Raw genomic sequence first — 56,617 nt, 5'->3', positions numbered from 1 at the left:
ATGGCTGCTACTAAAAGAAGCCAGATTAATGCGATTGTGGCGGCCTGAAACCGTGCTCGGCGGGGAATGACGGATCCTGACTTGGGTTCAACTCCAGCGGCCTGTGCGACATGGCGAAAGAATGGGATGCGGATCGAGCTGCTTTTTTCGCGATACGGTGGGGCAAGCCGATACACTAAAAATGGCAACGGGAGCAGGAGGAAAACCCAAGGCGCGGCAAAAGAGAACATCACGCTGTCCTTTCCCGCTTGTGTGATCTAATCCAATTTCGCGCGAGGATTTCCAGATCAGGATCGGCTTTTACATCTCTGTATGGTGCTTGCACAAGTTGGCGGCTAGCGCCATCAGTAAAAGTAACATTATCAGAGGTTTGGTTTAGGAAGTTGGTCCATTCTTCTCCATGCAGTGCAGCGACTTTCCGACGTGGATACGCGACCAGAGCCGTGCGGCGGAGTATTTCGGCGATCTTTGCGGCGTCATTGTCTGACGCGGACAGCTCGGCCAATGCCTCGCGTCGGTAAGCGTTCGTCTGGCGGTGGCGAAGAAAGGCATAAACGCCAAGGATGATAAACCCAGCAAGGATTATGGCCAAAACAACCCATCCCCAGGTTTGGGGCACCATGGAAATAGGCTCGGGCACCGGGGCAGGTTCCAGCATGTCCAGCAGGTCAACCAGTGATTTGCCTTCGACATCGACGCTCATCTTCGGCCTCCGGGATGACCAAATAGCTTGAGCAACTGGTCGAGCGTTGGTTCCGCCGTGGTCAGAGGCACGACCGGAAACCCATAGCGGCGCGACCACGTCTGCAGTTGAGCAAGGCGATCTTCCAGCGCTGTTCTTATTCGGTGCGACAAGCCGGGGTCCGAGCTGTCGAGCTCAATCTGACGGTCGCCATCGGACACCGTAAGCCGAAGGTTCGGGGCAAGTTCACGCGAACTGGGGTCAGAAATATTGAACAATATCAGATTATTCGAGGCAGAAAGTCTGCTAAGTAGTTTCTCTGACACCTCATTCAGCCCATCGAAATCGGAAAAGACACACACCAAAGTATTGGTATGCGCGATCCGCGCGGCCTGTTTCAGCACATCATTCAACGCCACGGTTGGTTCATCCCGCAGCGTTGCACGTAGGTTTGAATTCAGCGCGCCCACCGATGACAGGAACCGCGTCAGTGCAGCGGGTCGCCGTTGGGGCCGGTGTTCGGCCACATCGGTATCACCAAAAACGATTCCGCCGACGCGGTCACCTTGACCTAGCACGCGGTGCGCCGCGATCGCCGCGGCTTCGGCCGCGATGACCGATTTCATGTAGACTTGCGTGCCGAAAAACATCGAAACGCGCTGGTCCACAAGCAAAAGGGCGGGGCGGTCGCGTTCCTCGGTATAGACCCTAATATGCGGTTCTCCGGTGCGCGCGGTCACTTTCCAGTCGATGGTACGGATGTCGTCCCCGGGCAGATAATTCCGCAGTTCTTCAAAGTTCAGACCGCGCCCGCGCAGGCGTGAGGCATGTCGGCCGTTTAGGATCGAACGGGCAGGTTGGCGGGGCAGCAGGCTGATCGCGCGGGACTTTGGACCCAGCTTTAAAAGGTGGTCCGCATCAACGTGTATGCGCGGGTCGTCGGGATATGCGGCGGTCTGGGACACGCGGCGTTCCTTTGGTTTCAGGGCAGCGCAACAAGCTGCAGGATTTCCGAAATCACATCATCCGCAGATTTGGCGCTGCCTTGTGCCTCGAAGCTCAGGGTGATGCGGTGGCGGAATACATCATGTGCGATGGCGCGAATATCGGCGGGGTCGACATAGTCGCGTTGGTTCATCCAGGCATGCGCGCGACCGCATTTGTCCAAAGCCAGCGAGGCGCGTGGGCTGGCACCGATGTCGATCCAGCTGGCCAGCTCATCGCTCAACGCGCCGGGCGTCCGCGTGGCCTGCACCAGATCGGCCATGTAGCGGTCCATTGCGTCGGATACGTGGATCTGACCGATTTCGGAACGCGCGGCGAATACGGCGTCCTGGGGGATTGCTGGTGGTGTATCTTTGGATGCGCCCTTGCCCGCAGAAATCTCTTCCCCGCGAACCAAGCGGATCACCTCAACTTCGTCCTCGACCGGGGGGTAGGTGATCTGAACATGCATCAGGAACCGGTCCATTTGCGCTTCGGGCAAGGGATAGGTGCCTTCCTGTTCAATCGGGTTCTGGGTTGCCATCACAATAAACAGCGGTTCCATTTTATGCGTGGTTCCCGAGACCGTTACTTGCCGTTCTTCCATCGCTTCAAGCAACGCAGCCTGAACTTTGGCGGGGGCGCGGTTGATCTCGTCCGCGAGAACGATATTGGCGAAGATAGGGCCTGGCTCGAACCGGAATGTGCCACCGTCATCGGTCTGTTGAAACACCTCGGTCCCCGTGACGTCCGATGGCAGCAGATCCGGAGTGAACTGAATCCGGCTGAAACGTGCATCCAGGTTACGTGCCATTGCCTTGACCGCGCGGGTCTTGGCCAAACCGGGAAGCCCTTCGATCAGCAAGTTTCCGTTGGCCAACATCCCAATCAGCAGGCGGTCGATCACGTCAGTCTGTCCGATAATGGATTGTCCCATTCGGGCTTTGAGATCATTTATCTGATTAAGTGCATTCATTTGGCGGGTCCAATCGGCGTCAATTTTCCAAACTGACTTTGTGATTTTGTGCAGTAATTAGAAAATGTGTCGTAACAGCGGTATGTTAGCAGCCTTTATTTCGCCGATCTACTGTGAAATCCGCCCAGTCAGACGGCGCAAATCTTCCTTCAATTCTGGTCGGATAGGTCCGTGATTTGGCGCGTCGCGCAGCGTTCGAAGCCAGTTAATCGGAGGATTTCGGCCAGCTGCCCGGTTCCAGGTCAATGCGTCGAGGATGGCTTGCGCGTCTGCCTCCAGCACTTCGGGGATGTCGAGGTCGTTCAAGGTGGCCCAAACACCAGTCCACAACCGGCCAACCGACCACGGGTTGTATCCGCCCCCGCCCAGGACCAGAACGCGGGGCGCAAGACCTTTCAGTGCAGCGACGGCCTTCCAGTGAGAATTGTTGGACAGCGCCAGGCGCGACAGCGGGTCCTCGGCAACCGCATCGGCGCCGCATTGCAGGACAAGGGCTTGCGGTTTGAAGGCCTCAGCCGCGGGCAGGATCAGCTGGTCGAGAATGGCGCCAAATTCATCATCGTTGAGGTTTCTGGACACCGGAAGGTTAAACGCCGCGCCGCCTGCATCATCATCAAGCTTGCCGGTGAACGGCCACCGTCGGGCTTCATGAATGGAAATCATCCGAACCGTTTCCAAACCCTGAAAGGCGGCCTCGACCCCGTCGCAGTGATGGGCGTCGATATCGACGTAGACAATCCGGTCCAGGCCCATTCGCAACAGTGTCAGGATCGCCAAAACCGGGTCGTTCAGATAACAAAACCCATTGGCACGGTCGGGCAGGCCGTGATGTGTTCCGCCCGCAGGGTTGTAAACGATGCCGCCATCGCGGATCAGTTCAGCGCCCAACATTGATCCTCCGGCCGCAGTGGCGGGGCGTCTGTACATCTCTGGGAATACCGGGTTGGACAGCGTGCCCAGCGCATAGGTCGAGCGTACATCATCCGAGACGCTTTGAGCTCTTTCCGCGGCCTGCAGCGCATCTATGTAGTCCGGCGTGTGAAAGCGGTGCAGCGCGCCGGGTTTTGCGCGGGGGCTGACCCTGTAATTTTCCGAATTGATCCAGCCCAGCGCGCGGCACAGGTCCATGACGGTGGAGACGCGCGGGATAGCCAGCGGGTGTTTTGAACCATAGGTCGAATGGCGATAGATCTCGGACCCTATGAAGATCGGGTTTTGCACAGATTATTGGGTCCGTGCGGGTGCGTTGTCATCACCAAGGCGGCCATCAAGAGACATCAGAATAGCCACTGGCCTAAGGGCAGGAATGTGGCTGAAGATGATCAGAATGCAGACAGTCAAAGGAACACTCAGGAATGCACCGATCAGCCCCCAAACGGTTGTCCAGAACGTTAGCGCGAGGATCACCAGAAACGTAGACATGTTCAGCGACCGGCCCAGCAAGGCAGGGTCAACAAAATTGCCGATCAGAAACTGGATGGTGCCGCAACCGAAAACGATGATCAGGAAAGGCCCGATCGTTTCATATTGAACGAGGGCAATCATGGCCGGAAAGATTACGGCGATGATCGAACCGATAGACGGGATGAAGTTCAGCGCAAAAGTCAGCACGGCCCAAGTTTCGGCGTATTCAAGCCCAAGCGCCTTGAAGACCGAGTAACTGATGCCTGCCGTGACTAGGCTGATGAAGGTTTTTACCCCGACATAACGCTGCAGGCTGTCGGTGATCGCATCCAGAATTGTGGTGAATTCGGCCCCGGTTTCGGGATTGCCCGCAGCCAGTTGTATCTTTTTGCGAAACGCCAGACGCTCGGCCATCAGAAAGGCCACGTACAGGCTGATCAGGAAAAATTGGTTCAGCAGCGATGTTGCACTGCTGAGCAACACGCGCGCGACATAGGACATGTCGATACTGACCAGATTGTCACGGATAAACGTGGTGACGTCATTGCCAACCAGCCCCGTGACCCGGTTCACGGCACCGTCGAACTGGGTTTCATATGTGCTGATGGATCGGGCGAACTGCGTCGCCTGGCTGCCGAGGATGTACATGATCACGAACAAGCCAGCCAAAACAACTGTGACTGCGGCGATGTTGGCCAGCCAGACGGGCACCCGTGCCATCGAGATTACCCGGTCGCTCAGCGCGATAATCAAAACATTGATCAACAAAGCCATGGTCAGCGGGATCAAGAATGCTGAGCCCGCGTAAAGTCCCAGCACAATCAGTGTGGCAACAATTGTCGTGTCCCGTACAACCGACAGCCTCAGCCGCGGGCCGCCCGTGTTCTGATCAGGTTCCAAAGTCATCGCTTAGCCCGCCTGTGATGCCGCGTGGCACGTTACAACGATTGGTGGTCGCTCTGGAAGATGATCCTGCACCGCTGGGCAAGATTCTGCAATGTGCCCAAACATTTGGGCGAGATAATTTACGTTCTGAAGGGATTTGCCATTTCAGAGCAAAGCCGAGGCGGGTTAGGCTGTGCGCATGAGCGCACGTGTGATTCCTTTCGTTGGTAGACCGGTTCAAGCCCTGTGGTTGGCCGTAGTGCGGTTCAACAACAAAAACGGGTTCGTGATGAGCAGCCACGTCGCCATGTCCCTGATGATGGCCTTGTTTCCATTTGTGTTGTTCACAGTGGCTTTGGCGGGGTCGTTGTCCCAGGGTTATGTCACCGACGAACTGATTGAGCTTGTGTTTGGGGCGTGGCCCAAAGACGTCGCGGGGCCAATCGTGGCTGAATTGCGGGCCGTCCTGCAGGAATCCGGGTCGGGCGTCATAACGCTGGGTGGTCTTTTGGCGATCTTCTTCGCCTCAAACGGTGTCCTGGCGGTTCGCGCGGCCATGAACCAGGCATATCACGACAGGGACGTCTGGCCGTTCTGGAAAACCCGATTGCTGTGCCTGGGGCTGGTGATCGTTGGTGGCGTTGCCATTCTGGCCATTGCCGCGGTCGAAGTTGTTTTGCCCGCCTACACCCAACTAGTAACCGAGAAGACTGATGTGAACGTCTCGGATTGGTTGTCCGTAGACAGGTTACGCTGGACTTTCACGGTTGCGGTTCCGGCGGGCACTGTCCTGTTGGCGCATCTGATCCTGCCAACGCGGCGGCACAGGCTGATGCAAATCCTGCCTGGCGTTGTTCTGACGTTGGCCTTGTGGGCGGCCGGTGGGTGGGGGTTCTCGATCTACATCGCGCAATTTGCCAGCTACAGCGCCACGTATGCGGGTTTGGCTGGCGTCATGGCGGCGCTGATCTTTTTGTACCTGTGCGCGGCAATTCTGATCCTTGGTGCCGAATACAACGGCGCTTTGATGGATCTGGAAGACAATCTGGATCGGGGTTCTCAGTGAAATTTCTGGCGTTGTGTGTCGGGCTGTTTGTGCCTGTGGCCGCCTTTGGCCAGTCTCCGGCCTATGTCGGGTCGGATCAATGTGCCGAATGCCACAAGGACGAGGCGGCGGCATGGTCCAAATCCCACCACGCGCTGGCCTGGACTGAGGTTAAAGACGGGCCTGTTGTTGCCGATTTTGACGGAACGCGGTTCGACCATGACGGGATGTCAGTGGAATTCACCGACACCGAAGGCGCGCTGAGCGCAAAAGTCACGGAAAAGGACGGGGTGACCACGGAATACGGCGTACATTCCGTCGTCGGCATTGAGCCGTTGCAGCAATACTTGTTCGAAACAGAACCCGGCCGGTTGCAGAGTTTCGATGTTGTTTGGGATACCGAGAACAAGCAGTGGTTTCACCTCTATCCAGATCAGGAGTTACCCCCTGATGACGGGTTGCACTGGACCGGACCCTACAAGAACTGGAATGCGCGGTGTGCGGAATGTCACGCGACCGGTTTTGAGAAACAGTACTACGCTGAAACCAGAACATACGACTCGGTACAGGCCGAGATCGGGGTAGGGTGCGAAAGCTGCCATGGCCCGGGTTCTGCGCATATCGATTGGGTCGGGGGGCAAAGCCTGCCGCAGGGTCTGGGCGACACCGGGTTCCTGATGGATTGGGGTAAGGGACAGACCGAGGCCGAGATTCAGCAATGCGCCGGGTGTCATTCCCGTCGTGAGGCGCATGGAGATGGCAACCCGCTGCCCGGAACGCCCTATCATGACGCCTACAATCTGGCGGTCCTGCGTCCGGGGTTGTACCACCCGGACGGTCAGATTTTGGATGAAGTCTATGTGTACGGCTCGTTCCTGCAATCCAAGATGTATGACCGCGGCGTGGGTTGCATGGATTGTCACGAGCCGCATAGCGCGAGTCTGAGGGCAGATGGAAACGGGGTGTGTACGCAGTGTCACTCGCCTGCCGCGAATCCCAGGTTTCCAACTCTGGCTGCCAAAGAGTACGACGCGCCGGAACATCACAATCACCCAGAGAATAGCGAGGGTGCGCAGTGCAAGTCCTGCCACATGATCGAGCGTGTCTATATGGGTGTCGACGGCAGGCGCGATCACAGTTTCCGTGTACCTCGTCCCGATTTGGGGCTGGGACAGGATGCCTGTACGGATTGCCATTCAGATCAGGACCAGACATGGGCCGCACAGCAGATCGAAGGCTGGTTTCCGGACAGCGCGCATCGAGAACCGCATTTTGGATCGGCCTTTCAGGCAGCAACGCTTGGTCGCGCGGATGGGCCAGACGAGCTACTGGACATCGCAACCGACCCTAATCAACCCGGCATCGTGCGCGCCACGGCTGCCTATCTGCTGCAACCTTATGGATCTGCCGACGTGGCGGCCAGAACTGCAGAGCTGTTGGTGGACGAGGACGCTCTGGTTCGCGCAAACGCAGCGCCGTTGCAGCGTCAGGCCAGCTTGCCCGATCAAATCCAACGGCTTGAGCCGCTGCTGTCCGACCCGTTGCGAAACGTCCGCATTTCGGCGGCAAAAGAGTTTCTGAACATTCCGCCGCAGGCTCTGACTGCGGAACAACAGCAATTGTCGGGGCAGGGCATGTCCGAGTGGCAGTCGGCGATTTCCAACCGTCTGGATTTTCCTGAAACGCATCTCGTGCTTGGCGGTATGGCCCTGACGTTCCGCAATGCTCCAGCTGCCGAGCGGGCGTTTCAAGAGGTCGTTGCGCTGGACCCGCAACGCGCCGAAGCCTGGCCAATGCTGGTGCAACTGGCGCAGATCAACCGCGGGCCTCAGGCCGCGCGCGATGTTCTTGAGCAGGGATTAGAGATCATCCCAGAAGACCCGAACCTTTTGCAGTTGAAACAACAACTGGGCCGCTGAAACGGCACGGCTTGGCCCGGTTTCCGTCATTTTCCCGGCAAATTTCATAGTTACCGATCAAGCTGAGGCAAGAATTGCCCCAGCTTATAGGTGACACATGTTTCTCAAACCGGTCCACACGTCCAAGCTGAAAAAGCCACTGGCTTTGTCGCAACGGATCGAGGAATTGCGGGCCCGACCACCGGAATACATCAATCACGGCCAAGCGTTGCTGCTGCAAGGTATTGCCGCCGCTTCACTGCGCGAACAGGTGCTGACCGAGGACCGGATTTCTCTGGACGATTGAGTCAGCCGCGGAACCCAGTTGCGACCACGAACTTCTCGGAACTGTCCGAGCGCGACGCGGGTGGTTTTACATTCGCAACCTTGTCGAATTTCTGCTTCAGCAGCTTCTGCAGATCGCCCTCGGCGCCACCGGCCAGAACCTTGGCAACGAACGTGCCGCCCTCTTCCAGAACGTCAAAGGCGAAATAGGCCGCCGTTTCGCACAGAGCCATGATGCGCATGTGGTCGGTTTGCTTGTGCCCAGATGCCGACGCGGCCATGTCGGACATTACCACGTCAGCCTTGCCGCCCAGCCACTCTTTGACCTTGTCGTCGGCATCGTCTTCCATGAAGTCCAGCACATGTGCCTCGGCACCTGCGACCGGTTCGACCTCTTGCAGGTCGACACCCAGAACTGTGCCGATCCGTTTGCCGGAACGTTCGCCCAGCGCGTTCACTCGTTTGACCGCGACTTGCAACCATCCACCCGGCGCACAGCCCAAGTCGACGACACGTGCACCCGGCACGAGGAACCGGTACTTTTCGTCCAGCTCCAATATCTTAAACGCTGCACGCCCACGGTACCCTTCGACCTGCGCACGTTTCACATAGGGGTCGTTCAGCTGCCGCTCGAGCCAACGGGTCGAGCTGAGCTTACGCCCGCGTGCAGTCTTTACCTTGACTTTCAGGTCACGCTGCCCGCGCCCCGAGTTGTTTTTGCCACTTGGTGTCTTCGCCATCAGAACGGTCCGTCTTCCAGTACGCCGTCCGCGCTCATCTGCGCATAGAGCAAGCCTTCGCGCAGCCCCCGGTCCGCCACGGAAAGGCGGTCGGTAGGCCAGCATCTTAACAGCGCCTGCAAAATGGCCGAGCCGGACATGATCAGCGCCTGCCGGTCATCCCCAATCCGGGGATCACGTCGGCGACCCTGAGGGCCGAGTTCTAGATACCCTCGTATGACTTTGTCAATCTGATCGCTGGTCATGCGCAAACCATCGACCTTGGTCCGGTCGTAGCGCTTGAGCCCAAGGTGCGAGGCCGCAACGGTTGTAACCGTGCCACTGGTGCCGACGATCTGGAACCCAAGGCGGGCTTGCTCGTCCTTGTAAGGCGCGAAATCGGCGAGGTTTTCTTCGAAAAACCAACTCATCAGAGCAAAGCGAGCGGAGTCATCTTCGACGTCGTTAAACTGGTCGCGCAGGGTTGCAACACCCAGGGGTACGCTGATCCAGTCGACGACTTTTGCCGCAGGGAAGGGGCTGTCAGTCGTGTGAAACCCATGGTGCAGCCGCATGATCGCGGCCGGACGGTCCCGGCGCGGTACGGATGAGATGTCGATCCACACCAGTTCGGTCGACCCACCGCCGATATCCACGACCAGCAACTGCTCGGTCTTGGTGGATACCAGCGGTGCACAGGAGATCACGGCAAGGCGCGCCTCTTCTTCGGGCTGGATGATCTCGAGCGTCAGTCCGGTTTCGCGTTTGACCTGCCGGATGAATTCGCGCGCGTTTTTCGCACGCCGACACGCCTCGGTCGCGACCAGACGCATCCGCCTGACCTTGTTGCGTTTCAGCTTTTGCTGACAGATGCGCAGCGCCTGAATGGTGCGCGCCATCGAGGACCGGGACAACCGTCCGGTCCGTTCCAAACCCGCGCCTAATTGCACGGATTTGGAAAAGCTGTCGACCACATGGAAGCCGCTGCCCTTGGGCTGGGCTATCAACATGCGGCAACTATTGGTTCCCAAATCCAGCGCCGCATATAACGCATCTGGATCGGGTCTTGCCGGCGCGGGGCTTTCGACCGCCTTCGGGAACGCGCCCGCACCTTTGGGACGCTTGGGCGCCATCTTGAACGCCCTCCGATTTTCGAGTTACCCCGACCATAGGTCGCGGGCCTGCGTCGTGCAAGACGCTCATTAAAGTGATGAGAATTTTGATATGCGCGATTGGTTCAGTCTTCGTTACAACCCCGGTATCTCATCGTGGGCAAAAACGTCGCTGGAAATGCGCCGTGTGTCGAAAATCGACCGACTTGCCCCCACATAGACGTTTAGAACCAGTCCATCTGGTTAGGAGGAATCAAACGCAATGCCTGACGTCACCATTGTTTACTGGCGCGATATTCCCGCCCAAGTCATCGTCGGCAAAGGCCGTCGTGGCGCAAAGCGGCAATTAGAGGAACGGTTCGAACAAGCCATCGACCGCGCGGCCATGAAGGTGAACGCCAAGGACAGCGATGCTTATCTGGCCGAATGGCGCAAGGCGTCTCCCTTTGCAGTCGACGGCGACCCGTCCGAGATTGCCGAGGCCGAAGCCACGCGTTTGGAAACGGAATACGATCAGGACCGCATCAAAGCCCTGATCGCCAATGACGGTTGGGCATGAGCCCGAGACATCTATGGGAGGCCGCAATGGCTTTGCTGAACTTCAAGAAACGTGATGCGGTCGAAAACGGCCCTGTAAACCCGACCGTCGAAGCCTTTTTGCAAGGCTATTCGATTGAGGTGATGCCGCGCACCGCCGAAAAGGTCGAAGATTTCCGCGCGTTGCTGCCCGAAGGTACGCGCGTTTACATCGCCCATATCGAAGGCACTCCGATCGAGGATATGGTCAAGACCGCCAAGCGGATCGCTGACGAAGGCTATCCAGTGATGCCGCACTTCCCTGCGCGGATCATCAAGGATGCGGCGACGCTGGAAAACTGGATTTCCATGTATCAGGGCGAAGCGGGTGTAGATCAGGCATTGCTGCTGGCCGGTGGTGTTACCAACCCACACGGCGATTTCGACAGCTCGATGCAGTTGCTTGAAAGCGGTCTGTTCGACAAGGCGGGCTTCAAGCGTTTACACGTCGCGGGCCATCCAGAGGGCAACAAGGATATCGACCCCGACGGCTCGACCAAGAATGTCGACGACGCGCTGCGCTGGAAGCAAAAATTCAGCGAGACCACGGATGCCGAAATGGCGCTGGCAACGCAGTTTGCGTTTGAAGCCAAACCGATCATCGAATGGGCCGACAGTCTGAAAGAAGCTGGTATCGATATTCCAGTCCATATCGGTATCGCCGGTCCGGCCAAGCTGCAGACGCTGATCAAGTTCGCCATCGCCTGCGGCGTTGGCCCGTCGCTGAAGGTCTTGCAAAAGCGTGCGATGGATGTGTCCAAGCTGCTGCTGCCTTATGAGCCGACCGATGTGATCACCGAACTGGCCGACCACAAAGCGGCCAACCCGGATTTCAACATCACCAACGTACATTTCTTCCCGCTTGGCGGCATCAAGACCAACGCCAACTGGGCCATCAATAACGGCGGCGCTTCGGCAAAGCCTGTAAACTCCTAAGGAACGGACATGACGCGTACAGTCGTAGAATCAAAAACAAAAACTGCCGTCCTGGGCTTTGACGAACCGTTCTGCGTGATCGGTGAGCGGATCAATCCGACGGGCCGTAAGAAACTGGCGGCCGAGCTGGAAGCCGGCGATTTCTCAACCGTCGAGAAAGACGCGCTGGCGCAGGTTGCGGCCGGTGCAACCGTTCTGGATATCAACGCAGGCGTTGTCTACAACTCGAACCCCAACCCGAACGAGACTGAACCGCCACTGATGCGCAAGATCGTCGAGATGGTGCAGGGTCTGGTTGACGTGCCGCTATGCGTCGACTCGTCCGTTCCCGGCGCTCTGGAAGCTGGTCTTGAAGCTGCCGAGGGCCGTCCGTTGCTGAACTCGGTCACCGGCGAAGAAGATCGTCTGGAACTGGTTCTGCCGCTGGTCAAAAAATACAATGTGCCGGTTGTTGCGATCTCGAACGATGACACCGGTATTTCGGAAGATCCCGATGTGCGCTTCGAAGTGGCTAAGAAGATAGTTGAGCGGGCCGCCGATTTCGGCATCCCGGCGCATGACATCGTCGTTGACCCGCTGGTGATGCCCATCGGCGCGATGGCAACCGCCGGTCAGCAGGTCTTCGCGCTGGTCCGTCGCCTGCGCGAAGAACTGGGCGTAAACACCACTTGTGGTGCTTCGAACGTGTCCTTTGGTCTGCCAAACCGCCACGGGATCAACAATGCGTTCCTGCCGATGGCAATGGGCGCAGGCATGACGTCGGCAATTATGAACCCGGTAGCGCTGCCTGTGGGTCCCAAAAAGCTGGCCGAGAAAAAGGCCGAGGTCGAAGCCAAGGGGATCATTTTGCCTGCGGACATGGATGACGAAACCTTCTGTCAGCTGTTCGGTCTGGGTTCGACCAAACCGCGTGCCGGTAAGGAAATGGAAGCCATCCGTGCCGCCAACCTGCTGACCAATAATGACCCGCATGGTGGTGAATGGATCCGGTTCAACAAATCCCCGGAAGAGGCCGGCGCAGCGGGCGCTGTTGGTGGCCGTCGCGGTGGCGGGCGTCGTCGTCGCGCCTGATCCAATCATTGTTCCAGTGAACAAAGGCCGGACTATGTGTCCGGCCTTTTTTCGTATTGATGCTGATCGCCGCCGGAACCTGACAAGATCGCTATGTTAGTGGCGATATCGCGATACTCGTCAGGTACGAAGATGAGCTAACATTGTCCTCCAACACAGGTAGACGCTGACTTAAGCAAGCGTTTGGGAAAAATGAATATTTCGAGGGGCTGGTCGATCTGCAAGCGCAACTGGCGTTGAGGCAGAAGATATTTCTATTTAACGGAACCAGGTGCGTTGTCCTGTTCGAAGGTTGGTGTGTGTCAGGACGGAACAAGGCGATGCCGCTTTTCCAATGATGGGTTCTTGAAGTCGATAAGCCTCTGGTGATATCGGTGAAAAACGCGGCGGGTATGATGTAATGGTAGCCTGTCAGCTTCCCAAGCTGAACGCGCGGGTTCGATTCCCGCTACCCGCTCCAGAACTCAGTTTGTCATCGGAAAAGATTAGAAATCAGCGCTTTGGGCGTGGTTGCGTCTGTGGTCATTTACTCCGGGCGACGCGCCTGAAATAGGTTGATATCAGCCGGGATGTGCACCGCACCATTTTTGGCAAAGGGGTGAAACGCTTCGGCGACGGCGTGTTGGATCGCAGTCACGTCTTCGGGTTTACCGTCGAAATGGGTAATAACACGGGCGGCGGGGCCAACACGGGTACACAAGGCGGCGCAATCCAGCAAAGAGCCTTGAAAGTCCAACATCAGGTTAACAGAATCGGCGCGAATATTGCTTAGACCTGCCTTTTCCAGCAACCCGGTAACACGCTCACGATCATGAAACGCCAAGGGGCCCGGTGCATTCCGGTCGACCTTGGGCGGCGTGCCCAGCCGTTCCGTGGCCGCTATATGAGGTACTCGGAACCATGGGTTGCCGGGCAATGGTCCCCAGGCGGCAAAGGTCATCGTGCCGCCGGGCTTTAGCGCGCGGGTCATGTTGGCAAAGGCGGCAACCGTATCCTCAAAAAACATGACCCCGAATCGCGAGATCATGGCGTCTCGGTCCGCTGCTTCAAAGGCGTAGGTCTGGGCGTCGGCGAACTGGAAGGTGATGTTTTGCGATCCGGCATCGGATGCCCGTGCCGATGCGCGGTCCAGAAATGGCTGCGAGACATCTGCAGCCAGAACGTGGCCTTCTAGCCCCACGGCATTTGCGGCGGCGATCGCGCTTGCACCCGTACCACAGCCGATATCCAGAACACGCATGCCGGGTTTTAACCCAGCACGTTCCAGCACCAGATCAAGGACCGGGGCCATCAGCTGATCCAACTGGTCCTCATAGGTCAGCCATTTGGCTCCGGACGAAGATTTTCCCCAGTACTCAGCCTGTTCCTCGTTTGCGATCTGCATGTCGTCTCCCTCGTGTCAGGGGTGACTATGACCGCCTGCGCCGTCTGCGACCAGAGCCTTCTTCTCCGCCACCGGCATTGAAGGAGGGCGAGGGCAGAGTGACCACCTGCGCCAATTCCGGGAACGGATCCGTCTTGTGCGGGATGGCATTTGCGGCGACGAAATGGTCCTGAAATTTCGGCTCGATGGCCGTTTCGACCTTGGTGATCTCGCGTACGACACGCTCAATCTCGGACCGGGCACCAATGTTGCACAAGGCAATCCGCGCGCCGGTACCAGCCGCGTTGCCGGCACTTGAGACTTTGTTCAAGGGCGCATCGGGGATCATACCCAGAACCATCGCGTGCTTGGTCGAAATATGCGCGCCGAACGCCCCGGCCAGCACAACGCGATCCACCGTGTCGACGTTCATTTCATCCATCAACAGGCGCGCACCGGCATAGAGCGCGGATTTGGCCAGCTGGATGGCGCGGATATCGCCCTGCGTAACCGTGATGCGCGGACCGCCCTCGGCGCTGGCATCGTGGATCAGATAGGCGTGGGTGCGGCCTTCGGGGACGCAACGTGCGGTGCCGGTCTGGTCTGCAGACCCGATCAGGCCGCTCTCGTCCAAAAGCCCGGCGATGCGCATTTCGGCGACCGCTTCGATAATGCCCGAGCCGCAGATGCCTGTGATGCCGCTTGTGGCAATCTCTTGATCGAAACCTTCCTCGTCGGACCATTTTTCGGACCCGATCACGCGAAAGCGCGGTTCCTTGGTTACAGGGTCGATTTCGATGCGCTCAATAGCGCCGGGTGCGGCACGCTGGCCGGAACTGATCTGCGCGCCTTCGAATGCCGGGCCGGTGGGCGAAGAACACGCCAAGACGCGGCTGGTATTGCCCAGCAGGATTTCAGCGTTGGTGCCCACGTCCACGATCAGCACAAGGTCTTCGGATTTTCCCGGTTCTTCTGAAAGTGCCACCGCGGCGCAGTCAGCACCGACATGGCCCGCAATACAGGGCAGGATATAGACCTGTGCGCGCGGGTTCATATTTGTCAGGTCCATCTCACGCGCGGGCAGGGACATGCTTTCCGAGGTCGCCAAAGCAAAGGGGGCCTGACCTAACTCAACTGGGTCCAGACCCAGCAGCAGGTGGTGCATCACGGGGTTACAGACGAACACCGTTTCCACGATCAGTTCGGAGTTAATCCCTGCTTCCTCAGAGATTGAGGTGGTCAGATCGTTGATCGCCTCACGCACGGCCCTGGTCATCTCCTGATCGCCGCCAGGGTTCATCATCGAATAGGAAACGCGGCTCATAAGGTCTTCGCCAAAGCGGATCTGCGGGTTCATCAGGCCCGAGGACGCTTTGACCTCGCCGGTCTCCATATCGGTCAGGTGAGCCGCGATTGTGGTCGAGCCAAGGTCGATGGCCAGACCATAAAGCCCATGTTCATGCAATCCGGGCCAGATTTCGACCACGCGCGCCACTTCATCCTTGTGGCCTTTGTGGAGGGCAACAGTGACCTCCCATTTGCCCTTGCGCAGGGCGGGCTGCAGCTTGGACATCAGCGAAAGATCAGCGGTGATGGCGTCAATGTTCCACTGCTCGCGCAGCGCGCGTTCCAGCCGTTCCAGATCGCCTGTTGGCGAATGCATGTCGGGCTCTTCTACCACCACGAAATACAGCCGGGTTGCCGGGTCCATCGTAATGGCCCGCGCGGTGGCGGCCTTGCGAACAACCTGACGGTGGACCTGGCTTTCGGGTGGAACATCGATCACGATGTCGCCCTGAACTGTCGCCTGACAGCCCAGACGACGGCCCGATTTCAAGCCGCGTTTGTCATCGTAACGCTGTTCGACCGCGTTCCATTCACTCAGCGCGTCCTCGGATACGGTTACGCCGTGTTTAGGAAACTCGCCATAGCTGGGTGTGATCTGACATTTCGAACAAATCCCGCGGCCGCCACAGACCGAATCCAGATCCACACCCAACTGCCGTGCAGCGGTCAGAACCGGGGTGCCCACGGGGAAATGCCCGCGTTTGCCCGAGGGCGTAAAGACGACAAGGGGGTCGGTGGTCATTTTTTGGCCTGCCTTTTGTATTCGCGCGTATGCCCGGCAAGATATGGGTTTGTGCGCAAAGGGAAAGGCCATTCAGCGGCACGTTTTGCACGTCTTGCGTCGTTTTTTGTCGCGGTCTCGGTCAGCGAAGGGAAACTAGTTTAGGTCAGGGGCTTTTCCTTAGGCTAAATCCATGTAATAGGGTCACCGCCAAACGGGCTTTTGCATGGGGTTAACAGATGCAGATTCGTGAGGCACTTACCTTTGACGATGTTTTATTGGTTCCGGCGTCCTCGTCGGTGCTGCCGGCGACGGCGGATACGGCCACGCGTGTGACGCGTGAAATAACGATGAACATCCCGCTGCTCAGCTCGGCTATGGACACGGTGACCGAGGCGCGCATGGCCATCGCAATGGCGCAGGCAGGCGGTATCGGTGTTGTTCACAAGAACCTGACGGTCGAAGAGCAAGCCCGAGAGATTCGTCGCGTGAAGCGTTTTGAATCGGGCATCGTATACAACCCGGTCACGCTGAGCGTGAACCAAACACTAGCGGACGCAAAAGCACTGGTGCAGCGCTATAACTTTACCGGTTTTCCGGTCGTCGATGAAAGCGGGCGCGTCGTGGGTATCCTGACCAATCGCGATATGCGCTTTGCGACCTCGGACGAGACGCCGGTTCACGTGATGATGACATCGGACAATCTGGCGATGTTGCAGGAACCTGCGGATCTGGAAGAGGCCAAGAGCCTTATGAAAGCCCGCCGGATCGAAAAACTGCTGGTGGTCGATGGTGAGGGCAAGCTGACAGGCCTGCTGACCCTGAAAGATACCGAGCAAGCCGTGCTGAACCCGACCGCCTGTAAAGACAGGCTGGGTCGCCTGCGGGTCGCTGCGGCGACTTCTGTTGGTGATTCTGGTTTCGAACGGTCCGAGCAGTTGGTGGATTCAGGCGTTGATATCATCGTGGTCGACACTGCTCATGGGCATTCGCAGGGCGTTCTGGACGCGGTGCGGCGGGTCAAGACACTTTCGAACGAGGTCCAGATCATTGCGGGCAATGTAGCGACGAGCGAGGCCACCAAGGCGCTGATCGATGCCGGGGCGGATGCAATCAAAGTTGGCATCGGGCCGGGCTCCATCTGCACAACCCGGATGGTGGCAGGCGTCGGCGTACCCCAACTGACGGCGATCATGGACTGCGCGACGGCTGCCGGGGATGTTCCGGTAATCGCTGATGGTGGCATCAAATTCTCGGGCGATTTCGCCAAGGCCATTGCGGCAGGCGCGTCCTGTGCAATGGTTGGTTCGATGATCGCGGGAACGGATGAAAGCCCGGGTGAGGTGATCCTGTACCAGGGCCGTTCGTTCAAATCTTATCGCGGAATGGGCAGCCTTGGCGCCATGGCGCGCGGATCGGCGGATCGCTATTTCCAGAAAGACGCAGCCAGCGACAAGCTGGTTCCCGAAGGGATCGAAGGGCAGGTGCCCTACAAGGGATCGGCCAGTGCGGTGGTTCACCAGCTGGTTGGCGGCCTGCGCGCAGCGATGGGATATACCGGCTGTGCAACGGTCGAAGAAATGCGCAAGAACTGTAACTTCGTCAAAATCACCGGCGCTGGCCTGAAAGAAAGCCATGTGCATGACGTTCAGATCACGCGTGAAAGCCCGAACTACCGGGTAATGTGACGCAACAGAGTTTGCAGCACGGCGCCCCGACGCGGGCGCCGTTTTGCGTTTTTTGGGCTTAGCAGAGAAATCGGAAATATCTTATGACCCCAGCAGCGCGCGTTCAGGCTTCGATTGAAATCCTTGATGATATCCTCGCAGGGGCACCGGTTGAAAAGGCTTTGACAGGATGGGCGCGCCGCAGCCGGTTTGCGGGCTCGAAAGACCGGGCCGCCGTGCGCGATCACGTGTTCGAAGCGCTGCGTTGCAAACGGTCCTTCTCGGCCTTGGGCGGGGCAGAAACCGGGCGCGGTTTGATGATTGGTTCGATCCGGTCAAACGGCGGTGATCCAGAGACGCTGTTTACAGGCGAACGATATACGCCAGAGCCGTTAACCGCCGCCGATGCGCCGCGCGCGTTCGGCTCGGGTGCCGAGCGGAGCGACATCCCCGAATGGCTCTGGCCGCGTTTTCAAACCTCGCTAGGGGATCAGGCAGAGGCGGCGGCACAGGTATTGCAAACCCGTGCACCTGTTCACCTGCGGGCCAACTTTGCCAAAACCGATCGGGCTGGAGCGATTACTGCTTTGAGTGCTGACGGGATCAGCGCGCAAGACCATCCGGCGTGTGAAACCGCCCTAGAGGTCACTGAAGGGGCACGAAAAATTGCCCAAAGCCGTGCCTATTCCGAAGGTCTGGTCGAATTGCAGGACGCAGCCAGTCAGGCCGTGGTTGCAGCGCTCGATCTGCAGCCAGGTCTGCGTGTTCTGGATTATTGCGCTGGCGGTGGTGGCAAGTCTCTGGCTCTGGCGGCCCATTCGGGTGTCGAGGTCTTTGCGCATGATGTGAATGCAGGGCGCATGCGCGATCTGCCGACGCGGGCAAAACGGGCTGGTGTGCGTGTTACCTGCCTGCAGCCGGAAGATGTGGCCCGTCAGGCTCCGTTCGATATTGTCCTTACGGATGCGCCATGCTCGGGCAGCGGTTCGTGGCGGCGTGCCCCGGCAGGCAAGTGGGCGCTGTCCGAAGAGGGGTTGAACGCGCTGAATGTACTTCAGTCCGACATCCTGAATTCCGCTGCTCAACTGATTGGACCGGGTGGAATTCTAGCCTATGCGACCTGTTCCATGTTGGATGATGAAAACGGCGGTATTGTCGACGGATTTCTGAAGTTGAATCCTGATTGGACCGAAACGCTGCAAAAGTCGTGGCTTGTGACACACGGTGCAGACGGGTTCTTTACGTCGCACTTGACGCGATAGCGCGTCATTGAATAACAACCTTAGGTAGAATTTTCCGCTGTCCTTAAGGCGGCGTAAACCAAATTCGGGCTGAGTGTGACAAAGCCTTTTGACCTGAGTTGTTAATGTCCGACACTGCAGAGATCTTTTCTGAACCGACCTCGCGAAAAACACCGGCCTTCTCGCGCCTTGTGCCACTCGTTGTTCTGGGCACATTGTTGAGTTTAACACCGTTGACAGACGTTTTGCCGACCGCCTGGAATACGGGTCTTGTTGTTGCTGGTGTGTCGTTATTGTCCGCCAGCCTTCTGGTTGTTTTTCGTGGGTTCACGGCCGACCGTACGGCACGCAATTCGGCAGAAGTGATGGCCGTCTTCACCGAACAGGACTTGTGTCCGACAGTGATCGCCAACGCAAATGGCGATATTCTGAGCGCGAACACACGGGCAAGGGCGCAGATAATTGCTTTTCCGGGTGTGCGATTGCAGCATTGCCTGAAATCCAGGTTCGCTAATCCCGCAGCGATCCTGCTGCGCTTGCAATCCATCGCGGAAATCCACGAACGCGCCCGCGAAGATATCGTGACCGTTGGCTCGACAATCCCGATCTCGGTGTTCAGCGTCGGTCAGGATGTGTTCTGCTGGCGGTTTCATCTGGATGAAGGCGGGCAATGGGATGACGCCCCTGTTCCGGTGCTGACAGAGGGTCGCAACGGGGCAATTCTGCGTGTGAACGGAATGGCAGAGGCCTTGCTGGGTCATAGGCCCGACGTTATGGGCAAGATATTTCCCAATGATATCCCGCAACCGGGTGAAATCTCGCTGGCTGAAACTTCAGACGGGCAGGTGCCTGTGACTATGTCCGAGCTGTCCCGCTCGGGCACGGTGCGTGATCTGCTTTTGTTGCCGATGAAATCTGCGGGCCCATCCGGTGGCGATGCCCCATTCGCTGAACTGCCCGTGCCGGTGATGTGTTTGTCCCCCGAAGGGGAAATTCTGGATGCGAACCGGATGGCGATCAAGCTGATCGGAGAGATCCAGCCGGGCAAGTCAAACGTGGCTGAAATCATGCACGGGCTTGGCTATCCCATCCTGGATTGGTTGACCCGTACTGCAACCGAAGAGAATGCCGCTCCCCGATCGGAATTTCTGCGCCTGTCACGCGAGGATAAAGAGGTTTTTGTGCAGGTCACGCTGAACCGAGTGACGTGCAAGGGACAGATTTGTCTGATCGCTGTCCTGAATGATGCGACCGAGCTGAAAACGCTGGAAGCTCAGTTCGTGCAGGGGCAGAAGATGCAGGCTGTCGGGCAATTGGCGGGCGGCGTGGCGCATGATTTTAACAACCTTCTGACTGCGATTTCAGGGCATTGCGATCTATTGCTGCTGCGGCACGATCAGAATGATCCAAACTACGGTGATTTGGTTCAGATCAACCAGAACGCCAACCGGGCCGCAGCGTTGGTCAGTCAACTTCTGGCCTTCTCGCGCAAGCAGACCCTGCAGCCCGAGGTTCTGGACCTGCGCGACACAATTTCCGACCTGATCCATCTTTTGAACCGCTTGGTGGGCGAAAAGGTACGCCTGACGTTAAGCCATGATCCCGTGCTGAAGCCTGTGCGCGCAGACAAAAGACAGCTCGAGCAGGTGTTTATGAATCTGGTCGTGAACGCACGGGACGCGATGCCCGAAGGTGGCGAGGTGCGTATCGAGACCGAGGTTATGTCTCTGACCGAACCGTTCCGGCGGGATCGTGCAACGGTTCAACCCGGGGAATACGTCACTGTAAAAGTGGTCGATAGTGGCACCGGTATCCCAGCGGACAAGCTGCAAAAAGTGTTCGAGCCGTTCTATACGACCAAGCGTACCGGTGAGGGGACCGGTCTTGGATTGTCGACGGTCTACGGCATCGTCAAACAGACCGGAGGGTTCATCTTTGTCGATAGCATTCAGGGCAAGGGAACCGAATTTACCGTGTATCTGCCGGTTTCAAGCGCACCGCAGAAAATCGACCAGGATATCGCCATCCTTCCGGAAAACCCAACGTCCCGACAGGGTGAAGGCGTAGTTCTGCTGGTCGAGGATGAGGCCCCGGTTCGGGCCTTTGCCACACGTGCATTGCGATTGAAGGGATACACCGTGCTCGAAGCCGGATCCGCCGAAGAGGCGCTGCACCTGCTGGAGGACGGGTCGGTGCATGTGGATGCCTTCGTGACAGACGTGGTCATGCCTGGCATGGACGGGCCAACCTGGGTGCGCAAAGCGATGGAGATCCGACCGAATGTTCGGGTGATCTTTATGTCTGGCTATACCGAAGGCGCCTTTGGTGATTCAGGTCCCGAGATTGCGAATTCCACATTTTTGCCCAAGCCGTTCTCTCTGACGCAGTTGACCGAGGCTGTGTTTCACCAACTGAACTGACTAAAGCGCCGCTTCGTGGCAGGAAAACTCGTCGGCGTGGTGTTTGCGGAACTTCTTTTCTGTTTCCGGCGACAAGAATAGGTCGCGCTTTGGTGAGACATTCTCGCGCTGCAGGGTGATTTCTATGTTCAACCGGTCCTGCAGAAAGCTCAGGATCTTGTCCTGATTTTCGTACTTAAAAACATGCGTCGCACCGAACCCGTTGTTACGGGTACGGAAAAACTGGCTTTGACTGCCGACATCTGCGAATTCCGGACGGGGGTTTTTCATGTAACCTTGCACAAAATCATCAAAGCTCAGGTCGCGGGTTGAATGCGGATGCCCGATGCGGTCGTCTCGGCTGCGGTATTTGTACCAACTTCCGAGCCAGTCGATAGGTTCGCGCACGACGGCCATGATTTCCATCTCGGTGTCATACATTTTGCGAAAAATGTTTTGAAAAAACCTGTCATAACGGCGAACAGGCGCATGTTTCAATTCAGGTGGGCCGGTGACGACAAAGTCGGCCCGCGCGCTCAGGGCGGTGTGATAGGCCGTGCTGCCTGTTTTTGGGACTGCCAGAAACGCAAGGCGTTCTTTATAGAAAACAAGCATTTATTCGCCCTTCGCCGCTTAATTTAGTAGTCGCAGATTGGCGTAAACGACTCTTTAACACAATTGCCGAACAGTAAGTATTGTAAGTTTTAGTTGAAATGTTCTCTTTTTGGTCCCATAAGGAACAAGAGGCGAACAAAGCAGCGATTGCCGCCCGATCATGGGTGTGACAAAAGAGAAGGCGACAGGACAATGGCGGATCTTCTGACAATGAGCGACAAGAAAAACGCAGACAAGCAAAAGGCGCTTGATAGCGCGCTGGCACAAATTGAACGGCAGTTCGGCAAAGGCTCGATTATGAAGCTGGGCGAGGATGCCAAGCAGGACATCGATGCAAGCTCGACCGGGTCTTTGGGTCTGGATATCGCGCTGGGTATTGGTGGTCTGCCGATGGGCCGGATTGTTGAGATTTATGGCCCGGAAAGCTCGGGTAAGACCACGCTGACGCTGCATTGCATTGCAGAACAGCAAAAACGTGGTGGTGTGTGCGCATTCGTGGATGCCGAACACGCGTTGGACCCGCAATATGCCCGCAAGCTTGGCGTCGATCTTGATGAATTGCTGATCTCGCAGCCCGACACCGGTGAACAAGCGCTTGAGATCACCGATACGCTGGTGCGTTCGGGCGCTGTGAATATGGTTGTCGTCGACTCAGTTGCGGCTTTGACGCCGAAATCGGAGCTCGAAGGCGACATGGGCGACAGCAGTGTTGGCGTGCAGGCCCGATTGATGAGCCAGGCAATGCGTAAACTGACAGGCTCGATCAGCCGCTCGAATTGCATGGTGATCTTTATCAACCAGATTCGGATGAAAATCGGCGTTATGTTCGGCAGCCCCGAAACCACGACCGGTGGTAACGCGCTGAAATTCTACAGCTCGGTTCGCTTGGATATTCGCCGGATTGGCGCGATCAAAGACCGGGATGAGGTTGTTGGCAACCAGACGCGCGTCAAGGTCGTCAAGAACAAGGTGGCGCCGCCCTTCAAGCAGGTGGAATTCGACATCATGTATGGCGAAGGCATCAGCAAGATGGGTGAGCTGCTGGATCTGGGTGTCAAGGCTGGCGTGGTTGAAAAATCGGGCTCGTGGTTCAGTTATGGCGACGAACGGATCGGGCAGGGGCGTGAGAATGCCAAACAATACCTGCGCGACAACAGCCGCATTGCGCTGGATATCGAAGACAAGATTCGCGCCGCGCATGGTCTTGAGTTCGACATGCCACCCGGTTCTGCCGAGGAAGACGACATCCTCGAGGCATAACAACCCAATTGGGAGCCGCAAAAGCCCCCCGGTTTTGCAAGAATTGAGAATACTCGAAATAAGGCGGTCCGCGTGGCCGCCTTAACTCGTTCTATATATGGTGATCCCGTTCAATTGGTGTGTGCTGCACTTGGTTAGGGGTTTTCTAGCCCTTAAAAAACAAGGCCGATTTATCTTTGTGGACTATCCTTGGGGACGGGGATAAACCATTTCAGAACACTGAGATTGCGCGCCGAGAGAGCCATATGCCCACGCTGAACGAAATCCGCTCAACCTTTCTGAATTATTTTGCCAAACAGGGGCATGAAATTGTCGCGTCCAGCCCGCTGGTCCCGCGCAATGACCCGACATTGATGTTCGTGAACTCGGGCATGGTGCAGTTCAAAAACCTGTTCACCGGTGTTGAAACCCGTGATTATCAGCGCGCCACGACGGCACAGAAATGCGTGCGCGCCGGCGGTAAGCACAATGACCTCGATAACGTTGGTTATACCGCGCGGCACCACACCTTCTTTGAGATGCTGGGCAACTTTTCCTTCGGCAATTACTTCAAACACGAGGCGATCCCGTTTGCGTGGGAGTTGATCACCAAGGAATTCGGCATCGACAAGAACCGCCTGTTGGCGACGGTGTATCACACGGATGACGAGGCGTTCGAGATCTGGAAAAAGGTCGGCGTTCCCGAAGACCGGATCATCCGCATCGCCACCAGCGATAACTTCTGGCAGATGGGCCCGACTGGTCCCTGTGGACCGTGTACCGAGATTTTCTACGACCATGGCGATCACATCTGGGGCGGCCCTCCGGGATCGCCCGACGAAGACGGCGACCGGTTCATCGAAATCTGGAACATCGTTTTCATGCAGAACGAGCAGTTCGAAGATGGCTCGATGGTCGAACTCGACATGCAGTCGATCGACACCGGAATGGGGCTGGAACGGATTGGCGCGCTGCTGCAGGGTAGCCATGACAACTATGACACCGACCTGTTCAAGACACTGATCGAAGCGTCTGCCCATGCCACCGGGGTTGATCCCTATGGCGAACAAAATGTGCACCACCGGGTGATTGCCGACCACTTGCGCGCGACATCCTTCCTGATCGCTGATGGCGTGATGCCATCCAATGACGGACGTGGCTATGTGCTGCGCCGGATCATGCGTCGCGCAATGCGTCATGCGCATCTTCTGGGGGCGAAAGATCCGGTTATGTATCAGCTGGTGCCAAGTCTGGTGCAGCTGATGGGCGCGCAATACACTGAGTTGGGACAGGCGCAGCCGTTGATCGAAGAGACACTGCTGTTGGAGGAAACGCGGTTCAAGCAAACCCTCGATCGAGGTCTGAAACTCCTGGATGATGAAGTTGCAGGCTTGCCCGATGGCGCGGCGCTTCCGGGTGATGCGGCATTCAAATTGTACGACACGTATGGGTTCCCGCTGGACCTGACGCAGGACGCCCTGCGCGAAAAGGGTCGTTCCGTGGACACGGACGGGTTCGACGCGGCCATGGCCGAACAAAAAGCCAAGGCGCGTGCGGCATGGGCTGGTTCGGGTGAAGCTGCAGATCAGGCAGTGTGGTTTGATGTGCTGGATACTGCCGGGGCAACGGATTTTCTGGGCTATGACACGGAAAAGGCCGAAGGGCAGATTGCCGCGTTGGTGGTTGATGGTGCGTTGGTCGACACAATTGAACAGGGCGGATCCGGTTGGGTGATTGTCAACCAGACGCCGTTCTATGGCGAAGCTGGCGGTCAGATCGGTGATACCGGCGAAATCCGTCGTCTTGAAGAACGCGATGACATGGCGCGGGTTGAAGACACCAGAAAATTCGCTGATGGCAAAGTTTATGCGCACAAAGTGACTGTTGATCAGGGCGCTTTGTCCAAAGGTGACGCGGTCGAGCTTGAGGTCAACCATGCGCGGCGCACGGCAATTCGCGCGAACCACTCGGCCACGCACCTGCTGCACGAGGCGCTACGTGAAACACTGGGCGATCATGTTGCACAACGCGGCTCGCTGAACGCGGCTGACCGGTTGCGGTTTGACTTCAGCCATTCCAAGGCGCTGAACGCGAATGAGATCCAAAAGGTCGAACGCGATGTAAATGACTTTATCCGTCAGAACTCGACTGTCGAAACGCGGATCATGACCCCCGATGATGCGCGCGAACTGGGCGCGCAGGCGCTTTTTGGTGAGAAATACGGCGACGAGGTACGGGTTGTGTCCATGGGCAAAGCTCCGACCGGCAAGGGTCAGGATGGCGAAACCTGGTCGATTGAGCTGTGTGGCGGTACGCATGTACGTCAGACTGGCGACATCGGTACTTTTGTGGTTCTGGGCGATAGTGCCAGCAGTGCAGGTGTGCGCCGGATCGAGGCGCTGACTGGTGACGAGGCGCTGCGGCATCTGTCCCAGCAGGATCAGCGTCTGGGTCAGATCGCATCGGAACTCAAGGCGCAGCCGGATGACGTTGTCGGCCGCGTCAAAGCACTGTTGGACGAACGCAAATCGCTGCAAAACGAAGTGGCGCAGCTGCGCCGAGATCTGGCCATGGCTGGCGGGGCCGGGCAGGGTGGCGGCGAAGCGCGTGATGTGAACGGCGTTGCCTTCCTTGCGCAGGCGCTGAACGGCGTATCGGGCAAGGACCTGCCTGCGCTGATTGATGAGCACAAAAGCCGTTTGGGGTCCGGTGCCGTTTTGCTGATCGCGGATGCGGGCGGTAAGGCTGCTGTGGCCGCCGGTGTGACGGCCGATCTGACCGACAAAGTCTCGGCCGTTGATCTAGTTCGTGCGGCTGTCGCAGAACTGGGCGGTAAAGGCGGCGGTGGACGCCCCGACATGGCACAGGGCGGTGGCAAGGACGCGTCGAACGCAGATGCGGCGATCAAAGCCGCAGAACAGGTTTTGGGAGGATAAGATGGCTGCACTCTGGATTGCCCACGTCACCGTGACGGATGCGGACGCATATGCGAAATATGCGGAGCTCGCAGGGCCTGCGATTGCCAAGCACGGCGGGGCGTTTATTGCCCGCGCTGCACGTTACGTCCAACTGGAAGGGAAAGAGCGTCCGCGCAATGTGGTCGCCAAGTTTCCGTCCGTCGAGGCCGCGGTCGAGTGCTATAATTCACCGGAATACCAGCAGGCCCTGGACCACGCGCGCGGCGCAAGTGAGCGTGAACTGGTGGTTGTAGAAATTACCGACTGAAAATGAGCCCGGTCTGGTCGGTAGATTTTCCGCCGATCAGATGCATTCATGGGCGGAATTCAGCCGAACTGTTCACAAGTGAAGTGAACAGTATTGTGGCAATTTTGGACGCACACGGAATCTTTGTGATTCCAGCATCTTACTATAGTCAAACACGAGTTGCCGGGTATTCTCCCGCCTAGATTGTGGCGCGTTGCCCTCAATTCCAGCGCGAAATGGTCTTAATGAGTGACGAATTTCCGCCTTTTTTCCCCTTCACGTTCGCCCCAGATTGTACAAGCGCTACCGTTTACCGTTAGTTGGTTCTAATCGCATACGGTCCCGTTTGGCGACAATCGTCGAGTGAACAGGGATCGAGGTACAGGCATGAAATCGGAAGAAATCGGACTCAAAGCCGCTCTCGGGCGGTTAAAGACATATTCAGGTCGGGCAGTGGGGATCGCCGCATTAGTTTGCGGGGCTACGCTTGCCGGGTCCCAAGTGGATGCCAGCGAAGGCAGCTTCATCCGAACTCTCGCGGCGTCCCCTCCGCCTTCGGGTGCGCAGCAATTGTGCCGTCAGTATGCTTGGGCATGTGCCAGTAAGGCGTCGGTACGCATGACGTCACAGCAGGAAATGCAGATCATTGAGCGGATCAACCGTCAGGTCAACGCAACGACGCGCGCGGTTACGGATCAGACGCAATACCGCACCACAGAGCGTTGGGCTTTACCGACAACGCGCGGCGGGGATTGCGAGGATTTTGCTCTTTTGAAGAAAAGAGATCTGATCCGGGCGGGCGTTGATCCTAACAAATTGCTGATCGCGACGGTATTGGATACGCGTCGAAATGCGCACGCTGTTCTTGTCTATCGCTCCGCTCAGGGGGATCTGGTTTTGGACAATCTGACCAACCGGATCAAACCCTGGTCGGCCACGCGGTATTTGTTCCTTCGGATGCAAGACCCGACAAAGCCAAGCAATTGGGTTGGTGTGTACGGAAGAAGCTAAGACTATCAACTGATCTAACAGGTTAAGCACGGAAAAAGGGGCGACATGTTAGTCGCCCCCTTGTTTGTCAAACCGAACGTCGAGACGTTTTTGGCGATTTTCAAGGCATTGCCTGATATTTCAGGCTGCTTTGCTTTTGGCCGCGTCAGAGAGTGCCGCCGCTTCCATCGGCGCCGCCGCCACCGGCACCACCGCCGCTGCCGTCGCTGCCACCGCCGCCGGCACCGCCGCCGCTGCCATCGCTGCCACCGCCGCCGTCTCCGCCGCCGCTGCCATCGTTGCCGCCCCCGCCGTCTCCGCCGCCGCTGCCATCACTGCCACCGCCGTCATTGCCGTCGCCATTGCTGCCGCCATTACCGTCGCCGCCGTTGGAGTTTCCACCACCGTTGCTGCCGCCGTTGCCGTCGCCGCTGTCGGAGTTTCCACCACCATTACTGCCGCCGTTGCCGTCGCCACTGCTGGAGTTTCCGCCACCATTGCTGCCGCCGTTGCCGTCGCCGCTGCCGGAATTGCCGCCACCGTTGCTGCCACCGCCGCCACTACCGCTGCCGGAGTCCGCGCCGCCATTGCTACCGCCGCTGCCATTGCTGCCGCCACCGTTGCTGCCGCCACCGCCGCCATTTCCGCCACCGCCGCCATCGTCGGCACCACCGCCGCCACCGCCGCCGCCGTCACCGCCGCCATTTCCGCCGCCGCCGCCGTTACCACCGCCGCCGCCATTGCCGCCTTCGCCATTTTCGCCGCCATTTGTCGACGAACCTGAACCGTCCGAGCCGCCATTCCCACCTGCAGATGCGCCGCTACGGCTCACCGAGTTGTTGTCATCGTCATCTCGGCTGTTTCGATCGGTTCGCACCGTCGCCGTTGGAATGTCGGTCAAAATGGCCGCGAACAGGGGGCATGTCTGAGACGTGCGCGCCAGGATATCCTCAAAATCGGCACGGCGCTGAATGTAGCGCAGCATCCGCTTATCTACGACTTTGCAACTACAAAGCGTTTCAGTGGATACAGATTGCCGGGCTGTTTTGACTTTGCAAACTTCAGCCGCATGAGCCGCGCTTGTTGCCATCAATGGGAATGTCGCGGATAAAAATACAAACGAATATAAACGGGACCTTACGCGCATAGCGCTACTCCTTTAAACTCATTACCTACACCTTAGAATTAAGTAATTGTGCCACAGATTTGACAAAAATACAGCCGTATCTTGCCTCATTTTTAATTCGGCTGTCTGCAGTAAATGCGGAGAAACATGCAACCTATTGGTGAAACTATATGAAAAACAACAAAAAAGCCCGTCGGTGGGACGGACTTTTTTTTGGTCAATTTATCAATTTGGGAAGCAAAAATGTCACAATTGAGGCATTGTAGCCTATATTGAAACAATGCCTGCGGTCGATTTAGGCCGATCTTGCCATCCGTTTCCGCTCGTGCGGGTCAAGGAAACGCTTGCGCAACCGAATGGCGTTTGGAGTGACCTCAACCAGTTCGTCATCATCGATATAGGCAATCGCCTCTTCCAGCGAATACTGGATGTGAGGTGTCAGGCGAACCGCGTCATCGGAACCGCTCGCGCGCACGTTGGTCAGTTTCTTGCCTTTGAGCGGGTTCACCTCAAGGTCGTTATCGCGTGAGTGTTCGCCGATGACCATGCCCTGATACACGTCGGTTTGCGGTGCAACGAACATCCGGCCGCGCTCTTCCAGGTTCCACAGCGCATAAGCCACGGCCTGTCCGTTCTCCATTGAGATCAGAACCCCCGCACGACGACCCGGGATCGGGCCTTTGTGGGCCGCCCAGCCGTGGAACACACGGTTCAGAACACCGGTGCCGCGTGTGTCGGTCAGGAATTCACCATGGTATCCGATCAACCCACGCGACGGTACATGCGCGATAATGCGGGTCTTGCCCGCGCCGGCCGGGCGCATTTCGGCCAGTTCACCTTTGCGCGCGCCAGTGATCTTTTCGATCACCGAGCCTGAATATTCATCGTCGACGTCAATGGTGACTTCTTCGATGGGCTCCATGCGCTGACCGTCTTCTTCGCGGAACAGAACCTGCGGACGCGAGATGCTGAGCTCAAACCCTTCACGGCGCATGTTCTCGATCAGAACGCCCATCTGCAATTCGCCACGGCCAGCGACCTCAAAGGCATCGCCGCCGGGTGTGTCGGAAATGCGGATCGCGACGTTCGACTCGGCCTCTTTCATCAGGCGGTCGCGGATAACACGCGACTGAACTTTCTTGCCGTCCCGACCGGCCAGCGGCGAGTCGTTGATGCCGAAGGTCACGGTGATGGTTGGCGGATCGATGGGCTGTGCGGGCAGGGCTTCGTCAACCTGCGGCGAAACCAGCGAGTCAGCCACGGTTGCCTTGCTCATGCCTGCGATGGTGACGATGTCACCGGCTTCGGCCACGTCGATGGGCTGTTGGGCCAGTCCGCGGAACGCCAGGATTTTCGACGCACGGAAGTTTTCGATCAGCGTGCCATCACGGCTTAGCGCCTTGAGGTTGTCGCCCGCCTTCAAAGTGCCGCTTTCCACACGACCGGTCAGGATGCGACCGATGAACGGATCGCTGCCCAGCGTCGTGGCCAGCATGCGGAAGGGTTCGTCTTTGTTTTTGACCTGCTTTGGGGCAGGGACGTGATCAACGATCAGATCGAACAGGGCGGTCAGGTCCTTGCGTGGCCCGTCCAGCTCCATATCCGCCCAGCCGGAACGGCCCGAGGCGTACATGGACGGAAAGTCCAGCTGGTCATCGTCAGCGCCGAGGTTGGCGAATAGGTCAAAGCATTCATCAAGTGCGCGGTCTGGTTCAGCGTCGGGTTTGTCGACCTTGTTCAGCACCACGATGGGACGCAGGCCCAGCGCCAGCGCCTTGGACGTCACGAATTTGGTCTGCGGCATCGGGCCTTCGGCGGCGTCTACCAGCAGGACAACACCGTCGACCATGCTGAGGATCCGCTCAACCTCGCCACCGAAATCGGCATGGCCGGGGGTGTCAACGATGTTGACCCTCGTGCCCTTCCATTCGACCGAGGTCGCTTTGGCGAGGATGGTGATGCCGCGTTCGCGCTCCAGATCATTGCTGTCCATGGCGCGTTCGGCCACCGCCTGGTTTTCCCGGAACGCACCGGATTGTTTAAGCAGCTCATCCACCAGGGTCGTTTTACCGTGGTCCACGTGAGCGATGATTGCGATATTGCGCAGGTCCATGAGAGGTCAGCCTTTGAACGGGAAGTTGCCGCGCGCATAACGCGGATTGACTGAATAGGCCAGCCCTAACCGGTCGTCAGTGGCCCGCTGTGCTGGAAAACAGGTGAATGATCAGGATTCCGGCCAATATCATCGCCAAACCGAGCACCGCAGGCCAGTCCAGGCGCTGACCAAAAACAATGAAGCCTATGATGGCGATCAGAACGATCCCCAAGCCTGACCAAATGGCATAGACGATGCCGACCGGCATAAATTTCAGGGTGAGGCCCAGTAAGTAAAAAGCAACTCCGTAACCCACGACAACCAAAACAGAGGGCCAAAACCGGCTGAACTGCTGGCTGGCCTGCAGCGCCGTTGTGCCAATTGTTTCGGCGAAAACCGCCAGCAAAAGTATAAGATAGGCTTTGGGCACGGCAGGTCTCGATTCAGTTGCAGTTGGGGAGGTTGACCACAAAATCCCGATTCACGACAAGGGGAATTTGGATGGATATCGGGAAAAGTTCGGTGTCGAAAGCACCGGGACTGCCCACCGAAGAGGTCAGGATAACCATACTATTTCAAAGAGAAAAATTCTGATATGAAATGGGTGGTTTTTAGTTTTCTTTTATGAGTTTTTAATGACGAAATTTGCGATATCCGTGATCGTTGCTTCGGCATTCATAGTGGCGCTTGGGTGGCTTGCGGGCGGGGGGTCCGTCGACATAAACGCAGCCAGTGGTGTTGAGCGGTTTGAAAGTTTTCAAGTTTAAGTGCCTGCCGGAACGATTGGAAAAGGGGCCTTTGTGCCCCTTTTTCTATTGGCTCAACCCACAGTGTTTTCTGAAAAATACGCGCTCAGTTGCGGTCGCAACCATGACCACAACTTAGGTGCGCCGCGATTGATCGGCGTTCCCACACGGCGTTCGATCTGGGCAAAGGTCACGTTGTAATCGACCCAGGATCCTCCGCCTGTTTCAAGGTTTCCGATTGGGGTTTGAAACCGATCAATAGCCTTGGCAAATTGCGCGTCTGGCGACTCGGCGGCTTCGAACTCCTCCCATAGCGTCCGGAAGGCGTGCTGCGGTGCCTCGGGCAACAACCCGAACAACCTGTCGGCGGCGGCCTTTTCTTCGGCTTCTTGTGCGGCGTGGTCGACTTGACCGTGGATTGGGTGATCTCCGGCATCAATTTCGACGATGTCATGCAGCAGAAGCATTTTCAGGACTTGGTCCAGCGATACACCGGGCTGCGCGTATTCCGCCAAAACCCAAGCAAACAGCATGATGTGCCAGGAATGTTCGGCCGAGTTTTCAAACCGATCATCAGACAACAGGCGTGAGGCGCGGTATACGGACTTCAGGCGGTCTGCCTCAGTCAGAAAAGCCAGCCGTTCGGAAAACGCAGTTTCTGGCGTTGGCTGCGCGTGCAGCAGGGCACTGGCCAAGTTGTGTGCTTGGGGGAATTCCCGTGCCAAATACGCGGCGCGACCACTGCTGAGGTTTTCCCGCGCTACTTCAACATGATCCGGGTTGGGGGTTGGCGCACACAAGACTTGAAACAGCGGTTGGCATCGGTCCAGATACTTGGCGAATTTCGCGTCCGGCGTCGTGTCGGCCTCGAACTCTTCCCACAGGGCTTGAAACGCAGACGTCTGATCGTCTGGCAAGAGGCCAAACAACTCGTCCGCCGCCGCGCGCTCGGCGTGTTCCACGGCGGTCCAATCGGTTTCCAGATGAATGGGGTGATCGCCGACGATGATCTCGACCAGATCGTGCAACAGCAGCATGCGTATGACGCGGTTGATATCTACATCGTCACCGGCCAGCGGCTCCATCGTCAGTGCCCATAAGGCCAGGTGCCAGCTATGCTCTGCAGAGTTTTCGGGGCGGGACCGATCCAGCAGCGCATTGGCGCGATCGACCGACTTTAGCCTGTCCGCGCGTTTCAGGAATTCAAGTTGCGCGGACAGTCTTTCAGTCATTTCTTTTCAATCGCTTTCACTTGGGATCGATGTTTCGTCAGTGCGTCGATGACAAACTTGCGCGCCTTGCGTTCAGCAATACGCACACGCATTTCGGTCAGAAAGGCCTCTTCTAAGGTCTGCGAGGACGCGCCCAAAAGCTCTCCCACCTCGACAAAGAAACGATCATTTCCGATTTCGTCCATCACCTTAATCGTGTCCTCGGCCAGTTTGGCCGCAAGGGTTGTGATGGTATCCGACATTAGCGTGTGTTCTCGGTCAGGCGACGCTTCACATAGTCACTGACATCGGTGATCAGCGTGTCCATGTGACGGTCCTGGAAGAAGTGATCGGCACCCTCGACTTCATTATGAGTGATGGTGATGCCCTTTTGTTCGTGCAGCTTGTTGACCAGCGACGTGGTGTCGGCGGGCGGGGCCACACGGTCGGACGAGCCGTTGATGATCAGGCCGGACGAAGGGCAGGGGGCCAGGAATGAGAAGTCATACATGTTGGCTGGTGGCGACACGCTGATAAAGCCCGTGATTTCGGGGCGGCGCATTAGCAGCTGCATTCCGATCCAGGCACCGAACGAGAAGCCGGCAACCCAGCAGTGCTTGGAGTTGTTGTTCATCGACTGCAGGTAGTCCAGCGCTGACGCGGCATCGCTCAGCTCACCGATGCCCTGATCGTATTCGCCCTGACTGCGGCCCACGCCGCGGAAGTTAAATCGCAACACGGTGAAGCCCATGTTGTAAAACGCATAGTGCAGATTATAGACCACCTTGTTGTTCATGGTCCCGCCGAATTGTGGATGCGGGTGCAGCACGATGGCAATCGGTGCGTCTTTTTCCTTTTGCGGGTGGTAGCGGCCTTCCAGGCGGCCTTCGGGTCCGGGAAAAATCACCTCGGGCATGTGTGCTTTGGTCCTGTCTTTTTCTTCCTGATGCCACGATATACTTGACGGTAATCGTAAGGCACTTTAGAACGGTTCTAATTATGATGCTTTGCGCAAGGCGCTGCCTGTCGGAGATACGCACTGGCGGCGGCGGCGTCAATGTTTTCGCTTATAACCTGCCATGAGGGAAAGACAATGAAGCTTTCGACAAAGGGTCGTTACGCGATGGTTGCACTGGCTGATATTGCTCTACAGCCCTCGGATCGCCTGGTGACGCTTAGCGAAATTTCCGAACGTCAGGATATCTCGCTTCCTTATCTCGAGCAGCTTTTCGTCAAATTGCGCCGGGCTGAACTGGTTTCGTCCGTACGTGGACCGGGCGGCGGGTATCGTCTGGCGCGGCCTGCTTCCGAGATTCGGGTGGTTGAAGTTCTGGCGGCTGTGGATGAAACCGTGGACGCGCTGCAAAAAGGTGCCGGGGCATCCGGGGCATCCTCGGGGAGCCGGGCGCAGTCTTTGACCAACCGTCTTTGGGAAGGTCTTAGTGCGCATGTTTATGTCTTTTTGCACCAGACGCGCTTGTCCGACGTGATCAAGAACGACCTGGCCCCGTGTCCCGCAGTGCCCAGTCTGTTTTCTATCGTTGATGAGTGACCCGATGCCGATTGCCTTTGGGGTTTCATTTCTGCTTTGCGTCCAAGAAAAGATGTATCCATGAATCGTGTTTATCTGGATCATAACGCAACTACACCGCTGCGCCCCGAGGCGCGCGACGCCATGGTGGCAGCGATGGATTTGTGCGGGAACCCGTCATCCGTTCACGCTGAAGGCCGTGCGGCCAAGGCTTTGATCGAACGGGCAAGGGCGCAGGTTGCAGCCGCATTTGGTGCGGATGGGGCAGACGTTGTGTTTACGTCAGGTTCGACCGAAGGGGCCGCGCTGACATTGGTCAATCGTGATTTGCATGGATCCGCGATTGAGCATGACGCGATCAGATCATGGATCACCGAAGACCTGCCCACGTCGCGATCCGGTCAAGTGGACGTGTCAAACCCCGAGCAGTCGACCCTGCAATTGGCGAACTCTGAGACAGGGATTGTCCAATCGCTGCCGAACGGATTGGCGGTGACCGACGCGACACAGGCCTTTGGCAAATTGCCGGTGGCTTTTAACTGGCTGGGCGTCCAGATGGCGTTGATTTCGGCCCATAAGCTGGGCGGTCCGAAAGGGATTGGCGCGGTGGTTATGAAACGTGGCACTGAACTGCCTGCACTGATCAAAGGCGGCGGGCAAGAGATGGGCCGACGGTCAGGCACCGAAAATGTCATTGGAATCGCGGGGTTCGGGGCGGCAGCTGAAGCCGCGGCGCGGGATCTTTCAAATGGTATCTGGGAACAGGTTCGTGAATTTAGAAATATTCTAGAAAATGCCCTTGAGGCTGGTTCTAAATCTACTATTTTTGTCGGGAAAGGTCAGGACCGCCTTCCGAATACCTCGTGTTTCGCAACCCCCGGGTGGAAGGGCGAAACGCAGGTCATGCAGATGGATCTGGGAGGTTTCGCTATCAGTGCAGGTTCTGCCTGTTCCAGCGGCAAGGTCCGGGCAAGCGCGGTGCTGACCGCGATGGGTTTTGATGAGGTCACAGCAGCAAGCGCGATCCGCGTGTCTCTGGGACCTTTGACCACTGAAGAAGATGTGCTGCGTTTCGCCGAAACGTGGCTTGAAAAAGAAAAGAAGCATCGCGCGCGCGCCGCGTGATCTGACGGAGGTGTCATATGGCCGCTTTGGACCAGACCCAGGTAAAAGAGGGTGTCGATCAGGAAACCGTGGACGCGGTACGCGAGGTCAGTACCTATAAATACGGTTGGGATACCGATATCGAGATGGAGTATGCGCCCAAGGGCGTGAACCCGGATATCGTCCGGCTGATCTCGGATAAGAACGAAGAGCCCGAATGGATGACCGAATGGCGTCTGGCGGCCTTCGAACGCTGGACCAAGATGGATGAGCCGAACTGGGCCATGGTTCATTATCCAAAGATCGATTTCCAGGACCAGTATTACTATGCCCGTCCCAAGTCGATGGAGGAGAAGCCGAAGTCGCTGGACGAGGTCGATCCAAAGCTGCTGGCTACTTACGAAAAGCTGGGTATCCCGCTGAAAGAACAGATGATTCTGGCCGGCGTTGAAGGTGCCGAGGATATGCCCGCCGAGGGTCGCAAGGTGGCCGTGGACGCGGTGTTTGACTCCGTGTCCGTGGGAACAACCTTCCAGGACGAGCTGGCGAAACACGGCGTGATTTTCTGTTCGATCTCAGAGGCGATCAGGGAACACCCTGAGCTGGTCAAAAAATATCTTGGCACCGTTGTGCCTGTTTCTGACAACTTTTACGCCACGCTGAACTCGGCCGTGTTCTCGGATGGCTCGTTTGTCTACATCCCGCCAGGCGTGCGCTGCCCGATGGAGCTGAGCACCTATTTCCGCATCAACGCGGAAAACACGGGTCAGTTCGAACGCACACTGATTATCGCGGACAAGGGTTCTTACGTTTCGTATCTGGAAGGCTGCACCGCGCCGCAGCGCGACACGGCCCAGCTGCACGCGGCCGTTGTTGAGATCATCATCGAAGAAGATGCCGAGGTGAAATACTCGACCGTTCAGAACTGGTTCCCTGGGGATGAAAACGGCAAGGGCGGTATCTACAACTTTGTGACCAAGCGCGCCGATTGCCGGGGTGATCGGTCCAAGGTGATGTGGACCCAAGTGGAAACCGGATCCGCCGTGACCTGGAAGTACCCGTCCTGCATCCTGCGCGGTGATGAAAGCCAGGGTGAGTTTTACTCGATCGCCATTACCAACAACATGCAGCAAGCTGATACCGGCACCAAAATGGTGCATCTGGGCAAGAACACCAAGTCGCGCATCGTGTCCAAAGGGATCAGCGCGGGTAAAGCGCAGAACACCTATCGCGGGTTGGTTTCGATGCACCCGAAGGCGAAGGACAGCCGCAACTATACCCAGTGCGACAGCTTGCTGATCGGCGATAAATGCGGGGCCCATACGGTGCCGTATATCGAGGTTCGCAACAATTCCTCGCGCGTGGAACATGAAGCGACGACATCCAAGGTGGATGACGATCAGCTGTTCTACTGCCGTCAACGCGGCATGGACGAGGAAGAGGCCGTGGCGCTGGTCGTCAACGGGTTCTGCAAGGACGTCCTGCAAGCATTGCCGATGGAGTTCGCCATGGAAGCGCAGCAGCTGGTGGCGATCTCGTTGGAAGGGTCTGTCGGGTAATCCGGGTTTGATGGGTATTTGCTAAGGGTTCATCGAAGTGCCAAAGTACTTTGATATCGACAGGACGAAACACCTGATTGATCTGCTCAACCCGAGTCGATTGACTCGTGTTGTCGACATTGGTGCAAACCCGTTGGATGAGTCTCCCTATTACAAACTTAGGGATGCTGGCCTGTGCGAGGTCTGGGGCTTTGAGCCTCAGCCCGACGCCTATGCCCGGTTGGTTGAAACGGCTGGTCCGCGGGAACACTATCTGCCCTATGCTGTTGGGCGGGGTGGAGAACAGACTCTGAATGTCTATCGCAGCAGTGGCTTTACCTCATTCTACAGTCCCAATCAGGATTGGCTCGCAACGATCGGAAGTTGGCATAGAAAGCTTCGGTTGGTTGAGCGTTTGGATTTGGTCAGCCATCGACTGGACGATATTGATGACTTGCCCGAGTTCGATTTGCTGAAAATCGACGTCCAGGGGGCGGAAACCCAAATCTTCGAAGAGGGTGCCGAACATCTACGCAAGGCGTGTGCGATCATCACAGAAGTTGCGGCAATACCGATCTATGAGCATCAACCACTGCTGAGTGCCCAAATGGATGTGTTGGGTGGTTACGGATACTCGCTGCACAAATTTCTGACATTTACGCCAAGGCCCTTGCGCGGATGTGAGCTTTCGAAGCGGCTGCGCCCTCGGTTTCACGCAAATCAATTGACCGACGGTGACGCGGTTTTCATTCGAAAGTTGATGAAGCTGGAAGAGTTGGACAGTGAAAAAGTGAAACATCTTGCCATTTTGGCCGACTCTGTTTTTGAGAGCTTTGACATAACAACACTATCCCTTTCGGTACTGGTGGACCGAGGGGAAATAACAATGCAAGCGGCCAATGGATATGTGGATCGCCTGCACAAGACAACCTGAAACGACCGCGTTCCTATATAGGAGCAGAAAGAGAAAAAATGCTGGAAATCAAAAACCTGCACGTGAAACTTGAGGAAGAAGAAAAGCAAATCCTCAAAGGCGTCGATCTGACCGTCGAGGCTGGCAAGGTGCATGCGATCATGGGGCCGAACGGCTCGGGCAAGTCGACGCTCAGCTATGTGCTGTCGGGCCGCGATGGGTACGAAGTGACCGAAGGCTCTGCCACGCTGGAAGGTGAGGACTTGTTGGAGATGGAGCCGGAAGAGCGCGCGGCTGCGGGTGTCTTCCTGGCGTTCCAATACCCTGTGGAAATCCCGGGTGTTGGCAACATGACCTTCCTGCGCACGGCCGTGAACGCTCAGCGCAAGGCGCGCGGCGAAGACGAATTGTCTGCTGCCGACTTCCTGAAAGAAGTGCGCGCCAAGGCAAAATCGCTGAAAATCGACGCGGACATGCTTAAGCGTCCGGTAAACGTTGGCTTCTCAGGCGGTGAGAAGAAACGGAACGAAATCCTGCAGATGGCGATGCTGGAACCCAAGATGTGCATCTTGGACGAAACGGATTCAGGTCTGGACGTAGATGCGATGAAACTGGTGGCCGAAGGCGTGAACGCGCTGCGTGATGAAGGTCGTGGTTTCCTGGTCATCACCCACTATCAGCGCCTGTTGGACCACATCAAACCTGATGTCGTTCACATCATGGCAGACGGTCGCATCGTTAAAACCGGTGGTCCCGAACTGGCGTTGGAAGTTGAAAACAACGGCTATGCCGACATCCTGGCCGAGGTGAACTGATGGCTTTGCCCGAAGTAAAACAAACCGCGACCGAGGCACGGCTGGCCACGCTGACCATGCCCGAAGCCGGCTGCACCCGAGCCGCGCGCGAAGACGCGCTGGCGCGAGTGCTGGAAATGGGTCTGCCGGGGCGGCGCGACGAGTATTGGAAGTACACGCGCCCTGACACCCTGATCTCGGCCGAGCAGCCGCATGCAGCATTGTTCCACTCAGACGAACCGCTGCTGTTTGGCAATCTCGACCGATTGAAGATCGTTTTCATCGACGGTGTGTTCAGCGCCGAAGAGTCGGATGATCTGGAACTAGAAGGTGTCAACATCGACCGGATCGAGGATATCTGCTGCAAGGATATTCACTGGGCCAAAGAACTATACGGCGTTCTGGAATCGCGCGGGCAATCCCCGGTTCAGCGGCCGTTGGCTGCTTTGAATACGGCTTTTGCCGCAGATGGCGTTGCGATTCACGTCACCGGTAAACCGTCCAAGCCGATCAGCCTGATCTATCGCCATGAATCCGAGACCTCGGACGCCATGCTGCACCACATCATCCGTGTCGAAAGCGGCGCTGAGGTGACGATACTAGAAAACGGCCCGGCAGCGTCGCGGTTCAACAAATGTATCGAGATCGACATCGCCGATGGCGGTACGTTGCATCACGTACGCGCGCAGGGCAGGGACCACGAACGTTGCGCTGCGACTCACATGTTCACGCGGCTGGGACGGGAATCTGTCTTTAAGTCCTTCACGCTGACAGTGAATGGAGTTTTGACACGCAACGAACAGGTGATCGAACTGACCGGCGACGACGCTATTGCTCATGTGGCAGGCGCCTGCGTAGGTGATGGTGATTTCCACCATGACGACACGGTTTTCGTTACCCATGACGCGGTGAACTGTGAGAGCCGTCAGGTCTTTAAGAAAGTTCTGCGCAACGGCGCGACCGGCGTGTTCCAGGGGAAGATCCTGGTCAAGGAAGGCGCACAGAAGACAGACGGCTATCAGATCAGCCAGTCCTTGCTGCTGGATGATGACAGCCAGTTCCTCGCCAAGCCCGAACTTGAGATCTATGCCGACGATGTTGCGTGTTCGCATGGCTCGACCTCGGGTGCGATTGATGAGACGGCGCTGTTCTACCTGCGTTCGCGTGGGGTTTCGGTGAAGGACGCCACCAATATGCTGACGCTGGCATTTTTGGCCGAAGCCGTCGATGAAATCGAGGATGAGGTATTGTCAGAGGCCATTGTGAACCGCCTTGAAGGCTGGCTGTCGCGACACATCTGATGCCTTTGACCTCGGATATCGTGGCCACCTATCGGGGGCCAGGTCGTGTCGTGCGGCGGCTTCTTGATCTTGGCCCGCGCGAGGACAGGGCGTTGATGTTTGTCATGGCGTTTTGCATCGTGGCATTCATCGCGCAATTGCCCAGCCTTGCGCGGCGCGCGCATATCGAAAGGCTAGAGCTGGATATGTTGATGGGCGGTGCCTTGATGGGCACTGTCATTATTCTGCCTCTGTTTTTCTACCTGCTGGCCTTTGTCTCATACGGCGCGGCCCGGTTGGTTGGCGGTCAGGGGACGTCCTATGGCGCTAGATTGGCGCTTTTCTGGGCGCTATTGTCCTCAACACCTCTGGTATTGTTGAATGGATTGGTAGGCGGTTTCATCGGATCTGGCCCGGCCCTGACACTCGTCGGGATCGTCTGGTTCGCAGTATTCCTGTGGTTCTGGCTGGCAGGTCTCAGTCAAGCGCAAAGGCGGCAAGAATGAATCCCACTGGTTTTGTTGATCTTGCGATCTTGACCCTGACACACCCCGCCCAAGCGGCCCGACGCCTTTTGGACATGCGGCCGGGGCGTGAAATCTTATGGCTGGCTTTCTTTCTGGCCGTGGTGCTGAACGGCCTTGTGCAACTGGGTATTGATCATTTGCTTCCGGTCCCCAATGGTGAATCCGTACCCCCACCTACGCCTGTTTTCCTTGGTCTGGTCCGATCTGCCGGCGCCATGTTGCTAAGCGTCGGGGCATTCCTGTTCGTGGGAAGGTTTCTGGGTGGCCGGGCAACATTCGATGACATCCTGACGCTGACGATCTGGCTGCAATACCTTCAGATCGCTGCGATGGTGATCACGCTGGTCATTACGATCGTGCTGCCGTTTTTGATGCTGATGTTTTTGCTGGCCACAGCGATTATCAGCCTTTACGTCACGCTCCATTTTCTGAATGAAGCGCACCAGTTCGGTTCGCTTGCTAAATCCTTCGGGGTCATCGTGTTATCTGCTTTGATTGCAGTGCCCTTTGTCCTCGCATTAACGCCCGGCGGCCCCGTATAGGGAATAAAAGACCATGTATGACGTGCAGAAAATCCGCTCAGATTTTCCAATCCTGTCTCGGGAAGTGAACGGCAAGCCGTTGACCTATCTGGACAATGGCGCATCGGCGCAGAAACCGCAGGTCGTGATTGATGCGGTGACACGGGTATATTCCGAAGAATACGCGAATGTTCACCGCGGCCTGCACTACCTGTCCAATCTGGCGACCGAGAAATACGAATCCGTTCGCGGAACAATCGCCCGTTTTCTGGGCGCGGCGGACGAGGATGAGATTGTCTTGAACTCGGGCACGACCGAAGGGATCAACCTGGTCGCCTATGGCTGGGCCATGCCGCGCATGCAGGCCGGGGATGAAATCGTGCTGAGCGTGATGGAGCACCACGCCAACATCGTTCCATGGCATTTCCTGCGTGAACGGCAGGGCGTTGTCCTGAAATGGGTTGATGTGGACGCTGACGGCGGGCTGGACCCGCAGGCCGTGATCGATGCAATCGGTCCCAAGACCAAGCTGGTTGCCGTCACTCAATGCTCGAACGTGTTGGGCACAGTGGTCGACGTAAAAGCGATCACAGAAGGCGCGCACGCGAAAGGCGTGCCGGTGCTGGTCGATGGCAGCCAGGGCGCTGTGCACATGCCCGTCAATGTCGCCGATATCGGCTGCGATTTCTACGCAATCACCGGCCACAAGCTTTACGGCCCATCAGGGTCCGGTGCAATCTACATCAAATCCGAACGCATGGCCGAGATGCGCCCCTTTATCGGTGGCGGCGATATGATCAAAGAGGTCAGCAAGGACCAGGTGATCTACAATGACCCGCCAATGAAGTTCGAGGCCGGAACACCCGGCATTGTCCAAACCATCGGTCTGGGTGTTGCACTGGATTACATGATGGATCTGGGGATGGAAAATATCGCCGCTCATGAAGCCGGCTTACGCGATTATGCCATTCAGAAACTGACGGGCCTGAACTGGTTGCAGGTTCAGGGCACCCGACCAGACAAGGCCGCGATCTTCAGCTTTACGATGGACGGGGCAGGGCACGCGCATGATGTCTCGACCATTCTGGATAAGAAAGGCGTTGCTGTCCGTGCCGGTCACCACTGCGCCGGCCCGTTAATGGATTTCTACGGTGTCACCGCGACTTGCCGCGCAAGCTTTGGTCTGTACAACACCACCGACGAGGTCGACATACTGATCGACGCGCTTGAATTGGCGCACGATTTGTTTGCGTGAAACCTGGCCGATCCGGAAAGATTTGCAGTTGCACCCGGATCGGATCAAGGTTAGCTAACGGCCAAGGCACCTGTAGCTCAGCTGGATAGAGCGCTGCCCTCCGAAGGCAGAGGCCAGAGGTTCGAATCCTCTCAGGTGCGCCAAACCACCTCCATTCAAGTCAATAAAATAAGGCTCTTCGGCAATAATGCCGGAAATCTGTGTACCACTTTGTGGACCACTTAGTTCTGTGTACCGCCGAGCGGCCCGTTTAGCCTGAGGTTGCCGGGTCAGTCGCCGCATGTCGTGGCTTTCTCGCTTGGTCACACAGGAGGATCGCTGGGGATGGCACGAGGAAACACCGGAGCGCCGCTGTCGCCGGGCAATAGGCTGCGCATGTTAAGTTCCACTCGATAGATGTCATCGCGAGAAACGTGCTAGGGCGCTTTGGGTTTGTTGCGGACAACTTCATCGCACAAGGCGCTTAGCGCTATTCCGAACTGCAGCGGTGCTTCACTTATGTTTACTAAAGTTGCAAGTGTGCGAACTCGCCAGTGTCCATCGTACTCCGTCCAAGAAATGCCCTGCGCTAACCGCTTTCTTCCGGCAGCGAAGAGGACCTATTCATCACCGGATTGCTCGGCAGCGCTTGCGTTTTTTAAACCTACGGAAACGAAGAATGACAATAATAGCGGACCTATACTCTGGCAACGCCGCGTCATCGTAATCCTGCCTAAGACAAAGCTCCTAATCAAAGGGACTTAACTCTGCTTTGCAGTAGCAACAAGGCCGATGGAAATGCGCGCGCGTTAGTGAGCCAAATCTCTGCATTAAAGTGACGGTAACGCTGATAGAATCAGCGAAATCTCAGGGTCCATTTGACCCGTTCAACTTTCTATACCAAGCCCCATCCCACGCACCGATAGTTCTTGATCCGCAGGAGGATCCCGCCAGTGCGCGCGGATCCGAACCTATCTGCCACTCACAAAGCACCTTTCATGTTCCGCAACCCGATGTTCCAAAGGTGTCGCGTGACCCGAGGCCCGAGCCTTTTTGAATTTTAGCAAGGCGCCACGCACAGCCCGCCATTAGGCCGGGCGCAGGTACGTTCGAGGGAGAGACGGTGGATCGTCTAATTCAAAAACCTCAAAAGGTCGCTTTGCTTGACACAGTCGCGAACCCATCTGTTTTGACAGCCTACACTGCAGCAGAGACACCAGCATCAATACCTCATAGACATCGAGTGCAAATGTTCAGATGACTACCAATCCTGGGAAGGGGATAATGGCGGAGAGACAGGGATTCGAACCCTGGGTGGGCTTGCACCCACAACGGTTTTCGAGACCGCCCCGTTCGACCACTCCGGCACCTCTCCGCGGGGGTCTGTGAGGGGGGGATTTAGTGAGGAACGCGCGGGGGTGCAAGCAGAAAATTCCTGAAAATGACAAAGCCGGGATTTTCCGTTGCCTGGCGCGGTATTTCCCCTAGGCTCATGGGTATGACTTATCCTTTACGCCAAACTATCCTGCCGCTAATCGCCGCCGTTCTGTTCGTGATCTACGGGTCGCAGCTAGCACTTGCTGCCGGACGGGATCGGATCGAGGCCTTTTTGACAACAACCGGGTTCGACGTTGCACTTGAAAGCATCGCGCTGGCCTCGGCCTCAGCCCCGCAAATGTTGGGAATCGATCCTGACGGGTTTGGGTCGGACTGGACACGCCTGACCGAAGAAGTCTTTGACACCAAGGACATGCGCGAAACAGCCGTGTCTATTCTGGAACAGACGCTGAGCGATGAGGCGCTGACCCATGCGGTCGAGTTCTATGCATCCGACCTTGGGCAACGGCTGGTCGAGTCCGAGAATGCATCGCACATGGTTGAAGATGACGATGCCAAGCAACTGGAAGGGCAGAAAATCGTCTCGGACCTGATCAAGGATGGATCCAAGCGCGTCGAAAATCTGAAACGCATGAACAATGCAATTGATTCCAGCGGGACGGCATTACGTGCGCTGCAGGAAATTCAGGTACGCTTTTTGCTCGCTGCCAGCGCCTCAGGGGTGATTGACTTGCAGCTGGGCGCGGATGAACTGCGTCAGATGATGAAGCGCAACGAGACCGGCATGCGCCAAGCTTTGCAGCTGTCCGCGCTTGCCGGGGCAGCCTATACCTATCAGGACTTCTCGGATTCTGAGGTCGTCGCCTATGCTGTGGCTTTGGAGCAGCCTTTGATGCAAGAAGTCTATGAGCTGCTGAATGCCATTCAATACGAAATCATGGCCATGAAGTTTGAAGATCTGGCCGCGCGGATGGCGGAACTGCACCCGGCTCAGGATATCTGATGCGCCTGATCGCTGCTTGTTTTGCCGTTTTGCTGTCAGCCATGCCGCTGGCGGCGTCCGAGCGGGTTGAACGCCTCATGCAGGCGCTTCAAATGGAACAGGTCGTAGATATCTTGCGCGACGAAGGTTTGGCACAGGCGAAAGGCCTGAACGACACGTTTTTGGGTGGTGACGGCGGGCCGCTCTTCGATGATCAGGTGGACGAGATTTATGATCCACAGTGGATGCAGGAACAGATTTCTGGGACCTTTGAGGTCAGCCTGACAGCCAGCCAGATGGATCGCGCGATCCTGTTCTTTGAAAGTGATGTCGGGCAAACCGTTATCACACTGGAAAACTCGGCCAGAAAGGCTTTCGCAGATGAAACCATCAAGGACATGGCGCGCGAAAACTATCTGAACGGGGCAGGCGGCACCCAACTTTACCGGCTGGTCGGCGAGTATATCGACGTCAACGACCTGATCGAAAAGAACGTCCAAAGCTCGCTTAGTTCGGATTACAACTTTTTTCGCGGTCTCAGCGCGGATGGCGGAACCAGCTCGGAGGATATTCTGGCGCAGCTCTTGTCGGACAAGGGCAGGCTTGCCGAGGAAAACCGCATCTGGTTGTATTCCTTCCTTCTGGTGGCCTATCAACCGCTTAATGAGGCTCAGATGCGGGAGAACATTGCTTTTTCCCGAACTGAGACCGGACGCGCCGTAAACGAAGCCTTTTTCGACGGTTTCGACAAGATGTACGACCAGATCTATTTTCAACTGGGGCAGGCGGTCTCACGGGCGCTTGGCGCATCGGATCTTTGACCCCGCATTTGATGTTGACTTTGCCGATCAATCTATGGATAAGCGCGCATCCCGGCCGGTTTTCCGCGCCGGGTGTCGTTATTATTGACCCTAGGACCTTGTCCCACGGGTCGTCACACAGCCCGAAAAGGGCGCGCTGTTCGAGGTGGCGAAAGCCAAAAACGCCCGGTCGGGGACCATAGAACGCGATTAGACAAAGGAAAGACGCATGTTTGCGGTCCTCAAGACTGGCGGCAAGCAGTACAAAGTTCAAGCGGGCGATATCCTCCGCGTTGAAAAATTGGCTGCCGACGCAGGTGAAACAGTTCAATTCAACGATGTTCTGATGCTGGGCGGCGACGCTCCGGTTGTTGGTGCACCGTTCGTCGCAGGCGCAGGCGTTCAGGCCGAAGTGATCGAACAGATCAAAGGTGACAAGGTCATCAACTTCGTAAAACGCCGTCGTAAGCACAGCTCGAAGCGTACCGTTGGCCACCGTCAGAAGCTGACTCTGGTCAAGATCACCGACATTTTGGCGTCAGGTGCCGACAAGTCGGGCATCAAAGCTGCAACCGGTTCGGCGCCGGCTGGCGAAGCTGCCCCCGTGGCAAAAAAGCCTGCCAAGAAAGCTGAAGCCAAAGCAGAGGCACCTGCCGCTGCTGCTGCCGCTGACGATCTGACCCAGTTGACCGGTGTCGGCCCCGCCGCTGCCAAGAAGCTGGCCGAAGCCGGTATCGAGAGCTTTGCCGCTCTGGCCGCCTTGTCGGACGATCAGATTGCTGCTATCGAAACGGTCAAAGTGAAACCCGAATGGGTTGAGCAGGCCAAAGATCTGGCTAAAGGCTAAGGAGAGACAGAATGGCACATAAAAAAGCTGGCGGTTCCTCCCGTAACGGTCGCGACTCAGCTGGTCGCCGCCTTGGCGTGAAACTGTATGGTGGCCAGGCCGCCATTTCAGGCAACATCATCGTGCGTCAGCGCGGCACCAAGTTCTGGCCGGGCGAAGGCGTAGGCATGGGCAAAGATCACACCATCTTTGCAACCGTGGATGGCGCCGTGAAGTTCCACAAGGGACTGAAAAACCGCACCTTTATTTCGGTCCTGCCAGTGGCGGAGGCCACAGAGTAAGCCGAAACCCAGAAGGTTTAAGAAAAATTCATGGGGGACCGGCAGAAAGTGCCGGTCCCCTTTCTCGTTTTCAGGAGCGGTCCCATGACCGAAGTGATAAAAACAGAGCGTCTTGTCTTGCGTCGTTTTCGGCGTGAGGACGCGTCGCGTCTGGTCACTCTTCTGAACGATCTGGATGTGGTGCGCTGGTTGACGGTGGTACCGCATCCCTATGAGGACGCGCATTCAACTGAATTTGTCGACGCGATGGCTGCTAAGCATGATGCCTTTGCTATTACTCGGGAAGAGAACGTCATTGGCTGCATCTCGACGGGATCTCAGCTGGGATATTGGATTGCCAAAGCGTCCTGGGGGCAGGGCTATGTGACCGAAGCCTCCCGCGCGATGATTTCGAGGTTCTTTCGATCTGATCGGCAGGAACTCACCTCGGGTTATCACGTCGGCAACGAACGGTCCAAGGCGGTTCTGTCCAAACTTGGGTTCAAACCAGATGGCCAGCATCGTGCGACGGCACGGTCGACCAACGAAGATGTGATTATTCAGGATGTTCTGCTGCGCCGAGCGGACTGGGAGGCGATGCAATGACCGTTGCAACCGCCAGTTTCCTGATCTTCGCAGCCTCACAGGTCGGAACGCCCGGACCCGCCAATATGGTCCTGCTGGGCACAGGCGCACGCTACGGGTTTCGGGCGGCTCTGCCGTTTGTGGCCGGTGTGATCCTTGGCAAACAGCTGATCATCTGGCCCGTTGGTTTTGGTCTGCTGCAACTCGCGGATCAGGCACCGATTGTCTTTTCGGTCCTGAAATACGCCTCGGCGGCGTATATCTGCTGGCTGGCGTGGAAGATCGCGAACCTGCGTCTTTCGCGCAGTGAAGCCACTGGAGACGTGCCCGGTTTTTGGGCGGGGCTGATCGTTCATCCCCTTAACCCAAAGGCATGGGCCATGATCATAGCCGGTTTTACCGGGTTCGTCGCGGTTGGCGCACCCAGCTTTAACGCGACGTTCACGATCGCTCTCTGTTTATTGCTTTGCCAGGCGGTTTTACACCCGATCTGGACATTTGCCGGAGATAGAATTGCCCACGTGGTTGAAGGTCGGCCCGTGGAAAAATATCTGATGTGGACGTTAGCGAGTCTCACTGTTGCGTCCGTATTTTTTGTGTTGTTCGGAGGAGGAACGCACTCATGAAACTCGAGACAATAATAAACCAGCCGGTCCTTGAAACCGAGCGGTTCGATCTACGCCCCTTGCGCCGGTCGGATATGGGTCTCATCGAGCATTATGCAGGCGATGAGCGCGTGGCACGTATGACCACGTCGATCCCGCATCCGCTGCCACCGGGGTCGGTCGAGGCGTTTGTGACGCGTTCGATGGCCGAAGACCGGGATGAGGACGTCTGGGCGATGGACGCCACCAAAGATGGTGGGCCGGAACTGATTGGTCTGATTTCGCTTACACGGCTGGATCGCAATCAGTCCGAAGTTGGATATTGGGTCGCGCCTGTTTATTGGAATACAGGCGTAGCCTCACTGGCCGTCGAGATGTTGGTGAAAGCTAACCCGCTTGAAAATTCGAATTTGTTTGCCAGCGTGTTTCAGGACAATCCAGCCTCGGCCCGGGTTCTGACCCATTGCGGGTTCCAGTATCTGGGTGATGCCGAAAGTTACTCGGTGGCGCGCGATGCGAATGTGCCCACCTGGACATATAGTAAAAAACTCTGACTTGTGGCCGATGGGGCCCTTGCAGTAGGGGACAGTTATGAAATTTCTCGATCTTGCAAAGGTCTACATCCGGTCCGGGGCCGGCGGTGGCGGGTGCGTCAGCTTTCGGCGCGAAAAGTACATTGAATACGGCGGTCCCGATGGCGGTGACGGCGGTAAGGGTGGGTCTGTCTGGGCCGAGGTTGTGGATGGGCTGAACACCCTGATCGACTTCCGCTATCAGCAGCATTTCTTTGCCAAGAACGGTCAACCCGGTCGTGGTCAGCAGCGCACAGGCAAGGATGGTGACGAGATCATCCTGCGCGTGCCTGTCGGAACTGAGATTCTGGACGAGGACGAAGAGACCGTCATCTGCGACCTGACAGAGGTCGGGCAGCGTGTCTTGCTGGCCAAGGGCGGCAATGGTGGCTTTGGCAACCTGCACTTCAAATCGGCCACAAACCAGGCTCCGCGCCGCGCTAACCCGGGGCAGGCTGGGATCGACCGCACGATCTGGCTGCGACTGAAGCTGATCGCGGATGTGGGCCTGTTGGGCATGCCCAATGCTGGTAAATCCACCTTTCTGGCGGCCACATCGAACGCACGTCCCAAGATTGCCGACTATCCATTCACGACCCTGCATCCCAATCTTGGTGTTGTTGGTGTCGACAATGTGGAATTTGTCGTCGCGGATATTCCCGGCCTGATCGAAGGCGCCCATGAGGGGCGCGGGATCGGTGACCGGTTCCTTGGTCACGTGGAACGTTGTGCCGTTCTGCTGCACCTGGTTGATGGCACGTCGGAGACTGTCGCCGAGGATTACCGCACTATCATTCATGAACTCGAAGCTTACGGCGGTGAACTGGCTGAAAAGCCCAGGATCACAGTTCTGAACAAGGTCGATGCGCTGGACGAAGAGGAACAGGCGCTGCAAAGGGCCGAGCTGGAAGAGGCTGTTGGTGGCCCTGTGATGACCATGTCGGGCGTCGCGCATCTGGGCGTAACCGAAGTGTTGCGCGCCTTGCGTGCCCAGATCGACGAAAACCGTCTGCGACAAAAACCCGTTGAGGAGACCAAGTCTTGGCAACCCTGACCGCAGCACGCCGATTGGTGGTCAAAATCGGCTCTGCCTTGCTGGTGGACCGTGATACCGGGTTGCTGAGGTCGGATTGGTTGCACTCGTTGGCTCAAGACGTTGCCTGGCTCAAAGGGCAGGGAACTGACGTCATATTGGTCTCATCCGGCTCGATTGCGTTGGGGCGCGGTGTTTTGGGCCTGCCGATGGCGGATTTGCCGTTGGAACAATCTCAGGCTGCCGCTGCTGTTGGCCAAATTAGGCTGGCGCGGGCCTATGAAGAGGCTTTGACGCCACACAAAATCACAACTGCGCAGGTTTTGGTGACGCTGGAAGACAGCGAAGACCGGCGGCGGTATTTGAATTCGCGCGCGACGCTGGAGACTTTGCTGAGCTTGGGCGTGGTTCCGATCGTTAATGAAAACGATACCGTTGCTACGGATGAAATCCGCTACGGCGACAATGACCGGTTGGCGGCGCAGATCGCAGTGACGGTCGGGGCCGATCAATTGATCCTGTTGTCGGATGTCGACGGTTTCTACACCGGGAACCCGAGTGAAGACGGAAACGCCAAGCGTTTCGATGTGATTGAGACCATCACGCCCGAGATCGAGGAAATGGCAGGCGATGCCGGTTCCGGCCTGTCCAAAGGCGGAATGAAGACCAAGCTGCTGGCCGCCAAGATGGCAACTGCTGCCGGTTGTGACATGGCGATCACCGAAGGTTCGACTTTGAACCCGCTGAAATCGCTTGAAGATGGCGCCAATTGCACTTGGTTTACAGCGACGCTGGATCCGCATGCCGCGCGCAAGCGCTGGATTTCGGCCATGAAACCGCGCGGTGAAATCGTAGTGGACGCAGGCGCGGCCAAAGCGTTGGGTAATGGCAAAAGCCTGCTGCCTGCTGGTATCGTTGAAGTAACCGGCGATTTCGGACGCGGTGATCCGGTTGCGATAATGGACCCGCAGGCGCGGCGTCTGGCCCAGGGCCTCAGCCGGTATACCGCGCAAGAGGCGGATGCGATCAAAGGTCGGAAGTCCTCAGAGATCGAAGCCACACTGGGCTATCCAGGCCGGGCCGTCCTGATCCACCGAGATGATTTGGCGCTGTAATGGCGCGATGATAGAACCAAATGACCGACCGAAAGGCACCTGAGATGAAGGATTTCGACAACATTCCCGCCCTTATGGCCGATCTTGGTAAACGCGCTAAAGCAGCCTCGGCCGATCTGGCCTTTGCAAGTGCCGAGCGTAAACATGCCGCCTTGATTGCCGCGGCTGACGCTGTTTGGGCCAACCGCGCGGATATCATTGAGGCCAACAAGAAAGACCTAGAGTTTGGGCGTGAAAAGGGCCTGAGCCCGGCGATGATGGACCGGCTGATGCTGGACGAAGCGCGGATCCAGGGCATGGTCGACGGGCTGCGCACGGTCGCGGATCAGGCAGACCCCGTGGGCGAGGTTCTGACCGAATGGGACATGGCCTCGGGCCTGAACATCCAGCGTGTTCGCACGCCTCTGGGCGTTATCGGAGTGATTTACGAAAGCCGTCCGAATGTGACGGCGGATGCAGGCGCATTGTGCCTGAAGTCGGGCAACGCGGTGATCCTTCGCGGCGGCTCTGAAAGTTTCCATTCCTCGACCGCCATTCACGCCTGTCTGGTCCAAGGGCTAAAGGCTGCAAACCTGCCAGAAGACGCCATTCAACTTGTGCCCACGCGAGACCGCGCCGCTGTGCAAGAGCTGCTGACCATGACCGATTGTGTGGACGTCATCGTTCCGCGCGGGGGAAAAGGTCTGGTTGGGTTGGTTCAGCGCGAGGCACGCGTGCCCGTCTTTGCGCACTTGGAAGGTATCGTGCACATCTATGTCGACAAGGCCGCGGACCCCCAAAAAACGTTGGACGTCGTGCTGAACGCCAAAACCCGACGCACTGGGATTTGTGGTGCTGCTGAGTGCTTGCTGATTCATCAGGATGTGGCTGAAACACTCGGCCGGGATATCATTTCCGCCCTGCTTGCGGCGGGCGTCGAAATCCATGCCGAAGGCGCGTTGGCCCTGGACGGCACCATTACGGCCACGGGCGACGACTGGGGCAAGGAATTCCTCGACAGCATCATCGCGGCCAAGCCGGTGGCTGATATCGATGCAGCGATTTCGCATATCCGCCAGTTCGGTTCGAACCACACCGATTGCATCATGACCGAGGATGCCGACGCTGCTGCCCGGTTCTTTGAACGGCTGGACAGTGCGATTCTGATGCACAATGCCTCAACCCAGTTTGCCGATGGTGGCGAGTTCGGAATGGGGGCCGAGATCGGTATTGCAACTGGCAAAATGCATGCGCGCGGCCCAGTCGGGGCCGCTCAGCTTACGAGCTTCAAATACCTTGTCCGCGGCAACGGAACCGTACGGTCCTAAAACCGGATAGCGACGCGGGTTGAGGTGGTTTCCGCCACAACCCGCCGACCCATCGAGGCAGCGGTCTGGGGCAGCAGTGCAAACTGCACCTGTGCTGGTGTCACCTTATTCGCAAATTGGCCTTTGGGTAGGTTCTTCCAGAGATCAGCCTCAATATTCAGCTTGTCTGCCACACCGGTCACCGCCCAACTGCCACCGTTATTTGCCACGGTGACGTCGCCCCCCATCGGCATGGCTCTCTCGCAACACATCAGGGCCAGAAAGGCGAGCTTGACCTGATTGCGTGGCATCGCATCGGTCACGTGCCAGTTGACACGCACACGACCAACGCTTTCAACGTCTTTCAACAACTCAGTGACTTCGGCCCGGCCCAACGGTTGATCGCTGGCCGACCCGAAAGCGACGCGAAAGAACCTGATCTTTGCTCCGGCGCTTCCGACGCTGCCCGAGATCAGCTCCATCTCGGGGCCCTGCATGGTTCCGACCATCTCAAGCAGTTCCAGCCCGTTGTTTATTGCGCCAATGGGGCTGATCAGATCGTGACAAATTCGAGACCCGATCAGTTCGGCCAGATTGACGTTGGTGTCGCCCATGCGTACCTCTCCTGTTGTATCTGCCGCCGGACCGGAGCCCGATCATGACAGACCTCAATGCCATACTTGCACCGGGCATGTATGTCCGCCACCCCGATTTCCCCGACTGGGGCGTCGGACAGGTGCAGTCCAACATTGGGGGCAAGATCACCGTGAATTTCCAAGAACAGGGAAAAGTGGTGATTGACGGAACCCGCATCGCCCTGACGCCCGTCTTTGATCCGTGAAACTGGTTTAAGAATGGTTAACGATGGGCCGCTGCCGCGCCGGTTGCCATTTGACCGAAAACTGCGGTATCAGCGCGCAAACAAAAGCGGAATACCCGATGCCGGATGCAGGCCCTTCTTTCACCGTTAAACTTGCCGAATCCGAGGCCGAACTGCGCGCAGCTCAGAGGCTGCGATATGATGTGTTCGTCCGCGAATTGGGCGGCGGCGGCAAGATGGTGGACCACGAGGGAGAGTTAGAGCAGGATCAGTTCGATCCTTTTTTTGATCACATGCTGGCCTACGATGACGCCACTGGCGAAGTTGTGGGCGTTTACAGGCTGTTACCGGGCGAACGAGCCATCGAATTGGGGCAATTCTATTCTGAGGATGAATACGACCTGACCGTATTGAAACAGAGCGGCCGCAAACTGTTAGAGCTTGGACGTTCCTGCCTTCACCCGGACTATCGGGGCGGAACGGCGATGTACCACTTATGGAACGGCCTAGCGGGCTATGTGGCTGAGCGCGAGATTGAGGTGCTGTTCGGCGTCGCCAGCTTCCACGGCATCAATGTGCAGGAGCTGGCCCAGCCTTTGTCGATGTTGCACCACAATCATCTGGCCCCGCCGGACCTGCGGGTCAGGGCGCAACCCGATGTGTTTCAAAGCATGGACCTTGTCACGCCGGATGCGCTGGATCGCCGTGGGGCGATGGTACAGGTTCCCGCGCTGATCAAGGCGTACCTGCGGCTGGGTGGCTTTGTGGGCGAGGGGGCGTTTATCGACCACGCGTTCAACACAACAGATGTTTGCCTGATCCTCGACACGGCGCGCATGAACGAGCGCCAGCGGCGCATTTACAGCGGAGCCTGATCCAGTGAACGATCCGCTTTGGGACAGTGACGACGCGCCAGACCCGATTGAATTGGGTGTGTTTGGCTGGGTATTGGTGATCTTGCGCGGCCTTCCATTGGCGCTACTGGTCTTTGGCGGGCTGCTCGTTTTGTTGACCGTTCGCCTGATCGAGCGTCCGTTGTTCGGTTTACGCCGTCCGATCACCCCGTTTATCGCGCAGTTTGTCTGCCGCAATGCGCTCCGGCTTCTGGGAATTGGCTTTCGCAGTTCCGGTGAATTGATGCGTGAACGCGGCGCGGTGGTCGCGAACCACACATCATGGCTCGATATCTTTGCGCTGAACGCCCGTAAGCGGGTGTACTTCGTGTCCAAGGCCGAAGTGGCCAAATGGCCGGGTATCGGATGGTTGGCCCGCGCCACAGGCACGGTGTTTATCGAACGTGACCGCAAGAAAGCTCGTGAACAGACCCTGATTTTTGAAGAGCGCCTGAAAGTCGGGCATAAGCTGTTGTTTTTTCCCGAGGGCACCTCGACCGATGGTCTTCGTGTTTTATCTTTTAAAACAACACTTTTCGCCGCGTTCTTCTCGGATGAATTGCGGGACTTCATGTATGTTCAGCCCGTATCCGTGGTCTTTCACGCGCCAAAAGGGCAGCCTGACAGGTTCTATGGCTGGTGGGGCGATATGGATTTTGCCCCGCATCTTCTCAAAACCTTGGGCGCGCGTCGGCAGGGTACGGTGGAATTGATTTACCACGTTCCAGCCAAAGTCAGCGACTTTGCCGACCGCAAGGCGTTGGCGGCACATTGCGAAGAGGCAGTGCGCCACGCGCATGCAATTGCGCGGCTTGAAAAATAAGGCCATTTGGCACTTGCACAGGGCGAATTCCTACCGTATACGCGCGCCATTAAAACCCGCAGGCGGGGTTTGGGCTATTTGAGGGAGACATCCTTATCTGGCCCGCCGGTTGGAGCATCCGCTTCTTTCACCCCCGCCCAGGCGTAAACCGGAAAAGGAAAATAGCATGGCTCTTCCCGAGTTCACCATGCGTCAGCTGCTGGAAGCTGGCGTTCACTTTGGTCACCAGACACAGCGTTGGAATCCCCGCATGGGCCCGTTCATCTACGGCTCGCGCAATGGCATCCACATCATGGACCTGACTCAGACCGTTCCAATGTTGGATCAGGCTCTGCAGGCCGTTCGTGACACCGTTGCAAAAGGTGGCCGTGTTCTGTTCGTTGGTACCAAGCGTCAGGCTGCTCAGCCGATCGCAGAAGCCGCTGAAAAGTCGGCTCAGTACTACATGAACCACCGCTGGCTGGGCGGAACGCTGACCAACTGGAAAACCGTTTCCCAGTCGATCAACCGTCTGAACCAGATCGACGAAGCCATGGAAACGGGCGCCGAAGGCCTGACCAAGAAAGAGCGTCTGGGCATGGAACGTGACCAGGGCAAACTGCAGGCGTCGCTGGGCGGTATCCGCGAGATGGGTGGCGTTCCTGATCTGCTGTTCGTCATCGACGTCAAAAAAGAAGCACTGGCCATCGCCGAAGCCAACAAGCTGGGTATTCCGGTTGTGGCAATTGTCGACACCAACTGCTCGCCTGATGGCGTGGATTACATCATCCCCGGCAACGACGACGCAGCGCGCGCGATCTCTCTGTATTGCGATCTGGTTGCTCGTGCTGCTCTGGACGGTATGACCGCTCAGATGGGTGCTGCAGGCGTTGACCTGGGCGCATTCGAAGAAGCACCGGTTGAAGAAGTCGTTGCGGAAGAAGCACCCGTTGCAGAAGAAGCCACGCCGGAAGCCAAAGCCGAAGCGTAAGCTGCCCGTCACGTAAATGACATATGGGGCAGGGTAGACCTGCCCCAATTCCGTTTGAATTGAGGAGAGCCAAAAGATGGCAATCACAGCAGCAATGGTTAAAGAACTGCGCGACTCGACCGGCGCAGGCATGATGGACGCGAAAAAAGCGCTGACCGAAACCGGCGGCAACATGGACGAAGCCGTTGATTGGCTGCGCACCAAAGGTCTGGCCAAAGCGGCCAAGAAATCCGGCCGTACCGCAGCAGAAGGTCTGGTTGCAGTTCACGTCAACGGTGGCAACGGTGTTGCTGTCGAAGTGAACTCGGAAACCGACTTCGTTGCGAAGAACGCCGAGTTCCAGGAAATGGTTGGCAAGATTGCTTACGCGGCAGAAGGCGTCGACAATGTCGAAGCTCTGTTGGCCGCTGATCTGGGCGGCAAGAACGTTGCCGACACTCTGACCGACAAGATCGCCACCATTGGTGAGAACATGTCGGTTCGCCGCTTGGCGAAACTGTCGGGCGACACCGTTGTGTCCTACGTTCACAACGCGGCCACCAACGGCATGGGCAAAATCGGTGTTCTGGTTGCACTGTCCGGTGGTGACGAAGTGATCGGCAAGCAGATTGCGATGCACATCGCAGCTGTGAACCCGGCGGCACTGTCCGAAGCGGACATGGACCCGGCTGTTGTCGAAAAAGAAAAGCAGGTTCAGATGGACATCGCCCGCGAATCCGGCAAGCCGGAGCAGGTGATCGAAAAAATGATCGTTGGCCGTATGAAGAAATTCGTCGCGGAATCAACTCTGTTGAACCAGTCGTTCGTTGTGAACCCTGACCTGACGGTCGAAGCCGCTGCCAAAGAAGCAGGCGCAACCATCACTGGTTTCGTCCGTCTGGAAGTTGGCGAAGGCATCGTGGTCGAAAAAGAAGACTTCGCAGCTGAAGTTGCCAAGGCCGTACAGGGCTAAGTCTGACAGAGGCTCTGAAAGGGGCCTCAACCTGAACAGAATTAAACCGGCTACTTTCCAGTAGTCGGTTTTTTTGCGCCTTCCGGCGTAGGAACAGATCATACACTACTATTGGAAGGATTGAGGGGCCCCGCAGATGGGGATGGTCGAGGCCCCCCAAAATTCCGACTAAGAGACGCGGACAAATAGACGCCTTTATGTCAGAGCGACCGGAGAGCTTTGGTATTGCAAAGATCCGATCAAAACGTTCCCAGGCTAAAGCCACCACTCACGGAACAATATCACTTTGCAACTGGGGCTCAGATTCGGGAAGTCATGTTTTCCTTACCCTACGTAAATTGACGCAATTTAGCGTCAAAAAAACACATCATGCTTCCATGATGAACATCTGATTTTGAAGGGATGCTTTGAGCACGGCTTGCGCTGTTGTTTCCACTGACAGGGACTCCCGGGCAAGCCTCAAATGCTTTTCAACGGTCGCCGATGTCAGCCCCATCAAAAGCGCTATGTCCTGCGTCGTCTTCCCATCGCCAACCCATTCAAGCGCCTCGCGCTGACGCTTCGTCAGAGCGCGATTGGGGGTGTTGTAGGGCAGGGTGAGAATCTTCAGATGCGCGACATTGTTCATCAACAAGATGTCATCGCCATGTTCCGCCCAGATTGCGTCGACCTCATCCTGACTAGTGTCACCACCAGCCGAAAGAGAGATCGCCCCCTTGGACCGCATCGAAACCGAGGTGAAACTGACAGTGTATCC

General features: G+C 57.2%; 56 protein-coding genes and 3 tRNA genes (2 of these 59 cut by a window edge). 39 read left to right on the top strand and 20 right to left on the bottom strand.

All coding sequences use genetic code 11. From position 1 onward, the window contains the following. From AC2FIS_RS03425 to AC2FIS_RS03400, 6 genes are all read right to left on the bottom strand, one after another. Positions 1-230, bottom strand: partial view of a VWA domain-containing protein gene (locus tag AC2FIS_RS03425; RefSeq protein WP_496771960.1) — the 5' portion only. The gene continues 754 nt to the left of window position 1, outside the view; the window shows 230 of its 984 coding nt (coding positions 1-230); the start codon lies at positions 228-230; its stop codon lies beyond the left edge, outside the window. Then, a complete protein-coding gene (locus AC2FIS_RS03420) occupies positions 230-703 on the bottom strand; it encodes a DUF4381 domain-containing protein (protein WP_496771959.1) in 474 nt (157 codons plus the stop codon). Before AC2FIS_RS03420 ends, AC2FIS_RS03425 begins: the two co-directional genes overlap by 1 nt. Next, positions 700-1,647, bottom strand: coding sequence for a DUF58 domain-containing protein (locus AC2FIS_RS03415; protein WP_496771958.1), 948 nt, complete (start codon positions 1,645-1,647; stop codon positions 700-702). Before AC2FIS_RS03415 ends, AC2FIS_RS03420 begins: the two co-directional genes overlap by 4 nt. A 17-nt stretch (positions 1,648-1,664) precedes the next feature. Beyond that, positions 1,665-2,642, bottom strand: a complete 978-nt coding sequence (locus AC2FIS_RS03410) for an AAA family ATPase (RefSeq protein ID WP_496771957.1) — start codon at positions 2,640-2,642, stop codon at positions 1,665-1,667. Between the two features lie 108 nt (positions 2,643-2,750). Next, complete coding sequence (locus AC2FIS_RS03405) at positions 2,751-3,863, bottom strand: acetoin utilization protein AcuC (protein WP_496771956.1); 1,113 nt, start codon at positions 3,861-3,863, stop codon at positions 2,751-2,753. 3 nt (positions 3,864-3,866) lie between these two features. Then, positions 3,867-4,952, bottom strand: coding sequence for an AI-2E family transporter (locus tag AC2FIS_RS03400; protein WP_058271701.1), 1,086 nt, complete (start codon positions 4,950-4,952; stop codon positions 3,867-3,869). A 178-nt stretch (positions 4,953-5,130) separates the two neighbouring features. Here AC2FIS_RS03400 and AC2FIS_RS03395 point away from each other — a divergent pair, with 178 nt between their 5' ends. The 3 genes from AC2FIS_RS03395 (at position 5,131) to AC2FIS_RS03385 (ending at position 8,181) form a co-directional block, all read left to right on the top strand. Further along, positions 5,131-5,997: a YihY/virulence factor BrkB family protein gene (locus tag AC2FIS_RS03395; protein WP_496771955.1), complete on the top strand. Its 867-nt coding sequence runs from the start codon at positions 5,131-5,133 to the stop codon at positions 5,995-5,997. Beyond that, positions 5,994-7,895 (top strand): multiheme c-type cytochrome, encoded by a 1,902-nt coding sequence (locus tag AC2FIS_RS03390; RefSeq protein WP_496771954.1) that lies wholly within the window; start codon positions 5,994-5,996, stop codon positions 7,893-7,895. The genes AC2FIS_RS03395 and AC2FIS_RS03390 overlap by 4 nt, the downstream gene beginning before the upstream one ends. Positions 7,896-7,992: 97 nt before the next feature. Continuing rightward, entirely contained in the window at positions 7,993-8,181 is a 189-nt protein-coding gene (locus AC2FIS_RS03385) for a hypothetical protein (RefSeq protein WP_496771953.1), read from the top strand. 1 nt (position 8,182) lies between these two features. Here the strand turns inward: AC2FIS_RS03385 and AC2FIS_RS03380 are convergent, their stop codons facing one another. Then, entirely contained in the window at positions 8,183-8,899 is a 717-nt protein-coding gene (locus AC2FIS_RS03380; RefSeq protein ID WP_113790239.1) for an RlmE family RNA methyltransferase, read from the bottom strand. Further along, entirely contained in the window at positions 8,899-10,011 is a 1,113-nt protein-coding gene (locus AC2FIS_RS03375) for a Ppx/GppA phosphatase family protein (protein ID WP_496771952.1), read from the bottom strand. Before AC2FIS_RS03375 ends, AC2FIS_RS03380 begins: the two co-directional genes overlap by 1 nt. Before the next feature lie 241 nt (positions 10,012-10,252). Here AC2FIS_RS03375 and AC2FIS_RS03370 point away from each other — a divergent pair, with 241 nt between their 5' ends. From AC2FIS_RS03370 to AC2FIS_RS03355, 4 genes are all read left to right on the top strand, one after another. After that, positions 10,253-10,549, top strand: coding sequence for a virulence factor (locus tag AC2FIS_RS03370; RefSeq protein WP_496771951.1), 297 nt, complete (start codon positions 10,253-10,255; stop codon positions 10,547-10,549). Between the two features lie 26 nt (positions 10,550-10,575). Next, positions 10,576-11,502: a methylenetetrahydrofolate reductase gene (locus tag AC2FIS_RS03365; RefSeq protein WP_496771950.1), complete on the top strand. Its 927-nt coding sequence runs from the start codon at positions 10,576-10,578 to the stop codon at positions 11,500-11,502. Positions 11,503-11,511: 9 nt separating this feature from the next. Continuing rightward, on the top strand, positions 11,512-12,573 hold the full coding sequence (locus AC2FIS_RS03360) for a methyltetrahydrofolate cobalamin methyltransferase (RefSeq protein ID WP_496771949.1): 1,062 nt from the start codon (positions 11,512-11,514) through the stop codon (positions 12,571-12,573). A 386-nt stretch (positions 12,574-12,959) separates the two neighbouring features. Next, positions 12,960-13,033, top strand: a tRNA-Gly gene (locus tag AC2FIS_RS03355). Positions 13,034-13,099: 66 nt separating this feature from the next. Here the strand turns inward: AC2FIS_RS03355 and AC2FIS_RS03350 are convergent. Together AC2FIS_RS03350 and AC2FIS_RS03345 are read right to left on the bottom strand one after the other, a co-directional pair. Further along, entirely contained in the window at positions 13,100-13,957 is an 858-nt protein-coding gene (locus AC2FIS_RS03350; RefSeq protein WP_496771948.1) for a class I SAM-dependent methyltransferase, read from the bottom strand. A gap of 25 nt (positions 13,958-13,982) precedes the next feature. Further along, a complete protein-coding gene (locus tag AC2FIS_RS03345; protein WP_496771947.1) occupies positions 13,983-16,025 on the bottom strand; it encodes an ASKHA domain-containing protein in 2,043 nt (680 codons plus the stop codon). Between the two features lie 218 nt (positions 16,026-16,243). Here AC2FIS_RS03345 and guaB point away from each other — a divergent pair, with 218 nt between their 5' ends. From guaB to AC2FIS_RS03330, 3 genes are all read left to right on the top strand, one after another. Continuing rightward, positions 16,244-17,692 (top strand): IMP dehydrogenase, encoded by a 1,449-nt coding sequence (gene guaB, locus AC2FIS_RS03340; protein ID WP_058271691.1) that lies wholly within the window; start codon positions 16,244-16,246, stop codon positions 17,690-17,692. Between the two features lie 83 nt (positions 17,693-17,775). Continuing rightward, positions 17,776-18,933: an RsmB/NOP family class I SAM-dependent RNA methyltransferase gene (locus AC2FIS_RS03335; protein ID WP_496771946.1), complete on the top strand. Its 1,158-nt coding sequence runs from the start codon at positions 17,776-17,778 to the stop codon at positions 18,931-18,933. Positions 18,934-19,037: 104 nt separating this feature from the next. Then, complete coding sequence (locus AC2FIS_RS03330) at positions 19,038-21,332, top strand: ATP-binding protein (protein WP_496771945.1); 2,295 nt, start codon at positions 19,038-19,040, stop codon at positions 21,330-21,332. Here AC2FIS_RS03330 and AC2FIS_RS03325 read toward each other — a convergent pair whose 3' ends face one another. Beyond that, positions 21,333-21,926 (bottom strand): sulfotransferase family 2 domain-containing protein, encoded by a 594-nt coding sequence (locus AC2FIS_RS03325; protein ID WP_282151248.1) that lies wholly within the window; start codon positions 21,924-21,926, stop codon positions 21,333-21,335. Between the two features lie 192 nt (positions 21,927-22,118). Here AC2FIS_RS03325 and recA point away from each other — a divergent pair, with 192 nt between their 5' ends. The 4 genes from recA to AC2FIS_RS03305 all read left to right on the top strand — a co-directional run bounded on the left by recA (position 22,119) and on the right by AC2FIS_RS03305 (position 27,380). Continuing rightward, complete coding sequence (recA, locus tag AC2FIS_RS03320) at positions 22,119-23,186, top strand: recombinase RecA (protein WP_108858591.1); 1,068 nt, start codon at positions 22,119-22,121, stop codon at positions 23,184-23,186. 245 nt (positions 23,187-23,431) lie between these two features. Beyond that, the gene (gene alaS / locus AC2FIS_RS03315) at positions 23,432-26,101 is read left to right on the top strand and encodes an alanine--tRNA ligase (protein WP_496771944.1); all 2,670 of its coding nucleotides are present in this window, start codon (positions 23,432-23,434) and stop codon (positions 26,099-26,101) included. A 1-nt stretch (position 26,102) separates the two neighbouring features. Then, a complete protein-coding gene (locus AC2FIS_RS03310; protein ID WP_170557245.1) occupies positions 26,103-26,390 on the top strand; it encodes a DUF1330 domain-containing protein in 288 nt (95 codons plus the stop codon). A gap of 366 nt (positions 26,391-26,756) precedes the next feature. Next, positions 26,757-27,380: a transglutaminase-like cysteine peptidase gene (locus tag AC2FIS_RS03305; protein WP_496771943.1), complete on the top strand. Its 624-nt coding sequence runs from the start codon at positions 26,757-26,759 to the stop codon at positions 27,378-27,380. 145 nt (positions 27,381-27,525) lie between these two features. Here the strand turns inward: AC2FIS_RS03305 and AC2FIS_RS03300 are convergent, their stop codons facing one another. The 6 genes from AC2FIS_RS03300 to AC2FIS_RS03275 all read right to left on the bottom strand — a co-directional run bounded on the left by AC2FIS_RS03300 (position 27,526) and on the right by AC2FIS_RS03275 (position 33,453). After that, positions 27,526-28,344 (bottom strand): hypothetical protein, encoded by an 819-nt coding sequence (locus tag AC2FIS_RS03300; RefSeq protein ID WP_496771942.1) that lies wholly within the window; start codon positions 28,342-28,344, stop codon positions 27,526-27,528. A gap of 436 nt (positions 28,345-28,780) precedes the next feature. Next, complete coding sequence (gene typA, locus AC2FIS_RS03295) at positions 28,781-30,598, bottom strand: translational GTPase TypA (RefSeq protein WP_496771941.1); 1,818 nt, start codon at positions 30,596-30,598, stop codon at positions 28,781-28,783. 76 nt (positions 30,599-30,674) lie between these two features. Further along, the gene (locus AC2FIS_RS03290) at positions 30,675-31,010 is read right to left on the bottom strand and encodes a DMT family transporter (RefSeq protein ID WP_282151243.1); all 336 of its coding nucleotides are present in this window, start codon (positions 31,008-31,010) and stop codon (positions 30,675-30,677) included. Between the two features lie 390 nt (positions 31,011-31,400). Next, entirely contained in the window at positions 31,401-32,558 is a 1,158-nt protein-coding gene (locus AC2FIS_RS03285) for an HD domain-containing protein (protein WP_496771940.1), read from the bottom strand. Continuing rightward, complete coding sequence (locus AC2FIS_RS03280) at positions 32,555-32,800, bottom strand: hypothetical protein (RefSeq protein WP_113790580.1); 246 nt, start codon at positions 32,798-32,800, stop codon at positions 32,555-32,557. The genes AC2FIS_RS03285 and AC2FIS_RS03280 overlap by 4 nt, the downstream gene beginning before the upstream one ends. Beyond that, positions 32,800-33,453 carry an alpha/beta hydrolase gene (locus AC2FIS_RS03275; protein WP_058271679.1) on the bottom strand — a complete coding sequence of 218 codons (654 nt, stop codon included), beginning with the start codon at positions 33,451-33,453 and terminating at the stop codon, positions 32,800-32,802. Before AC2FIS_RS03275 ends, AC2FIS_RS03280 begins: the two co-directional genes overlap by 1 nt. 177 nt (positions 33,454-33,630) lie before the next feature. On the opposite strand from AC2FIS_RS03275, the gene iscR reads away from it, so the two are divergent. From iscR to AC2FIS_RS03225, 10 genes are all read left to right on the top strand, one after another. Further along, complete coding sequence (gene iscR, locus AC2FIS_RS03270) at positions 33,631-34,089, top strand: Fe-S cluster assembly transcriptional regulator IscR (RefSeq protein ID WP_058277972.1); 459 nt, start codon at positions 33,631-33,633, stop codon at positions 34,087-34,089. 60 nt (positions 34,090-34,149) lie between these two features. Continuing rightward, positions 34,150-35,193 carry a cysteine desulfurase family protein gene (locus tag AC2FIS_RS03265; protein ID WP_496771939.1) on the top strand — a complete coding sequence of 348 codons (1,044 nt, stop codon included), beginning with the start codon at positions 34,150-34,152 and terminating at the stop codon, positions 35,191-35,193. Between the two features lie 17 nt (positions 35,194-35,210). After that, positions 35,211-36,731 carry a Fe-S cluster assembly protein SufB gene (gene sufB, locus AC2FIS_RS03260; RefSeq protein WP_058277970.1) on the top strand — a complete coding sequence of 507 codons (1,521 nt, stop codon included), beginning with the start codon at positions 35,211-35,213 and terminating at the stop codon, positions 36,729-36,731. 37 nt (positions 36,732-36,768) lie between these two features. Then, positions 36,769-37,644, top strand: coding sequence for an FkbM family methyltransferase (locus AC2FIS_RS03255; protein ID WP_496771938.1), 876 nt, complete (start codon positions 36,769-36,771; stop codon positions 37,642-37,644). A 38-nt stretch (positions 37,645-37,682) separates the two neighbouring features. Then, the gene (gene sufC / locus AC2FIS_RS03250) at positions 37,683-38,438 is read left to right on the top strand and encodes a Fe-S cluster assembly ATPase SufC (RefSeq protein WP_058271675.1); all 756 of its coding nucleotides are present in this window, start codon (positions 37,683-37,685) and stop codon (positions 38,436-38,438) included. Then, positions 38,438-39,718 (top strand): SufB/SufD family protein, encoded by a 1,281-nt coding sequence (locus AC2FIS_RS03245; protein WP_496771937.1) that lies wholly within the window; start codon positions 38,438-38,440, stop codon positions 39,716-39,718. The genes sufC and AC2FIS_RS03245 overlap by 1 nt, the downstream gene beginning before the upstream one ends. After that, the gene (locus tag AC2FIS_RS03240; protein WP_496771936.1) at positions 39,718-40,203 is read left to right on the top strand and encodes a YIP1 family protein; all 486 of its coding nucleotides are present in this window, start codon (positions 39,718-39,720) and stop codon (positions 40,201-40,203) included. The genes AC2FIS_RS03245 and AC2FIS_RS03240 overlap by 1 nt, the downstream gene beginning before the upstream one ends. Further along, the gene (locus AC2FIS_RS03235; RefSeq protein WP_496771935.1) at positions 40,200-40,766 is read left to right on the top strand and encodes a Yip1 family protein; all 567 of its coding nucleotides are present in this window, start codon (positions 40,200-40,202) and stop codon (positions 40,764-40,766) included. Before AC2FIS_RS03240 ends, AC2FIS_RS03235 begins: the two co-directional genes overlap by 4 nt. A gap of 13 nt (positions 40,767-40,779) precedes the next feature. After that, a complete protein-coding gene (locus AC2FIS_RS03230) occupies positions 40,780-42,000 on the top strand; it encodes a cysteine desulfurase (protein ID WP_496771934.1) in 1,221 nt (406 codons plus the stop codon). Between the two features lie 66 nt (positions 42,001-42,066). Further along, positions 42,067-42,143, top strand: a tRNA-Arg gene (locus AC2FIS_RS03225). Between the two features lie 1,121 nt (positions 42,144-43,264). Here AC2FIS_RS03225 and AC2FIS_RS03220 read toward each other — a convergent pair. Then, a tRNA-Ser gene (locus AC2FIS_RS03220) sits at positions 43,265-43,354 on the bottom strand. Positions 43,355-43,471: 117 nt separating this feature from the next. On the opposite strand from AC2FIS_RS03220, the gene AC2FIS_RS03215 reads away from it, so the two are divergent. The 10 genes from AC2FIS_RS03215 to AC2FIS_RS03170 all read left to right on the top strand — a co-directional run bounded on the left by AC2FIS_RS03215 (position 43,472) and on the right by AC2FIS_RS03170 (position 51,423). Then, entirely contained in the window at positions 43,472-44,320 is an 849-nt protein-coding gene (locus tag AC2FIS_RS03215; protein ID WP_496771933.1) for a DUF2059 domain-containing protein, read from the top strand. After that, complete coding sequence (locus AC2FIS_RS03210; RefSeq protein WP_109311486.1) at positions 44,320-45,120, top strand: DUF2059 domain-containing protein; 801 nt, start codon at positions 44,320-44,322, stop codon at positions 45,118-45,120. Before AC2FIS_RS03215 ends, AC2FIS_RS03210 begins: the two co-directional genes overlap by 1 nt. A 208-nt stretch (positions 45,121-45,328) precedes the next feature. Then, positions 45,329-45,946 carry a 50S ribosomal protein L21 gene (locus AC2FIS_RS03205; protein ID WP_496771932.1) on the top strand — a complete coding sequence of 206 codons (618 nt, stop codon included), beginning with the start codon at positions 45,329-45,331 and terminating at the stop codon, positions 45,944-45,946. An 11-nt stretch (positions 45,947-45,957) separates the two neighbouring features. Continuing rightward, positions 45,958-46,227, top strand: a complete 270-nt coding sequence (gene rpmA / locus AC2FIS_RS03200; protein ID WP_496771931.1) for a 50S ribosomal protein L27 — start codon at positions 45,958-45,960, stop codon at positions 46,225-46,227. An 84-nt stretch (positions 46,228-46,311) separates the two neighbouring features. Continuing rightward, positions 46,312-46,812, top strand: coding sequence for a GNAT family N-acetyltransferase (locus tag AC2FIS_RS03195; protein WP_496771930.1), 501 nt, complete (start codon positions 46,312-46,314; stop codon positions 46,810-46,812). After that, positions 46,809-47,417, top strand: a complete 609-nt coding sequence (locus AC2FIS_RS03190) for a LysE family translocator (protein WP_496771929.1) — start codon at positions 46,809-46,811, stop codon at positions 47,415-47,417. Before AC2FIS_RS03195 ends, AC2FIS_RS03190 begins: the two co-directional genes overlap by 4 nt. Next, the gene (locus AC2FIS_RS03185; RefSeq protein ID WP_058277925.1) at positions 47,414-47,950 is read left to right on the top strand and encodes a GNAT family N-acetyltransferase; all 537 of its coding nucleotides are present in this window, start codon (positions 47,414-47,416) and stop codon (positions 47,948-47,950) included. The genes AC2FIS_RS03190 and AC2FIS_RS03185 overlap by 4 nt, the downstream gene beginning before the upstream one ends. A 37-nt stretch (positions 47,951-47,987) precedes the next feature. Continuing rightward, positions 47,988-49,022, top strand: coding sequence for a GTPase ObgE (gene obgE / locus AC2FIS_RS03180; protein WP_108858609.1), 1,035 nt, complete (start codon positions 47,988-47,990; stop codon positions 49,020-49,022). Further along, the gene (gene proB / locus AC2FIS_RS03175) at positions 49,010-50,116 is read left to right on the top strand and encodes a glutamate 5-kinase (RefSeq protein WP_496771928.1); all 1,107 of its coding nucleotides are present in this window, start codon (positions 49,010-49,012) and stop codon (positions 50,114-50,116) included. Before obgE ends, proB begins: the two co-directional genes overlap by 13 nt. A 44-nt stretch (positions 50,117-50,160) precedes the next feature. Then, complete coding sequence (locus tag AC2FIS_RS03170) at positions 50,161-51,423, top strand: glutamate-5-semialdehyde dehydrogenase (protein WP_496772107.1); 1,263 nt, start codon at positions 50,161-50,163, stop codon at positions 51,421-51,423. On the opposite strand, the gene AC2FIS_RS03165 is transcribed toward AC2FIS_RS03170, so the two are convergent. Further along, the gene (locus AC2FIS_RS03165; protein ID WP_496771927.1) at positions 51,420-52,016 is read right to left on the bottom strand and encodes a histidine phosphotransferase family protein; all 597 of its coding nucleotides are present in this window, start codon (positions 52,014-52,016) and stop codon (positions 51,420-51,422) included. The two genes, AC2FIS_RS03170 and AC2FIS_RS03165, sit on opposite strands and share 4 nt — an antisense overlap. A 44-nt stretch (positions 52,017-52,060) precedes the next feature. Between AC2FIS_RS03165 and AC2FIS_RS03160 the strand changes: the two genes are divergently transcribed. The 5 genes from AC2FIS_RS03160 (at position 52,061) to tsf (ending at position 55,860) form a co-directional block, all read left to right on the top strand. After that, positions 52,061-52,243, top strand: a complete 183-nt coding sequence (locus AC2FIS_RS03160; protein ID WP_058271637.1) for a DUF3553 domain-containing protein — start codon at positions 52,061-52,063, stop codon at positions 52,241-52,243. 98 nt (positions 52,244-52,341) lie between these two features. Then, positions 52,342-53,097, top strand: coding sequence for an L-ornithine N(alpha)-acyltransferase (gene olsB, locus AC2FIS_RS03155; RefSeq protein WP_496772105.1), 756 nt, complete (start codon positions 52,342-52,344; stop codon positions 53,095-53,097). Between the two features lie 4 nt (positions 53,098-53,101). Further along, positions 53,102-53,938: a lyso-ornithine lipid O-acyltransferase gene (gene olsA / locus AC2FIS_RS03150; RefSeq protein ID WP_496771926.1), complete on the top strand. Its 837-nt coding sequence runs from the start codon at positions 53,102-53,104 to the stop codon at positions 53,936-53,938. A gap of 166 nt (positions 53,939-54,104) precedes the next feature. Next, positions 54,105-54,908 (top strand): 30S ribosomal protein S2, encoded by an 804-nt coding sequence (gene rpsB / locus AC2FIS_RS03145; RefSeq protein WP_496721825.1) that lies wholly within the window; start codon positions 54,105-54,107, stop codon positions 54,906-54,908. Positions 54,909-54,984: 76 nt separating this feature from the next. Further along, entirely contained in the window at positions 54,985-55,860 is an 876-nt protein-coding gene (tsf, locus tag AC2FIS_RS03140; RefSeq protein WP_496771925.1) for a translation elongation factor Ts, read from the top strand. Positions 55,861-56,227: 367 nt separating this feature from the next. On the opposite strand, the gene AC2FIS_RS03135 is transcribed toward tsf, so the two are convergent. Further along, positions 56,228-56,617, bottom strand: the 3' portion of a protein-coding gene (locus AC2FIS_RS03135) for a LuxR family transcriptional regulator (protein ID WP_496771924.1). 366 nt of this gene lie beyond the right edge of the window; the window shows 390 of its 756 coding nt (coding positions 367-756); the start codon falls outside the window, past its right edge; it ends in the stop codon at positions 56,228-56,230.

It is taken from the genome of Ruegeria sp. CDSB113, assembly GCF_059611045.1.
This window is presented reverse-complemented; position numbering and strand designations above follow the sequence as displayed.

Excerpts from the sequence above, each read along its gene's own strand:
- AC2FIS_RS03420 (WP_496771959.1), bottom strand. The coding sequence starts at position 703 with ATGAGCGTCGATGTCGAAGGCAAATCACTGGTTGACCTGCTGGACATG.
- AC2FIS_RS03410 (WP_496771957.1), bottom strand. The coding sequence starts at position 2,642 with ATGAATGCACTTAATCAGATAAATGATCTCAAAGCCCGAATGGGACAA.
- AC2FIS_RS03400 (WP_058271701.1), bottom strand. The coding sequence starts at position 4,952 with ATGACTTTGGAACCTGATCAGAACACGGGCGGCCCGCGGCTGAGGCTG.
- AC2FIS_RS03395 (WP_496771955.1), top strand. The coding sequence starts at position 5,131 with ATGAGCGCACGTGTGATTCCTTTCGTTGGTAGACCGGTTCAAGCCCTG.
- AC2FIS_RS03385 (WP_496771953.1), top strand. The coding sequence starts at position 7,993 with ATGTTTCTCAAACCGGTCCACACGTCCAAGCTGAAAAAGCCACTGGCT.
- AC2FIS_RS03380 (WP_113790239.1), bottom strand. The coding sequence starts at position 8,899 with ATGGCGAAGACACCAAGTGGCAAAAACAACTCGGGGCGCGGGCAGCGT.
- AC2FIS_RS03375 (WP_496771952.1), bottom strand. The coding sequence starts at position 10,011 with ATGGCGCCCAAGCGTCCCAAAGGTGCGGGCGCGTTCCCGAAGGCGGTC.
- AC2FIS_RS03370 (WP_496771951.1), top strand. The coding sequence starts at position 10,253 with ATGCCTGACGTCACCATTGTTTACTGGCGCGATATTCCCGCCCAAGTC.
- AC2FIS_RS03365 (WP_496771950.1), top strand. The coding sequence starts at position 10,576 with ATGGCTTTGCTGAACTTCAAGAAACGTGATGCGGTCGAAAACGGCCCT.
- AC2FIS_RS03360 (WP_496771949.1), top strand. The coding sequence starts at position 11,512 with ATGACGCGTACAGTCGTAGAATCAAAAACAAAAACTGCCGTCCTGGGC.
- AC2FIS_RS03350 (WP_496771948.1), bottom strand. The coding sequence starts at position 13,957 with ATGCAGATCGCAAACGAGGAACAGGCTGAGTACTGGGGAAAATCTTCG.
- AC2FIS_RS03345 (WP_496771947.1), bottom strand. The coding sequence starts at position 16,025 with ATGACCACCGACCCCCTTGTCGTCTTTACGCCCTCGGGCAAACGCGGG.
- guaB (WP_058271691.1), top strand. The coding sequence starts at position 16,244 with ATGCAGATTCGTGAGGCACTTACCTTTGACGATGTTTTATTGGTTCCG.
- AC2FIS_RS03335 (WP_496771946.1), top strand. The coding sequence starts at position 17,776 with ATGACCCCAGCAGCGCGCGTTCAGGCTTCGATTGAAATCCTTGATGAT.
- AC2FIS_RS03330 (WP_496771945.1), top strand. The coding sequence starts at position 19,038 with ATGTCCGACACTGCAGAGATCTTTTCTGAACCGACCTCGCGAAAAACA.
- AC2FIS_RS03325 (WP_282151248.1), bottom strand. The coding sequence starts at position 21,926 with ATGCTTGTTTTCTATAAAGAACGCCTTGCGTTTCTGGCAGTCCCAAAA.
- recA (WP_108858591.1), top strand. The coding sequence starts at position 22,119 with ATGGCGGATCTTCTGACAATGAGCGACAAGAAAAACGCAGACAAGCAA.
- alaS (WP_496771944.1), top strand. The coding sequence starts at position 23,432 with ATGCCCACGCTGAACGAAATCCGCTCAACCTTTCTGAATTATTTTGCC.
- AC2FIS_RS03310 (WP_170557245.1), top strand. The coding sequence starts at position 26,103 with ATGGCTGCACTCTGGATTGCCCACGTCACCGTGACGGATGCGGACGCA.
- AC2FIS_RS03305 (WP_496771943.1), top strand. The coding sequence starts at position 26,757 with ATGAAATCGGAAGAAATCGGACTCAAAGCCGCTCTCGGGCGGTTAAAG.
- AC2FIS_RS03300 (WP_496771942.1), bottom strand. The coding sequence starts at position 28,344 with ATGCTGCGCTACATTCAGCGCCGTGCCGATTTTGAGGATATCCTGGCG.
- typA (WP_496771941.1), bottom strand. The coding sequence starts at position 30,598 with ATGGACCTGCGCAATATCGCAATCATCGCTCACGTGGACCACGGTAAA.
- AC2FIS_RS03285 (WP_496771940.1), bottom strand. The coding sequence starts at position 32,558 with ATGACTGAAAGACTGTCCGCGCAACTTGAATTCCTGAAACGCGCGGAC.
- AC2FIS_RS03280 (WP_113790580.1), bottom strand. The coding sequence starts at position 32,800 with ATGTCGGATACCATCACAACCCTTGCGGCCAAACTGGCCGAGGACACG.
- AC2FIS_RS03275 (WP_058271679.1), bottom strand. The coding sequence starts at position 33,453 with ATGCCCGAGGTGATTTTTCCCGGACCCGAAGGCCGCCTGGAAGGCCGC.
- iscR (WP_058277972.1), top strand. The coding sequence starts at position 33,631 with ATGAAGCTTTCGACAAAGGGTCGTTACGCGATGGTTGCACTGGCTGAT.
- AC2FIS_RS03265 (WP_496771939.1), top strand. The coding sequence starts at position 34,150 with ATGAATCGTGTTTATCTGGATCATAACGCAACTACACCGCTGCGCCCC.
- sufB (WP_058277970.1), top strand. The coding sequence starts at position 35,211 with ATGGCCGCTTTGGACCAGACCCAGGTAAAAGAGGGTGTCGATCAGGAA.
- sufC (WP_058271675.1), top strand. The coding sequence starts at position 37,683 with ATGCTGGAAATCAAAAACCTGCACGTGAAACTTGAGGAAGAAGAAAAG.
- AC2FIS_RS03245 (WP_496771937.1), top strand. The coding sequence starts at position 38,438 with ATGGCTTTGCCCGAAGTAAAACAAACCGCGACCGAGGCACGGCTGGCC.
- AC2FIS_RS03240 (WP_496771936.1), top strand. The coding sequence starts at position 39,718 with ATGCCTTTGACCTCGGATATCGTGGCCACCTATCGGGGGCCAGGTCGT.
- AC2FIS_RS03235 (WP_496771935.1), top strand. The coding sequence starts at position 40,200 with ATGAATCCCACTGGTTTTGTTGATCTTGCGATCTTGACCCTGACACAC.
- AC2FIS_RS03230 (WP_496771934.1), top strand. The coding sequence starts at position 40,780 with ATGTATGACGTGCAGAAAATCCGCTCAGATTTTCCAATCCTGTCTCGG.
- AC2FIS_RS03215 (WP_496771933.1), top strand. The coding sequence starts at position 43,472 with ATGGGTATGACTTATCCTTTACGCCAAACTATCCTGCCGCTAATCGCC.
- AC2FIS_RS03210 (WP_109311486.1), top strand. The coding sequence starts at position 44,320 with ATGCGCCTGATCGCTGCTTGTTTTGCCGTTTTGCTGTCAGCCATGCCG.
- AC2FIS_RS03205 (WP_496771932.1), top strand. The coding sequence starts at position 45,329 with ATGTTTGCGGTCCTCAAGACTGGCGGCAAGCAGTACAAAGTTCAAGCG.
- rpmA (WP_496771931.1), top strand. The coding sequence starts at position 45,958 with ATGGCACATAAAAAAGCTGGCGGTTCCTCCCGTAACGGTCGCGACTCA.
- AC2FIS_RS03195 (WP_496771930.1), top strand. The coding sequence starts at position 46,312 with ATGACCGAAGTGATAAAAACAGAGCGTCTTGTCTTGCGTCGTTTTCGG.
- AC2FIS_RS03190 (WP_496771929.1), top strand. The coding sequence starts at position 46,809 with ATGACCGTTGCAACCGCCAGTTTCCTGATCTTCGCAGCCTCACAGGTC.
- AC2FIS_RS03185 (WP_058277925.1), top strand. The coding sequence starts at position 47,414 with ATGAAACTCGAGACAATAATAAACCAGCCGGTCCTTGAAACCGAGCGG.
- obgE (WP_108858609.1), top strand. The coding sequence starts at position 47,988 with ATGAAATTTCTCGATCTTGCAAAGGTCTACATCCGGTCCGGGGCCGGC.
- AC2FIS_RS03170 (WP_496772107.1), top strand. The coding sequence starts at position 50,161 with ATGAAGGATTTCGACAACATTCCCGCCCTTATGGCCGATCTTGGTAAA.
- AC2FIS_RS03165 (WP_496771927.1), bottom strand. The coding sequence starts at position 52,016 with ATGGGCGACACCAACGTCAATCTGGCCGAACTGATCGGGTCTCGAATT.
- AC2FIS_RS03160 (WP_058271637.1), top strand. The coding sequence starts at position 52,061 with ATGACAGACCTCAATGCCATACTTGCACCGGGCATGTATGTCCGCCAC.
- olsB (WP_496772105.1), top strand. The coding sequence starts at position 52,342 with ATGCCGGATGCAGGCCCTTCTTTCACCGTTAAACTTGCCGAATCCGAG.
- rpsB (WP_496721825.1), top strand. The coding sequence starts at position 54,105 with ATGGCTCTTCCCGAGTTCACCATGCGTCAGCTGCTGGAAGCTGGCGTT.
- tsf (WP_496771925.1), top strand. The coding sequence starts at position 54,985 with ATGGCAATCACAGCAGCAATGGTTAAAGAACTGCGCGACTCGACCGGC.